Raw genomic sequence first — 57,671 nt, 5'->3', positions numbered from 1 at the left:
AAATGAGTTAACGGCTAATTTTAATTACCGCTAACATATCGTCTTCGTCCTCATCGAGGCCAACTTCCTCAAACCCAAAACTTGAATAAAAATCTTTAGCTATTGGGTTTTGCGGGTTATAACAAATCTCGATTTGTACAAGCTTAGAAATCGTTTTAATCTCTTCAATTGCCATAGCCAGTGCTTTGCGCCCAATGCCTTTATTTTGATAATACCAACTCCATTAAGTATGTGTTCTAAATTTTACGCCGAAAAAACAATTCAGTTCTAGGCGTAAATTGATGTAAATGGTTGTTCCCTTTACGAAATTTAAAACAAAGAAATGGGTTGTTTTAGCAAGTAAAATAGAGCAGCTATTTATTGGAGTTGGTATAAGTTTGATCATCCATAAAGCGCCAAATAGAAACCTTTTTAGGGGTTTCTTGTACCCACATAAAAAAGCCAACTGGCAGAGCATTTAGGAAAACGCTTTACAGGTATACCCGCTATTATAGTGCGCCTCAACTAACGACCACATATTACACGCTACGTATTCTTCTTGCGTTTTAGTAACATCCAATTCGCATATGGCTTCGTAATTATTGGTGGTGATGTCTTCCAGTGACAGATTCATGTTTTTCCTTTAGAACAACTTTGTGCAATTAGTAAGCTATCAGTGTATGTACCTATAATCAATCAAATGAAGATATTGATTTTTATACACCCAATATTAGCCAAATTAATAATCGACAAGTCTATTTAAAACAAAAAGGCCGCAGTAAATAAATACTGCGGCCTTTGTTTTTAGCTAAACTTTTTTAAATTAGCTACGTTTAGTAAGCGCCTGCGCTGTAAATAAGCTCGTAGCTGTGGCTGTAAATCTCAAGGATGTTACCAAACGGGTCTTCCATGTAGATCATGCGGTACGGCTTTTCGCCAGGGTAGTAGTAACGTGGCTCTGGCATACGTTTTTTACCACCTGCAGCAACAATACGCTCCGCTAAGCCTTCAACATCTGGGTCTTGTACACAAAAATGGAAGATACCGGTTTTCCAGTATTCAAAGTTGTCTTTAGGGTTTTCTTGGTCTTTAAATTCAAAAATTTCTACACCAATACGGTCGCCTGTTGAAAGGTGCGCTATTTTAAATTTTTCCCAATTTGGACCAAATACATCGGTGCACATTTCGCCAATGGGGCTGTTATCTTCAGTGATCACGGTAGGCTCCATTATGGTGTACCAGCCCATCACCTTAGTGTAAAACTCTACGGCTTTTTCAACATCTGGTACTGAAATACCAATGTGCGAAAAACTACGTGGATATGTATGACTCATAATGCTTCCTCTTTAACTGTAATTAGTTGATGGAGTTAGTTTACGAACCCGTACTTATTAAGTAAAATTATCATTAATCATCATTTTGAGTATGTTTTGTAATGATAAACCCGACATGGTTAAACACGTTTTGTACGTTGGTTGAGGTAAATCATTTTACCCAAACCGCCGAGCGCTTATTTATGACCCAATCGGGCGTAAGCCAGCATATTAAAAAGCTAGAGCAGCAAGTAAACTGCGCGCTATTAGAGCGCCACGGCAAACAATTTACCCTTACCGTACATGGGCAAAATTTGTATCAGCAAGGCAGTTTGTTATTAAAAGAATGGCAATTTTTAGAACAACAATTAAAAGATGACTCGCCTTACAGCGGCCTAGTAAAAATACAATCGCCAGGTAGCTGTGGGCTACAATTTTATAGCCAATTATTAGCATTACAGGCTGAGCATACCGAGCTTAATATTGATTATCGCTTTGCACCTAATACCAGTGTAGAGCAAGCGGTGGCAAACCACAGTGCCGACATAGGCTTTTTAACCCAAGCCCCCACGCTTAGCGAAGTTACCAGCCATAAAATTGGCCAAGAAGCTTTATTATTAGTAACCCCCACACATATTAAAAACCCAACATGGGAGGTTTTATGTGAGCTTGGCTTTATTGGCCACCCCGATGCAAAACACCACGCGCAGCTATTACTTAGCGAAAACTACAGCGAGTTTGAGCATGTTGATCAAATTAAGCGTACGGGGTTTTCTAACCAAATAAGTTTAATACTCGAGCCGGTAAGTTTAGGGCTAGGTTTTACTGTTTTACCTGCTTATGCGGTGGGCGCATTTAATAAACCAGCGCTTATAAAAACGCATCATTTAGCTAATCCAATCAGCGAAAATATTTATGTGTGTCATCATCGTAACAGGCCAATGGCAAAGCGCATGCACACGGTAATTGAGGCGATAAAAGCGGGGGAATAATTTTTTTAAAAGGCAGTACAGCCAGCTTTAATTTGCTGTACTGCCTTTTTGGGTTTTAGCGTGTTTAAACCTTAGACATATAGGCGCTTACATACGCCTTATTTTTAAATACCAACCATAAAGTAAGCGCTATAAGGCCAATACTTAGCTGAATAACACCTAAGTTTTTAATTAATGTTTGTGCATTAAGCGATACAAGCGCCATGCCTATTGCGCCTGCAATCATAGAGCAAAACTGAATAACGGCCACAGCAGAGCCCGTGTCCGTTGTTTGTTGTTCTAACATTAAATTAGTACCGGGCACGCGGGTAATAATAACGGTTAGGGTGGCTATTGCTGCCAATGCACCAAATACCCAAGGCGATAAACCGCCTATAAAAATGGTACTTATACCGCATGCTGTTAGGGTTAAAAAACTCGCAGTAATTATTTTTTTTACCGATACACGTTTAGAAAGCCGCATATAAATTGTTGGCCCAAACGAGGCGCACACAGCATTCGCTGCAAAGGCGTAACTAAAGGTTTGTTCAGACAAACCAAACCCGTTGATATATACATAAGAGCCCGCCGCTAAAAACGACATTAACGCCATAGGCACAATAGTAAAAACAGCCAATAGCGATAAAATGGCGGATTTTTAACTACTACAGCTAATCGCCCCCACGACTGAAAAACAGAGCCGGCGTAGCGTGTATGTAAGGTTTCGCGGTAAAAAAAGGTAAATAACATAGCCACCGAGCCAAACACAGCTAAAGCAGCAAACATCATATGCCAATTAGCAATTTTTAGTAGCAATGCGCCCAGCACAGGCGCCACCATAGGGGCAATAATAACCAGCGACATAATAGTGGCGATAATTTTTTCTCGCTCGCGGCCATCGTACAAATCTTTTACTATTGCCGTGGCTACAACCGTTACTGCACTTCCGCCAAAGGCTTGTAATAAACGCGCGCCTATAAGCATTTCTACAAAATTAGATAACGCACAAAGCACACTGCCTATTACGTATATTCCAAGGCCCATAAGCAAAATAGGTTTACGGCCAAATTTCTCACTTAGTGGGCCCCAAAATAATAGTCCTATGGCGTAGGCTGCAAAATATACGCTAAGTGTTAAGTTAACCATGGCTTGGTTAGTATTTAGTTTCTCTACCATAGTAGGTAAAGCAGGAAGATATAAATCGGTAGTTAAAGGGGGAAATGCACTAGGGCGTGTTGATCTTTGATGATTAAATTTGCAGCAGTATGTTTGGTTTTTAGGCAAGGCAGAGCCTATGAAGTGTGGTTATTCCCCATTAATAGGCGATAACGCAGCATAAATGCCAAACATGCGCTGCCCTTCGGGTTCTGCCTAGGGACGATAAACTCTTTGTTACTCGGTTTTTACTTAGCCCACTAGGTTACAAACCTCGCGCCGCGATTTAATCGCCCCTAGATTGAACAAATTTCAATCCGCAAAGATCAACACGCCCTAAAATAACTAAAAAAATTAACGTGCCAGTTTTGCCTAATACAGGCTGTTCTACTTTCAAACTAAACTCCAAAAAAAACAAAGTAACTGACTAATACACAATCTTGCTTATAAATAACGTGGTAAATGCAAAGCACGACTGCACTCATTACCTACTTAATAGACTCCTTTTGTATGCTCCACGTTATAAGTAGATTTTATATACTCTTAGCCCATGTGTATATTGCTCATTTTTTATGTTCGTTTTTTATGGCTGGCTATTACTTTACCAGTAATAGCCAGAGAGTTTAATTTATGCTGTACGCTTAGGCTTTTGCTTAATAGCGAGTATGGTTTGCTTAGCTTGCAAATACACTTTGTGCACTGCAAAGGTTAATAAGCTCATAAGTACCATTAAGCACAACGTTGGCCAAAGCGACTGTGTATGATAACCAAACACGCCCATAAGCCAGCAAATTAGCACCCATTGAATAATGTAAAGGGCCGTTACATGTTTGCTCGCATATAAAAGAGCGCGTGTAATAGGGCCATTAAATTTATTGGCAATGGCATATTCTATTAAGGCTAATGCACATAAATTTAAACCAACTAAATAAATAATACCGCCGCCATTTAAGTGAAAAAAGTTACCAAACTGGCCTTTAAAATCAATAAATAACCACACTGAACCAATCACTAATAATGCGGCCCCTAACTTTGCACACACATTAAATAAATACGCTGCATTACGCTGGCTATTTATATATACACGCCCAAGCACGTAGCCGGTTAATATAGCGCTTACCCATGGAAATACCGGAAAATAAACTTGGTAGTTATTAGCAAAAAACAAATCACTAATGTAAGGCGAAAGCGCAAACTGCTGCCCCCTAACAAACTGGCTTACAAGTGCAATAGCCATGGCTAAACATGTAATCCATGTGGTTTTCCAGCGGGCAATATTAAGCGCGCCAAACAGCACTAAGCTCACCCCAGCAAGTTGTAAAATATCACCGGTTAACACCATAAATTGTAACTGCCCAGCACTGAGCGGGCTTTGCCAGCCATAGGCATTTATAAATGCCTCGGGCATGGTATTAAATACCTCAATGGGTAGCCAAAATTTTGCCACATTCATTAAATAGGCAAGTAGTAAAAGCTGTATACCACGCTTAATTAATAACATGGGGGTTTGCCTGCGCGAAAGCGCCATAGACAGCCCCATTGCCACTAAAAACGAGGCGGTGCCTTTGCCAAGTATATGGATAACAGCCCCAAATAGGCTCTCACTTTGAAGCGTTGTGCTCGAGTACATCCATAAAGTGTGTACCAAAATCATAATAAAAACGCTCGCTCCTCGGGCAAGGTCTATCGTTTTAAGACGTGTGTTCATTGGTTTTAATATCCTTTTTAGGGCAGGTTTGGCATTTGCTGTAACCAGCTAAATAATAACGACAGCACGTTAAGCGACCGGCCGTTAATTTAAATGGGGTGTTTAAATTAAAGTGATTGCTGATTAAATTGTGTAGCTGCTGATGGCAATGTGTAGTGTGATCAGCGCTTGCTAAATTTAAGCTATGGGCGCGCTCAAATGCGCTGTTAAGGGTGTCAATTAATAAGCGCCCTTGCTCTTTTTTTCCCAGCGCATAATCGGTATTTATCCACTTTCCTACACAGCTAATAAACTCAATAAGTGCATTGTTTTGCTCAGCTTTACTTAATATAGGCGCACCGCTGAGGTTAAACCCTCGGCTATAAGCGCCATTAATTTTAAGCTGTAATTGCATGGGGTTATGTGCATTTTGTTTAGAAGTATGCCAATAACAATAGGCATACATAGTTTGCCAACAAAGCTGCAAATATAAATGCCGACTAATAAATTGCCCAGGCGCATGTGGGTAGTGCGCCTTGCAATGAATCGCTAATGTGCGCACTAAATCTAAGCTTGGGTGAGCCGCAGTAGCTGGCTCATCTGGGCAAAATAAAAAGTGCGCAAGGGTTACTGGCTTAGCCATACAGCTTTGCCGATACCGGGTTATTTAAACTTCCGGCAAACTGTAAACTGCCTGCTGGGTCGGTTAAATCAACCATTTGTTTATTATTGCCAAGCTGCAAGCGGTTTAAGCAAGAGTGTGCAAATTCATCACTAAAAAAGTCATACTCTTTAAAACGCGCATTTAAGGCAGGGTTAGCCTGTTGATACGCTTTAACACTTTGCGCAACGCCGTGCCAAAAGTCGTGCTCGGTAATGCGCTCTTCTCTTACTAAAATAGCCACTAGGTATCTAAAAAAGCAGTCAAATACATCGGTAAATATGCTCAGTAATTCAAGCTCTTTTGGCATAGCAATATGAATACGCGAAACCTCATCAGGTAAAGGTTCAGTGCTATTAAGCAGCGCTACTTCTTCGCCTATGTCTTTCATGTAGGCGCCTACAGGGACTGAATTTTTAAGCTTTAAAATAAGGTTTTCGCCGTGCGGCATAAACACTAATTTATGGGCATAAAAACAATGCACTAACGGGATAAGATAGGCGTTAAAATAGTGTTGCAGCCAAGCGTGAGTGCTTAAACCACTTTGATCTATTAATGCACCTGCCATACTTTTACCGTTGTTATCTAGGTGCAGTAGTGCGGCCATGGTGGTGAGCTGCTCATTATTTTGTAAGTTATGGTTTGGGTTTTCGCGCCATAAACAGGCAAACATTTTACGATACGGTGTATCGCCCAATGCGCTTTGCTCAAAGGTATGATGCGCATACCCTAAGGTGGCGTACTCTCTTAGTGCAGTAAAATTGCACGCGCTAAGCGTGGGGTCGTAGTTTACTTTATTAAATACCCAATCATTTATAGCCGGGGTTACCGCCATATAAGCGCGCGAAAGCCCGCGCATAAAACCCATATTTAAAATAGACAGCGCCACTTTTAAATACGGCTTATGCGGATGCGAGCAGTTATATAAGGTGCGAATAGATTGTTGCGCTTGATATAAATCGTCGCCTTCACCTAAGTAAACTAAACGGTTATTGGCAAACTCGTTGGCAAACACCACACTTAATTTATGTTGGTATTGCCACGGGTGCGCTGGTATTAATAGGTAGTCGTCGGGGTTTAGGTTTTGCGTTTTTAGCGCTTTGTTAAACGCATTACGAGTGGTTAAATCAAGCTCGCCACTAATATGGCTTGGGTAATCACTAAAGTATTCACTATAAGCAAAATCACATACTGTTTTGTGCGCCGCTAACCACAGCACTTTAAACGGTTTACCCACCTCTGGCGCATAGCGTAAAAAGTCGGTTTTGCTAAAACCAATTCGGCCATTATTAGCCACAAACGCAGGGTGGCCTTCGCTCATTGCAGCCTCTATTTGTTGCAGCCCTAATTGCGCAAGTTCGGCTGCGCTAAGAGTGTTGTTTTCGCGTTTATAACAGGCACTGGCAAGTGTGGCGTTAAGCTCTTCAAGGTAGGTGGCTAAACGCTCGCCAGTTAAACCCAGCGCAGGGCCTTGCACGCTAAAAAAGTGCAGTACATCAAGCGCTACTTGCTCGTTGTTAAGGTTATAAAAGCATAAGCTTGGCTCGTCTATATCTATGTGATTAAGCGCCATAGCACGGCCATTAAATATAAAATAACCTCCTTCAATATTTACTTTAAAACCTTGTGGGGTTTGCTCTGCAACCAATAAGCGCTCGTGTACCAGTTCGCTAATGGCTTTACTTTGTAAGTGCCTGTTTGCCCATTGCCAGTGGTCAAACTTTATATAGTCGGTGTTTATTGGCATTTGCGCTTTGTGATGTAAATTAACGTGCGTTTCAAACGCAGCTTTATTACAAAACCCAAGGTAGGCGTTTTTATCACCAAGGGTTATTTGCTTAGTATGCACAAAGCCTAAACGCTTATTTAAGGTATGAATTTTACTATTGGCAATATCGGGCTCTACTACTACGCGTGCATCGGCATTATGAGTAAAAATACTGTGCAATACGCACTGCATTATTTCAAAACTAAAATGGCGTTTAGGCTGTGTATTTGGGGCAAGTAAAATATGCATGCCGGTATCGTTTGGCTGTACCTCATAGGCAGCTGCGAGTAGCTTGTCGTGCTTTGGGCTGTAAAGCTCAACTAAGGCAAGCAGCTCATTATTTTGCTCAATAACATAGGCATGATGGTGCGGGTTGTTAATTATATCTTGGTAGGCGCTGCACATTTGCTCGTGTGTGTGTTTACTCATACCCCAAAAATGGGCGTAAGGTAGTGTAAGCCACTGGCAGATTATGGGCATATCGCTTTGCTGTAGTAACCGCATAGTCACATTACCGGTGTGTTGTAACGTGGCTACAAAAGATGAAAAATACATAAAAACTCCTAAATCTTTTTAAATATTAAGTGGCTGTGTGTGCAGCTTGGCCAACAAATTTAACGCGCCATAGCAAAATAGCGCCAAGGCTTGCAAAGCCAATGGCAGCAAAGTAAAAAGGCACGGTGGTATTAAAATATTCCACACTCATACCCACTAATAACGACGCTAAAATAACGCCAATATTTTGCGCAACATGCACTTTGGCAAAATCACTGCCGTAGTGAGCAGGCTCGCTTTTAGCAAATAGCATCACTTCTAATAAAACCATGACCTGAAATAGCGCTATACCGTATAAAACGCGAGAGCTGACAACTAACCACACCGACTCTTGCGCCTGTAAATAAAGCCCAATAGCGCCAAAAATAAGAGCACACAACAATGTACTGGTGCGGCTAAGCGTAGGAAAAGGTAAGTGCTGCCGAAAGTGGTTAAACAACAGCATAAGTAGGGCTGCAAAAGCAGGAATGGCGTACACAAGCGCACTTTGGAATGCACTACTTTGCGCGCTCATTCCTTGCCAATGGGTAGTAAAAAACGGCCTAATTAAAAACGCACTAAAGTAAACAACCACGCTTATAAAGCAAAATTGCCAAATAAAATACGGTGTACGAGTACGTGGTTTTTCGCTTTCAATCGCTTGCTGATAAATACCTAACTTTAAGCTCACCATTAAATAGGCGCACAGCAGCACTTGTATTACATCGCCCGCAGCACTTAATAACAATGCATAACGCGGAGCGTTCAAACTAAAAAAGTACCCGCCCACTAACGCGCCACCAATAGCACCAAAGTGCATAAGTACCGAAAACAAGCCAATAATAGAAAGATGCTTACTTTGCTGCTCTAAACGCAGTGCAAACGGGTAAATAAGCAGGTAACTGGCTTTGAGCACCAACATAAGCTGATAATAAAACCAAAACTCCCACACGTTAGTTGCAAAATAACAAAGTAAACCAAAGCAGGCGGCAATAACTTGCGTTACAAGCCAAAGAGCCAGCTCGTGGTATTTTTTGGCAACCTTTGCCCACAGGGGCAACGCGAGCATAACGGTAATACAACAGTTAGCTACAAACACGCCAATAAGTGTGGGGTTACTTACAGAAAATTCGCTGGCAAAAAATTGCGGATAAAACGGCAGTAATAAGGTGTCGCACACGACCGAAATAACCGTAAGCAAAATAAGCGCTAAACGTAAACTCATGCGGCGTTACTCTTTTGCTGTGAATGGGTTTCTACATCGCTTAAATCAAAACACTGAAAAGCAATTTTTTGCTCAACCTGATACGGCGCATAACCGAGTATTTCGCGCAAAATTATACTGTTGCGATAACACGCCATGCCTAAATCGGGGGTTACAAAACCATGGGTGTGCTGCTCTGCATTTTGTACAAATATACGTTTTTGCTCGCTATCTATTGCATACTCGCGGCTAACTAAGTAGCGGCCTTGCTCATCTTCTGGGAGTTGCTGTGCAATGGGGTTTAAAAAAGCAGGGCGCTTGTATTTAAAGCCTGTGGCACAAATTAAGTAATCGGTTTTTATTTCAAAGGCTTCATTTAGCTCTTGATGATAAAACTCAGTGACTAAGCGACCAGCACTTTTACGTGTATTGGTAAGCTTGCTGTTAGTTTTAAATGTGGTAGAAATGGGCCCATCTAGGCTTTGCGCGTAAAGGGTGTCAAAAATGTCATTAATTAAATCGCCATTAATGCCTTTAAATAAGTTTTTTTGATTTTGATTAAGCCAATCTCGTTGCTCAGTTTTTAAATTATAAAAGTAATCAACATACTCAGGAGAGGTCATTTCAAGGGTGAGTTTAGTGTATTCCAGCGGAAAATAACGCGGCGATCGCGCAATCCAATCTAGTTGCAAACCTTGTGGCACAGCTTGTTGTAATAAGGTGTGATAAATTTCAGCCGCACTTTGTCCAGCTCCTACAACCGTAACGCGTTTAGCCGCTTTTAGCTCATCAAGGCGGTGGCAAAAATCGCTACTGTGCAGTACGTTATTAGAATTACTTTGCACTGCACAATCAGGAATATATGGGGCAGGGCCGGTGCCAAGCACTAAGTGGCGCGTAACATAGTGCTGCTCCCCATTTGGGGTTTTACAGGTAACGGTATAGCACTCACTTTGCTGGCAAAACTCAACCTTAGTTACACTTTGCTCAAAGCTTACGTTGCTAAGCTGCGAGCACACCCACTGGCAATAGAGATTGTATTCTTTACGCAGTAAAAAAAAGCTCTCGCGAATATAAAATGGGTATAAGCGATTATTAAGCTTGGCATAATTTAAAAAACTGTACTTACTGGTAGGGTCTGCAAGAGTCACTAAGTCAGACATAAACGGCGTTTGCAAGGTAACACCTTCTAGCATCATTCCGGGGTGCCAATCAAATTGGCTACGCTGCTCTAAAAATAAGCTTTTAACACCCTCTAGCGGCTCACTTAAACACGCTAACGATAAATTAAACGGGCCAAGGCCAATGGCTATAAAGTCATAGGGTTGGTTACTCATTATTTTTGCTCCTTATACGTTTGCCACGCAATAGTGCTAATTTGTTCAAGCACGGCGCGCACATCGCTCAATTGGCACTGGGCATTAAGTAACGTAAATTTAAGGTAATGACGGCCGTTAATTTTGGTGCGCGCAATCATGGCTTCACCAGTATTTAAGAATGTTTGGCGTACGTGCAGGTTTAGGGTGTCGAGTAAATCGGGGTTATGTTTTAGCTCCTCTGGCGCAAAGCGAAATACCAGCGCGCTAAGCTCTGGGTAATTTATAACTTCAAAATCTGGGTGGTCGTTAAGAACAATGTGGGTTTGACGAGCAAGGCCAATTACTTTATCAAACGCTCGCCCAAGTGGCGCTTCACCCATGGTGCGCAGTGTTAACCACAGTTTTAAGGCATCAAAACGGCGTGTGGTCTGTAAGCTTTTATCAACTAAATTTGGCGTGCCATTGCCGGCCTCAGCAAGCGGGTTTAGATAGTCAGCGTAAAGGGTAATATGGCTAAAGTGGCGTTTGTCACTTAATAAAAAAGCACTGCAGCTAACCGGTTGCATAAACGATTTATGGTAATCAATGGTAATTGAATCTACTTGTTCTATGCCGTTTAAAGCACTTCGGTGATGCTCGCTTACCAATAAACCACCGCCGTATGCGCCGTCAACATGGCACCAAAGCTGCTCTTTTTTAGCAAGTTTTGCTATGTCTTCAACAGGGTCAATTGAGCCAAAATCGGTTGTACCTGCGGTAATTACCACAGCGATAGGTAAATCGCCCTTCGCTTTAGAATCCGCAATGGCGTGGTTAAGTGCGTCCATATCCATTTGCATTTTATTGTTTGTAGCCACGGGCACTACCGCGTTATAACCAAGGCCCAATAATGCCGCTGCCTTTTGAATACTAAAATGCGCAACCTCAGAGCAATAAATACGAAAACGAGAGGCTACTTCAGGCAAGCCTTGCAGTTTTACTTCATGATTAGGTGCATAGCGGCTCACTGCGACTTCGCGAGCAACAAGCATAGCCATTAAGTTCGATTGCGTACCACCACTGGTAAAAACGCCATCGGCAGTGCTAGGTAATTTTGCTTTTTCACAGCTCCAATCTATTAATTTTTGTTCAATAAGGGTCGCGCCAGCGCTTTGATCCCAGGTGTCTACCGACGTATTGATTGCGCCAATGATGTGCTCAGCCACAACTGCAGGGTACGTAACGGGGCAATTTAAATGCGCCATATAACGCGGATGATGAAAATACACAGCGTGATCTAAATACACACTTTTAAGCTCGTTTAATACTGCAGGAAAATCAGCAAGAGGTTTGGCTAAATCTACATCATTTACAGTGGCGGCAAGCGTATTAACAGACACGCCAGAAAACGGCTTTTGCGCTTTAGCCATAGCTTGTTGTACAGCCGAAAGCCCCTGCAACGACGCTATTTGGTAGTTAATAAACTGATCGAGATTAAATTGAGGAGGTAACCCGTTTTGCTCAAATATTGCTTTATTTTCGACAGGGCTGAGCTGCGCCGATTGTAATTGTGACATATTCGCTCCTTGGTTGTACTTGTATTGGGGTTGAGGATCTTAATAGTAACAATTTGCATTTACAATAATGATTAAGGGTTAGATATAGGTTTATTTTCGCAATTAGGAGTGACTGATTAGTTATAAGGAATTACTTTTAAAACTAACAAAGTATATAAAATGAGCTATGGGAAGGTGCCAAAATGCGCGCTAAATAATCACAGTTTGTAAAATAGTGCGCTAGTTGAAATATAAGAGATGGGAGGGGTAGCAAAAAGCGAACGTATTATAAGTGTGCAGTACCACTATAAGAAGTAAACCCCCTTTACAACTCGGTTAAATCTTAAGTGCTAAAGAGGGATATAAAAGAAAAAATGCAGCTTAATTGATATCTTCAAGCTTATTTTTTAAATCCACTAGATCGGTGGCTACGGTGGTTGGCTGAATTTCCCACGGATCAAAAATAGAATCCTCAGAGCGTTTTATCCATGCTCCGCGCATACCATGTGAAATAGCGCCGGTAATATCAAACGGGTTACTCGAAATAAGCCAGGTGTTTGCGCCCGTTGAATTGGTCTCGCGTAAGAAATGGCTGTAAACACCTGGGTTTGGCTTAAATGTTTTCATATCGTCGGCACTTACTACACCTTCAAAAAGCTCAGTAATACCTGCAGTTTCGAGCAATTTATTAACCGCGTCCGCAGCGCCATTAGAAAATGCAAACAATCGGTAATTTTGCGCTTTAAGTTGCTCAAGGCCTTTTTTAACATCGTCAAAGGCGGGTAAAATTTTATACTGCTCAAGCAATTGCTGCTTCTGATCGTCACTAAGCTGCGTTTTGTGCGCTAAACACGCGTAATCGAGGGCATGTTTGGTACATAACGAAAACGGTATATAGTTTTGCATCAACCCACGCCTAAACGAATACTCTAATTGTTTTTCGCGCCATGTATTTGAAAAGTTTTGCGCGTTATTGCCTATCATATCTTCAAGTAAAGACAGCACGCCGTGAGTGTTTATAAGCGTACCGTATACGTCAAATGCGAGTGTGGTTGCCATGTTTGCTCCCAATAATTTTAAGATACTTGTAAGTTAATCGTTTTGAGCTTAACTTAATTTGAACGATTGCTCAAATTAATGAAGTTTATCTGTTTTAAGAGTTAGAGTTTCAATTATCATATAGTTTGATAACTTTGTTAGCTGTAGGTTAGATAGCAAATTAAGACCATAAAATAACTGTTTCTCTCATATTTAATCAAATGAGTAACTCACATATTTAACGTCCTGAATCATTTATAAAGAATAAAAAACTTCCTAATAGCAATACTTTAGTTAATTTGTTAAAACTGTATGAAATATATAAATGAGCGAAGCGGCTGAGGATTATGCGCTATTCGCGCACTACTAGGTGGCTAGCGTTTTCATACTAACCGTAAACATATTCAATAATTAGAGTAACAATGAAGTCAACAGATAAATTATTACCATTATTACGAGACGGGCAACTTGAACTTCATTGTATAAATATAAAAATTTGGCAAGAAGATGGAGTTGAACTATTTGGTCACGGTGTTATAAGAATCAATAAACAAGGAATGCTATATCTTGAGTTTATATGTACCGGAAATACCAATATACCACCCTTACGACTTGCAGAAATGCTCCCTAAAGATTCGCTAGATAAGAAGGATAAGCTCTATTTAAAATGTGAAACTTTAGCAGGCGATATTTTGACAACATCAAATTTCTCCATTGAACTTGGCTTATCAGATAGGGAGCCTCCGAACAAGAAAATTATTTTTCTACATAACATCCAATGTGAAGAAACAGTCGATGAAGAGGATAACTTCCTATACTTTGATTTCTCGGAATATTGTGACATTCCAGCAAATAGATCTAATTATGAAACTTCCACTCTTGGTTATGAATCTCATAGCAGGAATGAAACAATTATTGAAATGGATGAATTTAAAATATCTATAATTGATAAAAAGAAATATACATATTGCCGTGTCACAGGTCTATTTGATGTTGAGCGTGTTTTTGAATGTTTAAAGTTCTATATAGGTTTTACATGTGGAAGCATGGTTCAACCAATGTTTACAGTAAAAAGAAATAAACATCATAAAATTAGTATTATAAGTAGCATTAGTAATATCCAAAAGCGCCAGAGATCTTCAAACCCTGTTCCAAGCACATTCGGGAAAAAAAAGGTTGAAACAGATTACCATTACCAAATTTTCAAAAATATCTATGAATTATATGAAGTGTCTCCAAACATTTTCGAGAGCATTTACAATCAATGGTCAAGGGTTTGGTACTCTTTTCAATCAAAAAGCAGCATCACAATACTAACTTTATCAGTTGCTATTGAGGGCTTACTAAATGATATTTTTATCCCTAAGTTTAAGCAGTTTGACGTCAACGATCATTTGGATGAAGAAATATCAAATATTAAATCGTTAGTTTCAGACCTAAACATATCTCCAGCCAAAATAGAACGTTTAAAAAGCAGTATTTCGTATTGGAAAAATATCACTGCAGCTAAATCTCTTGATTATTTAGTCACACTTGGTGTTGTATCTCTAGAAGAAAAGAGAGCGTGGAGCAAACTAAGAAACTCTAGCGCACATCCAAAAACCAAAGATGTGAACACTGCCTCCTTAGAAAAAGAAAGACAGGACTTATTACTCTGTCTCAATCTATTTCACAACCTAGTCTTTAACACGTTAAAGTATTCAGGACCTAGACATTATTGGATTGTAAACTGTAACGAGCCATTAAGAATTATTGAAAATATCGAGATTAATGAAAGTTCAAAGCAATTATTAAGGACAATAACCTAACAAAACCCCAGATGAGAACTTCGACACACTGATTTTGTCGCTAGTAAAATATGGAAAGTTGAAGAAGCTGTTAGCGAAGAAAGCTTATGGGTGATCGATAATGTATTTCCAATAGCTGAAGCGATTTTTCATCATGTTTGTTTATGGCTTTAAGTTCATTTGTGATACGAATAAGTAAGCCAACTTAATAAGAAACAAATCAAAAGGTTAATAAACATAGTATGAAAATATATTTTTTAATTTACGACAAAGTTGAAGAGCTGGATTTAGTTGGTTCTTGGGAACTAATAGGCCTGCTGGCAGAAAAGGGGCTATGTGAAAAACCCAAATTAATATCGCTAAATTCTATGACTCCCTCAGGTGAGCACGGCATGCGCTTTAGTGCCGATTATCATTTTACTGACCCAGTGCAGCCCGATGTATTATTTGTACCTGGCGGTAGTGGTGCACGTATAGCAATGGAAGACCTTGACGTTATTAATTATCTTAAAAAAACAGCTGAAAACTGCCACAGTGTTTTATCTATTTGCACTGGTATGTATTTAATGCAAAAAGCGGGGCTATTTAAGCATAAAAAAGTAACCACCCACTGGGCTTTTTTAGAGCACCTTAAAAAAGATAACACTGTAACCGTAGTTGAAGAACGCTTTGTAAAAGATGGCAATATTTGGTCTTGTGCGGGTGTTTCAGCAGGTATGGATATGTGCCTTGCTTTTATTGCCGATTATTTTAGTGAAGATGTTGCCTCCACCATACAGTTAGACGCAGAATACTATCCGTCACCAATTATTTATGGTGACGCGCATAAAAATAGCGCCACATCTAATTACATTAAAAAGCTGCGTTAAAGCCCACTTTATAACTTTATGTTGGGCTTTGCTGCTCTTAACCCAACATACGCTTTGTAAACCCCCATTACACTTTGATTAAAAAACCAAAGGCGCTTGCACTGGACTGATTAAAATTAATAAAACTTATAGGTATCAAGCGCTAAAATATCCATTTCAATATCACTAAAGAGTTTTTCAACTTGCTTGCCGCCTGCGCCCAAAGCAGCAAAGAGTGGTAAAAAATGCTCTTGGGTAGGGTGGTTAAATAACACGTGGGGTGCATCGGCTAAGTAATTTAAAAGTGCGGGCGTGTCTTGCGCTAAAAGCTTATATTCAACCCATTGGGTAAACGCTTTTACCATTTGTACACGGTTAGGTGTAGCAGGGGTTTTAAACACTTCTCGTAGGTTGTGGCTAATGCCGCCAGAGCCAATAATTAATATATTATCGTCACGAAGTGGGGCAAGTAACTGCCCATATTCATACATGGCTTTTGCGCCTAATTGAGTATTTATAGATACTTGTACAATAGGAATATTTGCCTGCGGGTACATTAAGCGCAGTGGTATCCATACTCCATGATCCCAGCCTTGGCGTTCATCAAGTATTGCTGTAATGCCTTTATTTTTAAATAGCGTTGCAATATTACTCGCAAGCTCAGGATGACCTGGCGCAGGGTATTTAATGTTATACATATGCGCAGGAAAATTATAAAAGTCGTGAATGGTTTCAGGCGCTTGCCCTGCGGTTATTACAATATTATGGGCCGCTTCATCATGGGCCATATCAAAGTGCGCCGAAAAAATAACAATAGCGCGTGGCGTGTTGAGTGACTTGCCAAGCGCTTTTAAAAAGTCAGACGTTGGCGATTGCTGTACGGCCATAATAGGTGAACCGTGAGAGATAAATAGTGCAGGTTGAGCCATGGTAATACCTAAGGGTTTTATTAATATCCCCTTATTTTATTGCCTTTAATTTTGTTAATAAATAAAGCGCCCATTGAGATATTATAAATACAGTATTGTTAAACTAATTTTTATTTGCCCCCCACGTTAAAAAGCCGATGCGTAAACATCGGCTTTTAAATTAACACTAAATAAGCAATCAGGCGTGTTAGTAGTTAATTGCGCCACCATCAACGTTAATACATTGTCCGGTCATAAAATCGCTGTCTTCGCTGGCTAAAAAGTAAATAGGGCCAAGTAAGTCTTCAGGCTCCATCGCACGTTTAATTACTCGTGAGCCTAGAGTGCTATTTTTAGCTTTATCAAACTGTGCGTTATTTTTAACGCCTTCGCTTTCGGTTAAGCCAACTAATAGGCAGTTAACTAAAATATTATCGTTAGCAAGCTCAGTGGCCAACGCACGTGTTTGCCCAACAACCGCGCCTTTAGATGCCACATAATGGCAAAACATAGGCGCACCACGTAAAAATGTACCCGATGCAATGTTAATGATTTTACCGCGGCCTAATTTACGCATGCTAGGCAACACTGCTTTAGTACACTGAAAAGGCCCGCGTGCATTTACGCGCATAACTAAATCCCATTCGTCTTCAGATATTTCCCAAAATGGCTTAAGCTCAAGCGCAGCAAATATAGCGGCATTGTTAACTAATATTTCAACCGGGCCAAATTCAGCTTCGGTTTGTTTTACCATGGCATCTAACGATTCACTATTCGTTACATCTACTTTGCAGCCTATTGCTTGGCCGCCAGCGGCAATAATTTCAGCTACGGCTGCGCTTGGGTCGGCTAAATCAGCAAGCACAACTTTAGCGCCTTGTTGAGCTAAACCTTTTGCATAAGCAGCGCCAATACCTTGTGCTGCACCAGTAACGATGGCTACTTTGTTGTTTAATCTTTTCATGGCTTTATCTCTTAGTCATTAATAAAAATATAAGCGTGCTTATTCACGTACAGCGATACTGCATTATTAATAAACCCGACTTGGCGTTAGAATGGATAAAAAGAAGCGTGATTGCTGCAGTAGCACGTATTAACTCCATTTTGTTGTAAATAAATAGTTATTTAAGCAAAAAAATGTGTTTATAACGCTATAAAAACTCACTAACTGTGCAAAAATGCGATGTGTGGACTTTAACTGTTTTTATAAACATAATTAATACGATCTTTATTTAAAAATTATAAACAAGGCATTGCTAATAATGGATAAGCTAACCACCATGAAGACTTTTGTAAGTGTTGTACAAGAGGGGTCTTTTTCTAAAGCTGCCGATAAGCTCGATATATCGCCGCAACTTGTGAGCAAGTATGTGTCTGCGCTAGAAGAGGGGCTTGCTACCCGATTACTGCACCGCACCACGCGCAAAGTAAGCACTACCGAGGCGGGAGATCACTATTTTACCCGCTGCTTACAGGTGCTAGACGATATAGACGACATGGAAAATTCGCTCGATAACCTAAACGAAAATGTCTCTGGTGTGCTCAGTATTAGTGCCCCTATGTCGTTTGGGGTAAAGCACTTAGCACCGCTATTGGTTGAGTTTCAAAAGCGTTATCCAAATTTAAAATTAGATCTAAACCTTACTGACCAGTTTGTTGATATTGTTGAGCAAGGTATTGATATAGCGCTGCGCATTGGGGTTTTAAAAAGCTCATCACTTATTGCTAAAAAAATAGCGCCTATTAGGTTAGCGGTGTTTGCCTCTCCTTCTTATTTAGCGCAGCACGGCACGCCTACTACCTTAGAAGAGCTGCAATCGCATAACTATTTACGCTACGCCCACACCGAGCCTACCAAAAAGCTACGTGGAGCGAACGAGCTTAAAAACGAGTTAAAGCTTGAAAGTAACCTAGTTGCTAACAATGGCGACCTGCTACTCAATGCCGCTATAGCAGGTGGCGGTATTGCCATGCAGCCAACATTTATAGCTGGTGAGGCGCTGGCACAGGGTAAAGTAGTGCGTATATTAAAAGACTACGAACCTGAGCCAATAGGGCTTTATATGGTGTACGCAAACAGGCAGTTTTTACCCAGTAAAGTGCGCGCGTTTGTTGATTTTGCGAGCAATTATTACACCGATACACCTTATTGGGATTTAGGAGAGTGAGATGTCAATCACCAACCAATTAGCGTTATTTGTTGATGTAGTACAGCAAGGCTCATTTGCAAAAGCCGCGGCGCTGCACGATATGGACAACTCATCGCTTTCAAAGCAAATTAAAAAGCTAGAAAGCAGTTTAGGTATTCAATTACTTAATCGTTCTACGCGCTCGTTTTCGCTTACCTCCGCAGGGGAGGAAATACTCCAGCAAGCGCATATTTTAATTGATACGCTCAGTGATATTCATAGCATTGCCGACTCCTACCAAGCAAAACCTAAAGGTATTTTGCGCATTACCTCGGGCATGTTTTTTGGGCAGCAGTATGTGCAGCCTGCCATTAATTTATTTATGCAAAAATACCCTGAGGTAAAAATAACCCTCATGCTTGATGATAAGCGCAACGATATTATTGCCGATCATTACGATTTAGCATTTAGAATTGGCAAATTGAATGACTCCAACCTAATGGCAAAAAAAATATCTGACATGCACTTTGCTTTGGTTGCCTCTAATGACTTTATTGCACGCCATGGTATGCCAAGCACACCTGAAGAACTTATCGCCTTACCTGCGGTGGTTTATGGCAATGGCGATGTAAGCCTAGATCAAATAAAATTAAGCACCCAGCCTCATGGTGATGAATACAAAACCCACAAAATGAAAGGCAACTATAAGGTAAGCGATGTACGCGCCATGCTTGATGCCACAAAAGCGGGTTTAGGGTATGTGATGCTAGATTTATTTAACCTAGAAAAACCCATAGACGAAATGGGGCTAGTGCCGCTATTAACTAATTATAAGCTTAGCGCATCGGGCACCGGTATTTATGCGCTGTATCCTCACCGTAAACAAACACCACTGGTGAGCGAATTTATAAAAACTGTACAAGAGTATATTGGCAGCCCTGCATTTTGGGTAAAGCATATTCCTAATTACAATCAGTTATATAAATAATAGCCACAAAAAAGCCCCGTTAGGGGCTTGGGTATACTCAAAAAAACCATATTAGCTAAAGGCCTTAAAAGCCTTCTAACACCACTTTACCTTTAGCGGTTTGCGATTCAAGGTGCTGATGCGCTTTGCGTAAATTGGCTGCGTTAATTTTACCTAAGTGCTCACCTACCGTGGTTTTAATTTGCCCTTGGTCAATCATAGTGGCTACGTTGTTTAAAATAACGTGTTGCTCTTGCATGTCGTCGGTTTTAAACAACGAGCGAGTAAACATAAGCTCCCAGTGTACCGACACGCTTTTGTTTTTAAATGGCACAATATTAAGTGTTTCAGGGTCATCAATAAGGGCAAATTGACCTTGTGGCTTCACTACTTTTTCAATTTCAGGTAAGTGCTGCTCTGTATTGTTTAAGCTTACTACGTAATCCACTTCGCTTAAGTTTTTAGCTGCAAACTCTTCACTTAACGGGTTACGGTGATTAACAATGGTATCGGCACCTAAATCTTCTAACCACGAAATTGTTTCAGCACGAGAAGCACTAGCAATAATATTTAATTTAGTACGCTGCTTTAACAGCTGCACCATTATTGAGCCCACACCACCGGCGGCACCAATAACTAAAATGCTTTTAGAGTCATCGTTTTTAGCAACGTTTAAACGGTCAAACAATAATTCCCACGCAGTAATGCTGGTAAGTGGCAATGCTGCGGCTTCGCCATACGAAAGCGAGCTTGGCATATGGCCAACAATACGCTCGTCAACTAACTGAAACTGCGCGTTACTGCCTGAGCGCGTAATGTCGCCTGCGTACCATACTTTGTCGCCTGGCTTAAAAAGCGATACGTTTTCGCCAACCGATTTAACAACCCCAGTTGCATCCCAACCAATTACTTTATACTCGCCCTCAGCTGCTGGCATTGCTTGGCGAATTTTAAAATCAACCGGATTAACCGATACCGCTTTAACTTCTACTAAAATATCGTGGCCGTGTGCTGTTGGCGTTTCAAGTTCAATGTCTTGTAATGATAATTCGTTTTCGATAGGTAAACTTTTTTGATATCCAATTGCTTTCATGGGAGTTGCCTCGTTAGCTAGTTAATACTCTGTGTTGATGACGCTATTTTGGCTTTATCAAGAGCATTAAAAAAGAGACAAAATACCCAATTATTATGGAAATAAAACTCCATAATAAAATAGGTAAATAATTAAAATTCCATTGCACATAGCTGTTATCGTTTTAAATTAATAATACCTTATTAACTGTAACGGGGGTTTACAGTTAGCTTATATTTAGCTCAGTTAACTTATTCCACACACTTTCACCACCGGGGTGCAAAGCCGCATGATATCTATACGCATAGTAAGTTATTGGTACGCAGTGGTGCTCACTCCCTACAACTACCAAGGTATTATTTTTAAGCTCGTTTGATATAACGTAGTCGGGCAGCCAAGCAATACCATTACCTGCAACAGCGTGCACTTTTAAAAGCTCAGTCATGGATGAAACAAACACCTTTTTAAGCTTAGCGCCCGATATAATAGGCTCTAACTGCCGGCCCATGTAGGAGTCGAGGCTGTAGGCTAAATGCGGTATAGGCGCTGCGCTTTCTAGGTTATATAAGGCTTTGCCTTGCTTGTCACAGGCGCTAACAGGTAACAACTTAGCATTACCTATTTTTTGATGACTAAACGGCGGCAGTTTAAGGCGTTCGTTATCAAAGGCAATAAGTAAGTCGCATTCACCTTGCTCCAGCGCTTCGGTGGCTTTATCTACGTCTATAGCCTCTAAATTAAGTACAATGTCGCGCTCATCTTGCGTTTGAAAGTTAGCGAGTTGTAAGGTTAAAAAACTCGCTAAAGAATGTGCGGCCGCAACCTTTACAGAATAATTTTGCTGCACCGACAACTCCTCAAGCATGCTAACCGAGGTATTCATTTGGTTAACTAAATTACGCGCCGTTATATGAAATATTTTACCGCTTGGGGTAAGAGTAATAGGCAAGTTTTCTCGGTCGATTAGGGCTGCGCCAAGGGCATCTTCAAGGGCTTTTATACGCCGACTAAATGCAGGTTGCGTAATATGCCTAAGCTTTGCCGCTTGCGAAAAGCTTTTTGTGTGCGAGAGCGTTAAAAAATCTTCTAACCATTTACTTTCAATATTCATAGCGACCACTTAGTTATGCAATTTGTGCATGGGTGGTAAAATAATAGCATTATTCAAACTAAATAAAACACTATAAATTAAGCCTATAAACTCAATAACTGGAATGCAATCATGCTTAGAACTCTTGGCGTACTAGGTGGAATGGGGCCTTTGGCTACCGCCTCATTTATGAATCAGGTAATTGCGCTATCGCCCGCTAAAAATGATCAAGAGCATATACCTATGTTTATAAGGAATATCCCGCAAATTCCTGACAGAACAAAATTTTTAATGGGTCTTGAAGACGAAAACCCATTTTTTGAGCTTAAAAAAGGCTTTAAAGAGCTAACAAGCTTAGGTGTAAGTTGTATTGTTATTCCGTGTAATACCGCGCATTACTGGTACGACGCGCTCACTAAAAATGCCGATGTACACACCATTAGCATTGTAAAAAGCGTTATAAAACAAGTAAAAACCACGGGCAAACAAAAGGTTGGTATTTTAGCCACTACCGCTACGCTTAATATGGGCATTTACCAAAATGCGTTTAAGCAGCACAATATTGATTTTGTTGAACCAAACACTCAACAACAAGCAGCCATAATGGATGGCATAACCGCCGTAAAAGCGGGCGATTTAAATAAAGGTCGCCACTTGTTAAGCAAGGCATACGACTTAATGCTTGCTCAAGGTGCTGACTGCGTGCTGTTTGGCTGTACCGAAATACCGCTTGTGTTAAATGAACAAGCCAAACACTCGCCAGAAACTTGCCTAGATACCATCGCTATTTTAGCGCAAGAGTGCGTTAATTGGGCATATGCTAACGCCCATCAATCAACGCTTTCAAGTGTGGCATAGAAAATATCAGTTTAAACTAGAGCTAATTAATTTAGCTCTTTTGCAAAGCGTTTTCGATAGCGCTTGGTAAGCTTTGCACCGCGTATTTGGTCACTTATTAAAGTAAAAATAGCCGAGGCATTTGCTTTAACGCGTTTGCCTTGGCCCACTCTGCGAATTTGCCTTTTTACCAGCGCCATAGTGGCAAGCCCTGCAAGGGTTTTGTCTTTAAAGGTAACACGCGGCATAAGCAGGTTTTGCGTTGGTTGTGTTTGCCAGCAATTAACTAAATTAGGCTGATAAGCCAGTGCCGTGGCCATACCAACGAGCGCTACGCCTGAGCTAATTACTCTATTTGCCACATCTAATCGGCTAATGCCACCGGTGGTCATAATGGGCATGGTTGATTGCTCGCTAATAGCTTTGGCAAATTCCAAAAAGTACGCCTCACGTGCAAGTGTACGCTCATCACCTGTTTGTCCTTGCATAGCCGGTGCTTCGTAACTGCCGCCCGAAAGCTCTACAAAATCAAGCTTTAATGCACTAAGCATATTAACAACTGCTTGCGCATCATGCGGTTCAAAGCCGTCGCGCTGAAAATCGGCTGAGTTTAACTTAACCGATACCGAAAAACCGGCGCTGCATTGCGCTTTAATACTACGTGTTATTTCAAGTAATAATCGCGCGCGATTCTCAAGGCTACCGCCCCATTCGTCATCACGCTTATTAGTTAGTGGAGATAAAAACTGCGCTAATAAATAGCCATGTGCAGCGTGTATTTGCACGCCATTAAAACCTGCTTTTTCGGCCTGTTGCGCTGTATGGATAAAACGAGTGATAACATCACTAATCTCGCTTTTATCCATAGCTGTTGGCTGGGCAAATAAGTGAGAGTGCTTACCCATATTAAGCGCAATATCAGAGGCACTTAGCGCTTTACCACCCATTTTTTTAAATACTTGGCGGCCAGGATGATTAATTTGCATCACAATTTTACAGTCGTTTTGCTGCCCTAAACGAGCAAGCTCTGCAAAAGGCGCTATATCGGTTTGCTGCTCAAGGGCAAGGCCGCCTGGCCCTGTCATTGCAAGGTGGTCGACCATAACATTGCCAGTAATAATTAACCCGCAACCGCCTTTTGCCCATTCGTTGTATACATTTTTAAGCACTTGCGATGGCGTTAGGTCGGCCTCTGCGAGGTTCTCTTCCATAGCGGCTTTTACTACTCGGTTTTTAAGCGTTAAACCGCTTGGTAGGGTAAAGGGCGTAAATACAGCAGATTGTTCAAACTCAGACATACATATAAAGCATAAATTGACATTACAGGCACTATAACCTTAAAGTCAGCTTTAAGGTCAACCCGCTTTTTTATAGTAGAGGCAATAATGAAAATAGGTGAACTAGCTAAGCACTCAGGTATTGCAGCAAGCACCATACGGTATTACGAAAGTATAGGGCTGCTGCCACACGGCACGCGAAATAACAACGGGTATAGGCAATACGACAAAGCCAGTGTAGAGCAGCTTAAAATGATTAAGTTTGCACAAAGTTTAGGGTTTTCGCTTGAAGAAATCCCCTCCCTACGTAAGCCTAATGAGGAGATAGATCACAACGCCATTATTGAGCGCCTCACTCAAAAACAACATGAAGCTAATGCACTAATTGAGCAGCTACAGCGTAAGTCTGAGCGTATTGGTAATTTAATTACACTGCTTAATGCAAACTGGTCTAATGGAGAGTGTATTGGCGATGAAAAAATAAATGAGTTATTGAATGAGGTGGAGTATTAAAGGCGTAAGCGAGTACATGTGAGCTTTAGTTGTATTAGTTTTGCGGCGCTTTACCATGAAAATTGATATAAAGCTTTTGTAATTTGGCAGGCACTAGAGGCCAACCAATCGCAATAGTATGAGAACTTGCGCCCCAAAATAATGTTTCTACGTAATATACGTCTATGTATTCAATTACTTTTGCCTCAGCATTTACTAGCTTTTCTGCCATAAAACTTAAATAACGCTATTTTTGCTCCACAGTACCAAGAGCAAAAATAGCGTCTCTATCCTCATAACTAATAGGGGTTAACGCTAACCTTTGCGAATTGAGTAATGGAAAAACCATTAACCTTCCTTTTGATGTATAAAACAGTAGAGATAAATCGAACTTAATCCAGCTCTAATTGGGCTTTTTCTACGCTTTCGTTTGGTAGCTCTTTTTGAACCGATACACCTAGCTCTTTAAATTCTGAAGCTTGTTTAATTAAGTTACCTTTACCACGGTAAAGCTGTGAAAAGGCTTTATCGTAGCTTTCTTTGGCGCGGTCTAGTTGTTTGCCAACACCTTCCATACTCGTTAAAAAGCCATTGAGCTTGTTGTAAAAGCGCTCTGCACGATTCGCCAGCTCTTTAGAGTATTTGGTTTGCTCTTCGAAGCGCCACAGCTGTTTAACAATATTAAGGCTTGTAAGCAGAGTAGTTGGTGTAGCAACTAAAATGTTTTTTTCGATAGCTTGTTGGTAAATATCGCTTTGATATTTAAGCGCCTCTACAAATGCAGATTCTATAGGCACAAACATGATAACTACTTCAGGCGAATTTATACCAGGGAGACGATCGTACGATTTACTGGCAAGCTCGTTAATACGCGCGGTAACAGCATTTACATGCTCTTTAATTGCTTGGCTAGCCTCTAGCTCATTTTCGGCATTAACGTAGCGGGTATAAGCATTTAGCGATGTTTTAGCGTCAATCACTAAGTGGCGGCCCTGAGGTAAATACACCACTACGTCGGGGCGCAGTCGACCGTCTTCGGTATTAAACGATACTTCGCGTTTGTAGTCAGTACCCGCGCGAAGGCCTGCGCTGTCGAGTACGTTTTCGAGCATTAGTTCGCCCCAATTACCTTGGGTCTTTTTTTGCCCTTGTAAGGCATTACTAAGTTTATCGGCTTGCTCGGTAATAGCTTGGCTTTTAGCTTGCAAGTGCAGTAACTCAGTTTTAAGGGCAGCACGTTGTTTTAAGTCTTCAACGTGAATCGATTCCATTTTATCTCTAAAGCCTTTTAGCTCCCCTTGAACTGGCTTTAATAGTTGCTCAATGCTTTCTTGATTTAGGGTTTTAAAGCTTTGCGATTTTTCTTCTAAAATTTTATTAGCTAGGTTTTCAAACTCTTTTTTAAGCACATTTTTGCTTTGCTCGATTTGTGCTAGCTGCTCGGTAAAGTTTTGCTGCTTTTGCTCAAGCGTAGTTCGCATATTATTAAGCTCAATATCGCGCTGGTTATATTGCTCTCGCAAGGCACTAAGTTCGCCTTCGGCTTTACGCCAAAAATGGTTGTATTGAACACTTTGTTTTTCTTGCTCGCTAAAGCGAGTTTTATAATGCTGCGCTTCATCGCGTTGCTCTTGATGTGATTGCTCGAGCAGCTCGTGCTCATCAAATAAGGCCGTGTATTGCAGCTGTTTATTGTCGTACTGGTTTTGTAATAACGATAACTGTTGCTGTTGCTCGCTAATGTGTTGTTTTAATTTATTACGAGAAGGGAGCGACACTAGGCCATATAGTACGAGCCCTGTTGCAAGCCCTGCGCTGGCACTTAACCAATCAATATGCGTTAATAGCTGAGTAAACATAAAATAAACTTATAAAATTTAGAGACATGCCATCATAACGAATAAAGGTAGTGGGGGGTAGGGGCGTAACATTTACTAAAGGCATAAAAAAAGCCAGCTAAAAGGGCTGGCTCAATCATTACTAAATTTAGTAACCAATCAGGGAAATCAACATGAAGCTTGTGATAACTGCAATTAATCAACAAGCGTAATAGTAGACGCCACTCATTAAATTAAGTTCACATAAAAATATAAATAATTATAAAAACTAAAATGTGGGCATAAAAAAAGCCAGCTAAAAAAGGAGCTGGCTCAATCATTACTAAAATTAGTAATTAAACGGGGTAAATCAACATGAAGCTTGTGTTAACTGCAATTAATCAACAAGCATAATAGTAGACGCTGCACACTAAATTAAGTTCACATAAAAATATAAATAATTTAAAAACTAAAATGTGGGCATAAAAAAAGCCAGCTTAAAAGGAGCTGGCTCAATCATTACTAAATTTAGTAACCAATCAGGGAAATCAACATGAAGCTTGTGATAACTGCAATTATTCAACAAGCATAATAGTAGACGCGTGTTTTTAAATTTAGTTCAAACTATTTATAAAAAATGCAATTTAAGGTGTTAATTACAGGCATAAAAAAAGCCAGCTAAAAGGGCTGGCTCAATCATTACTAAATTTAGTAACCAATCAGGGGAAATCAACATGAAGCTTGTGATAACTGCAATTATTCAACAAGCAATATAATAGACGCCGTTTGGTTAAATTAGTTCACATGCTAAGTAAAAAAATTAGCTTTTTATAAGCGATAACATTTGCTGCTCATCAAACGAAGTAAAGCTCATTGATTTATCGGTAAATAATGCATCAACTAGCGCTTGCTTATCTTGCTGCATTTTAAATACCTTTTGCTCAATAGAATTGCTCATAATTAATTTATAAACAAACACTGGATTTGTTTGGCCAATACGATAAGCACGATCGGTGGCTTGTTTTTCAACAGCAGGGTTCCACCATGGATCAAAGTGAATAACGGTATCGGCTTGAGTTAAGTTAAGCCCAGTACCGCCTGCTTTTAAACTGATTAAAAACACCGAGGTTTTGCCACTGGTAAATTCGTCAATAACTTTGTCGCGATGACGCGTTTGCCCAGTTAGCATACTAAATTTGATATTTATATCGTTTAAACGCTCTGCAATTAAATCGAGCGCAGAGGTAAATTGACTAAAAATAATCACTTTACGACCAAGGCTTAGCATTAACGGTAAATGCGTAGTTAGCCATTCTAATTTTGCTGAACCTGCTTGTGTTTCTGGCTCAATTAATTTTGGATGACAACAAATTTGCCTTAGCTTTAGTAGCGCTTCTAAAAATGCGAGCTTACTTTTTTGTGCGCCTTGCTCAGCAAATAAGTCGATGAGCTTTTCTTCTAAGGCGCGCGTAATACCTTGGTACATATCTTTTTGCTTAGGTTCAAACTCAAACTCTTTTAACAGCTCTGTTTTTTGTGGCAGCTCTTGAGCTACCTGCGCTTTTGTGCGGCGTAATATAAACGGCATAATAAGCGCTTTTAGTTGCTCAGCTCGCTCTGAGTCGGCTTCGCGCTCAATAGGTGTTTGAAAGTGCTGTTTAAAGTGGGCTTGCGAGCCAAGTAATGAAGGCATTGCAAAGTCGAGTAACGACTTAAGCTCAAACAAATTATTTTCGATAGGCGTACCGCTTAAACATAACTTAAAGTCGGCATTTAAACGCTTAACTAAGCGCGAGACTTGTGCAGTATCGTTTTTAATATATTGCGCTTCGTCTAAAATAATATTTTCAAAATAAAGTGGCGAGTAGTAAGCAATATCACGCTTTAATAATGGGTAAGTAGTTAAAATACACTGCGCTTGCGCTAAATGTTGTAAAGGCTCATTACGTTGCGAGCCAAAAATAGTGGTTACTTTAAGACTTTTAGCAAATTTGGTTATTTCGTTTTGCCAATTACTTACCAAACTTGTAGGGCACACTATAAGAGTAGGCCCAGCTTGCGGGCGATTAAAACTGCTGGCCAAAAAGGCAATAACTTGCAGCGTTTTACCAAGCCCCATGTCATCAGCTAGTATGCCGCCTAATTGGTGGCGCTTTAAAAAGCTAAGCCAATCAACGCCTTGTTGCTGGTATTCACGTAGTGTTACCGAGTCATTTAAACCGTGTAAGGGCACCACGGGCATTGCCTGCTCGGTGTTGTTTAACTCATCAAGATAACGCTCCAATGAGTCATCATGAAGGTCTATAGTAACTGCGGTATGCTTTACCAGCTCAGGTAAATAAGAAAGCGGGATATTAAATTCATCGCGTGTTTTAACAAATTCAAAACGTTGTTTAAATTCGGTCAGTAAATTAATGGCGGCTTTACTAATAACACCAAATTGACGCCCAACAGGATAGTAATAAAACAGCTCACTTTGACGATTTAACGATTGATACGTGGCATCATCGGTATTAAAAAGTACAGCGGCTTTGGCATCACTTAATTGCACTTTACAATGCATTTGGTGACCTGCAGCACGGTTTACATCGAGTGTAACGTGCCCTTGGGGGTCGGCTACATTTACTTTAGTTTGAGTTACCTGCCAGCCACGCTTTTTAAAGCCAGGGAATACTTCGTAAACGAGCCAATGTAAATGTATAGGTGATTGTTTATTAAATATAAACTCACTTTGTAAACCCCCTTTACAAAACTCAAAACCTAAATTTACTAACTCATTTGTTACTGTGTTTTCAAATGCACTATTTATTAAACTCGCGGGTGCTGTTCCCGCTAAATAATTTTTATTTTTATATTTAAATAATAGCGAAACTTTAAGCCCTTGCTCATCCATAGTGGCTTTTAAAACAGCATTACCAAGTTGCTTAACATTGACTTGTTCGTTATTCGGATGCGGAATAACACCGGCCCCAAAATTGTCGGCAAGTTGTTTATAAATGCGATCAAAATTAGCATCGTGAAGTGCGGGAATTGATTGTAAATGTGCTATTTCGTCGGCGCTAAGCTGTGTTCTGATCCGGCCGACTTTAAAGTGATCGAGGTCTAAATAAGCGGGCGGCGTGGTTTTTATCAATGCCCAATTTTTACTGTGTTCAAGCTCAATAATTAATTGCGATAACTCGTTTTGTTGCTGCCAATTAAAGTTAAGCGATTGCCCAGTTTGCGCTTTAATAGCAACACGAGAGCGTTGTAAAAATAAACGGTCGGTGGCAATTAATTGTTGTAAAGCGCTAAAGCCCCATTGACCTTTTAGCTCTAAATTACCCACTGCATTTTGTGAGCGAATCCAACTAAAGAGTCTAAAGTCACTTTCGAGCAAATCGTTTGGCGTTACAAAGCTATTTAATTGTTGCTCAGTTAAATTGCGCCCTAGCGTGTAATTATTATTTTTGTCGTAATTGGCAATTTTTGGCGTTAAAAATACTTTATTGTTTTCAATGTCTAATACAAATAAAAGAACTTGCGAAGGAGCTTTAGCATCAACACTTTTAAGTGCTGTTAGTTCACTAAACCAATCGTTAATAAAGTAGTCTTCTCCGTATTCACCTGAGTGCTCTATTTTAAGTTTAAATAATACAGCGGCTAAGTGCCTACATTTGGTTTTAGCATTACAGGTACAATGCGTATCAACAGAGTAACCAGTAGGTACTTTACTGATCTCAATGCGTTGGTTAAATGCTGATCCGGTGTCGCCTTGTACCGTTGAATCAATAACAGCAAAATCACTGCTGTGCTCTAACCAACTAATTTGGCCGTTTTTATAATACTCTTTGCCTTTATCGAGCACGTTTGGCCTAAACAGCTTTTTTATAAAGCGCTCAGAAAGAGGGAACAAGGTTGCCTGCTCATTTTTTATTTCTTCAAAAATAGCCAGTAAATCATTTTTTGATAAGTTAGCAGACATGTCACTCTAAGTATTAAATTTTTAAAATAATTCTGCCAGTATATTCTTTAACTGCGCACAGCAAAAGCAATATTAACGTTATATAAACTGGTTGGAGCTGCTAGGTTAGTAAAAAATCGGTTTATACGTACTTTATGACACTTTATCTGCCAATATGAGAATAGGTAAACAGCAAACACACATGTTACAAACAATTTATTAACAATGCCGGGGCTTTACAGATCAGTTTTTTACTAACAAATTAAGATCCAGCATCAAATAGTCGTAAAAACTAAATTCAGTTGGTAAAAATGTGATCTTTAGAGCAAAAATGAGGGATTTATAGGTTATAAATAGCAAAAAAGATCAGGATTTTACTAAGTAAAAAGCCCATCAGATCAGAATTTAACTAACCTAACAGGCTTTTAAGATCACTATTTTACTAAGTAATAAGGGGCTAATTAAACGCGCTTAACAACTTAGTAAGTTGTTCTAAGCGTTTGTCAGTCAATACTTTATTATCTATTTTAATAGATACGTCACCACTTTTTAAATTACGTTGTACGTTTATAAAGTTGTTTTCAAATACAGCTTCACGTTTAGCAACCGCGCTAGGCTCGGTAGTTAAACGTTTAGTAATTGCCATTGCGCGCTTGTCGTCGCTTGTAATGGCGTTAATCTCATCGTCTGTATGTAATTCGCTAACTAGGGCGTTAAACGCCTGCTCGTCGCGCTCCTTTGCACTAACAAGCTTTTTAGCGACTTCTCTGCCTACGTGATTAGCCGTTGGGTAAAGTGAAATTACATCAGCGGGTATTTGCTCGTACGCTTTAATGGCATCTGCAATTGCGGTGTGCGATACACCTTCAATAGCGGCAATTTCGCGATAAGAGCCTTTTTTACCTTGCTCAATAAGATCGTTTTTAGTTTGTTGATAAGCTTGCCCTAGCTCCCAAAGGCTTGGGGCTATGTACTGATCTGAAGATACAGCTAAAATTTTAGCGTCTTGCTCGGTAAAATCAGGAGAGCTTAAAACTAAATAATCGGCATTACCTAAAATACATGCCTTTCGACGACGTGAACCGGCAAGTACTAAGTTAGTATTTCCCTGATCCCAAAGTAAAGCAGGGTGTTGATTACGTCCATCTTCACTGATTGCAGGTAAAATATCAGAAACCGACTTTTCGTTTAATAGCGCTTGTACACGGCGATTTTTACCGTAAACCGTGGTGCTAGATTCAATATCTGCATGAGCAATAACTTTACACACTAAGGTTATTTCGCGTGTAGGGTCGCTTGGCGCAGGCATTCTTATTACATCACCAGCGCTTGCTTGCTCAAGTAATGCATCAAGGCTGCTATTGCCTACGGCAGTTGCAAATGGATCTAAGCGGGTGTCGTTTTTACGTTTTGTAGCCATTTTTATGTAACATCCTTACTTAGTGTTGTTAAGTGATGATTGGGTTGACTCCCAATTAGAACGAATAAGCATTTCTAATTCGTCCACAACATCTTTAATATTTTCTTGCGCGCGCAATAAAGACTCGCGACTTGCTAAACTATCCGATGCTTTTTGATCAAATATGGTATTAAAAGACGATGAACTAGCCGTAATTGCCGAGCTGTGATTAATTGGGTAGCTCATTACTTGGCGGCCAAACGCACTACGTACATCTTTAACAATATCGCGCTGTGAATGATTACCCTTAACGTAATTGGTCACTAAAAACTGCATAAAGTCCCAACCTTCATGACCAAGTGCCGCTACTGTGTGGTAAATCTCACCTAAACGCTTTAAATATTTATTGTTAGCATCAAAATCTACAGCTTCTGGATGAACCGGAATAAGCATCGCCGTAGAGGCCATTAAAGCATTATAAAACATAAAGTTAAGAGTAGGAGCGGTATCGATTAAAATAATATCGAATTCGTCTTTAACCGGCTCAATAACCTTTTCTAAAAGCTTATGATAATGACGTGTTTGTTCGTAATTAGAGGTGTCTTTTAAAAGTGTTGCGGTCTCGTGTTCAAAGTAAAAGTCATCCATACCTGAGGGTAAAACACGAATATTTGGAATATGCGTAGTCACAAAAGCACTAGAAACAAACTCTGGCCAGGTTTCGCCTTCGTCTAAATCAATACAATCACGCATTAAGTCGCCTACCGTAACAGGGTCGTGATCGTTAGAAGGGAAAAAGCTAGAAGACGAACCTTGAGGATCTAAATCAATAATACCAATACGATAACGTTTGATATTAGTCGTCGCCAACGCTGCAGCAATATTAACCATACTGGTTGTTTTACCACAGCCACCTTTAAGTGAATTAATAACAATAACTTGGAGTTTATCGTTAGTAGTGCGGTGATCTGGCTGAATATCCATGATATCGGCCATCGCAAAAATATTAACTAACGTGTACGCATAGTGCCCATTTGCACCACGCTTAATATTTAAATCATCAAAGTCACCATTGTCATGACGACGTTTTAAGGTACGATTATTACAGCCTAATAAATCTGCTGCCGCTTTTTGGGTGTAAGTTCTTAATTCTTTTTCTTCTGATTTAAGATGAGCGCGATAGTGTTGTATGCGTCCTTTTAAAGATTTTTCAGCAACTTCGGCTGTTGCTTTTAAAAGCCGGTAAGTACTTAGCGCGTTATTATTGATAGACATACTTTCTTCCTCAAAGTTAGGCAGTTAGTATAATGTCCATTCAAATGGCTGTAAACAACTATTTAAGGCGACATGCATTTTAATAACAAGACATTTAAAAATATTTTTACACCTTTAAGATTGCTTAGTATAAATAAAGAAGTTTAAAGGTGGTTAAATATATAAGGTAATAAAGGTTAAGGGTGTATAATGGCTATATAACTATATGATATTTATAAATAATGTTAAAAAAAGCAGATCACCTTTATACTTGGTTAAGATCAGATCTTTATCTACATGCAGATCAGCTTTTTACTAAGCCTTATTTAAATATTAAAGTTATGCACAACTTACTCAATAAGTTATGTACAAAATGACTGTGTGAGATCAGTTTTTTACCAAGTAAATTAGAAAGTTATACACTTAAGCTTACGAAGAACAGGGCGTTTAATTGGTATAGATCTGATCTGTAGTAAGTACAGATCAGATCTATGCTAACTAGAAGTGTTGTTATCCACAGCAGGTATTTATTTTACTAACGTTTGTCGTGTAAAAAGTTTAAAAATAGCGCTTTTAATGGACAAAAAATAAATTGAGTTAGTAAAAATTTAGCTTGAGAAGCTTATCTTAGTAAAATAGTGATCTGAAATTAAGCTTATCACTCCCTACTTAGTATAATAATGATCCGTTACGTTTATTTATACTCGGATCAGTTTTATACTAACTTAAACATTTAACTTTTGTTGCTTAATGTGTTGTTATTAGCTGTCGCAATAAAAAATGGAAATCAGAACAATGAGCCGAAAGGTCAACATCTCGGTAGATAACTTGCCCGATACACTTAGGGGCCAAATACACGGGGTGGAAAGTGCAATAGATAACGAAAGTTTAGCACTATTTACAGATAACAAAGATGTGCGAATTTCTATCGAAAATGCCGCTCATGGGTTACGTGCTTATTCAAACACGTTTAACCACTATGATTTATGGGGGCGTTTTGTACGTTCTGGGCATAAAAAATTGCCATTGGAAGAAGCACCTAAAAAAACAATTATTACGCGTAAAATATCCGAAAAAGTAGATGGTATTTTATATGACGGCGAAATAAAAATTACACCGGCCGTTGTAAGCACGCGTAAAGATGGCGAAGACGTAGAATATTTAGTGTGGCCATCGGATAGAGAAGAAAAAGTTGAGCGCGCGTTAATTCGCCTTGCATCGAAAGGTAAAATCGTAAAAATCAATTTTAAGTCCGGTATTCAATATGCCGTGGTTTTTTCGATGAACGAATTAGCCCAAGAACTTAAAGCGGTTGGCCAATCAATGCCATACCCACAAATTAAAGAATCATTGGAAGCACTTCAAGGTTCTAAACTTTCATTTAAATACTCGGCTACTGATACTAAAAATACAGATATTGATGACTCTTTTTATGAGTCAAACATGAACTTTTTATCATCTCTTCACTTTAGTGGTAAAAAAGGCCAAGGCGGCAACGTTAAATGTGTTGCATGTTTAAATGCATTTGTTCATAACATGATTGATAACCTTGAATACAAAGGGTATTACTTTAACAGTGCGCAAGAGCTAAAACGTGGTTTATCGCGTTGGATGATGCTGCGTTTATACCACCTTTGGCGTTATGCCGCACCTGGTAAAACGTATCATTTTAGATTGCTATCTATTATGGAAAAATACGGCTCTATTTATTCAACCGACGATATCACAGAAAACAAATTAAAAGCATTACGCCGTGATATGACCACAACAATGAAAGACTTGATTGAGAAAGGGGCTATTTCAGAATACAGCATTACTAATGTAAAAGATGATAAAACCGGTAATATTATTGATTACACCTATGAAATGCATCCTTCTGATCAGTTTTGTGATGAGATACTCACGCTCAATAAGCACAATAAGCGTATTGAGATTCAAGGTGGTAAACGAATTGTCGAAAACGCAGTTTTAATTGATGAAGATAAAATAGAAGAAATAGTCGAAAAATAACAACGGTTAAAATACTAGACTACTTACCAAAAAGGCCACACTACGTGGCCTTTTTAACATAATTATTTATCTACTTGTTCTAAATAAAGTCTATCCACTAAAAAGTCATACTCTTTTTTTCTCGGGTGAGACTCTGGTTTTTGATAATCTGGCAAAGTACCTAACTTAACATCCGGCTGTGGGTTAATTAAAATAAACGGCAATGCTGCACTTACGTGATACCTATTTTCTGCGGTATACCTAACATTAACTTGGGGACTTACTCGGGTAGGGCGGCGAATTCTTAACTTTTCTTTTTCACCTAAACTAGCTACTCGCATTTGCTCTTGTGCAACGAGGGACTGCCATTTTTGTTGGTCGATCATTCTTGGATTTCTATAACCAGCAGATTTATCGAGCATTTCAAGCGCCATTTTTTTAGTTAGAGTTTTAGTGGCATGCTTATGCATCCAAGTAAATCTCACTGAAAAAGGGGACTCACTTTGAAAATGAATTTTTCGATAGGCTGCAAGAGTGATTAAATTTGGAACCGCGTTATGAACAGCTTCAAATCGAGCATCGTTATTATCGATAGCCAAAACACACTCCTTAAAAGCAGCCTTAGCTTTATTAACTTGTTGTATTCGGCTAGTTAATGCTGCGACATCTGCATTTTTTAGAACCAAAAGCCCAGGATGACGCTTGAGTACTCTACTACTTAAACTTTCTTTTTTATAAATATCAGTAAATGAGTTTAAAATTGCCCTATGAGCAATTTCGCCGGTTAATTTTTTTACAGGAATTGACTCGGGAATAATATTTTCATCAACACTATTTATATCTGGTAGTTGATAATACACAGCCTTTGAATATTCACAGACACGTAATTCATCAATCAACAACGACGTTAATTCATTCATTAAATCAAACTGACTTCTTATTTGTACTTTAGAAACCATAACCACCTTAAGAACACATCTTACTTATTTAATTTATTAAGTTTAACCTTTTGCTTTGGTTTAATAAAGTTAATTTATTCTACAAAAGCTAAGACTACTTTTAAATTAAATTAAGTATGATGTGTTCTTTAGCGTTGTTTGCTTATGCTAAGTGAGATTCGTTGCTTGAATATTTGCATATAACAGAAAGAACTAACGAACCCAGGCGTGATCAATACACTTATGTGTATTTACGCTATATGAGGAAATTTGTTGTAACGCAGGTAATTGCTAGGGCGATGTATACTTTTATATAATATCGCTCTGTGTAAAATAGTTATTGAGCCTTTAGTTTAAGGCCAGCAATCAATTTTTTGGTTCGACACTTTAGATAGTGTTGGGCACTCATTGTATAATCTCTTATAAGTGATACTTGTAATACAGCGCTAGGCTCCTGTGATGGGGAAGGCTGCTCTGTCAAGATGAAACTTAGTATTTAAAGTAGTCGTTCATACAGACTGTTTTTAGTAGCCCTAATTAGAGTACTGGCATCGTCTAACAACCTGATCACAGCTGTACAGAATAAAGTGGACTTATTACTATAGCCTTACATAACCCTGAATCTCATACCACAAACTCAAGATAAGTTCTAGTCACTTGGTTTATTTAATTAAATCACCACCGTAAAGCTAAGGTTACAATTAACCTACTATAAGTATGATGTGTTCCTAAAGAAACTGTTAACTTTAAGGCTTTGAATTCAATTTGGTTTGGGATGGTTAAAAAAGCGCCTTCATAAGTTTAACTTATTGTATTTGAATAAAAATAATAAAATTAAACCACGATTAAAACTAAGCATGAGCAGCATTAAAATCACAAATAACCTTATATATATTTAACTCATAACAAATTAGTTGGTAAATAGTGAATATAGTCCTTGAACTTAGGGCCATGCATACGTTAATTTCTTTATATCAGGTAAAGTAGGAATGAGGAAAGAACATGCAATCGTGGAACCCAAATAGCTGGAGAGAACTGCCAATACTGCAGCAGCCACAGTACCCAGATCAAGAAGAACTAAAAACAGTAGAAAGCCAGTTAAAGAGTGCTCCGCCACTTGTTTTTGCAGAAGAAACAAGAAGCCTCTTTAAACAATTAGAAGATGTATGTGAAGGTCGTGCATTTTTACTTCAAGGTGGCGACTGTGCCGAATCATTTAGCGACTTTAATGCCGCTAATATTCGCGATACATTTAAAACCATTTTACAAATGGCAGTTGTTTTAACATACGGCGGTAAATGCCCAGTTGTTAAAATTGCACGTATGGCAGGCCAATACGCTAAACCACGCTCTGCAGATTTAGAAACTATTGACGGTGTATCTTTACCATCTTACCGTGGTGATATTGTAAATAGCTTTGAGTTTACAGAAGAAGCGCGTATTCCCGATCCACAACGTTTAATGAAGGCATACCACAATAGTGCAGCTACATTAAACTTACTTCGTGCATTTGCACAAGGTGGCTTAGCAGATTTACACCAAGTGAATCGCTGGAACATGGGCTTTGTAGCCGCTAATCCACAAAAAGAGCGATTCCAACAGCTTGCTGACAAAATTCAAGACGCACTTGAATTTATGGAAGTATGCGGCATTAATTCTACTATTGCGCCAAGCCTTAAAGAAACCGATTTATACACGTCTCACGAAGCGTTATTGCTAGGCTATGAAGAAGCACTAACTCGTCGCGATCACCTATCAGGTGACTGGTACGACTGTTCTGCGCACTTTGTGTGGATTGGTGAGCGTACACGTCAATTAGATCATGCACACATTGAGTTTTTCAAAGGTATAAAAAACCCTATTGGTGTTAAAGTTGGCCCAGGAATGGACCCAGATGACCTAATTCGTTTAATTGATGCAGTAAACCCAGATAACATTCCGGGTCGTTTAACGCTAATTACACGTATGGGTGCCGACGTACTGCCAGAAAAACTTCCAGCACTTGTAAGACGCGTTCAGCAAGAAGGCCGTAAAGTTATTTGGAGCTCGGATCCAATGCACGGTAACACTGAAAAAGCGACATCAGGCTATAAAACACGTAGCTTCGATAATATCATGCGCGAAATTAGCCAGTTTTTTGCTGTACACAAAGCTGAAGGTTCATACGCAGGTGGTATCCACTTAGAAATGACTGGCCAGCACGTTACAGAGTGTACCGGTGGTGCATACGGTTTATCTGATGATGACCTAGCGCAACGTTACAAAACACAATGTGACCCGCGTCTAAATGCAGACCAAGTATTAGAAGTAGGCTTTTTAGTAGCTGATTTATTAAAAGACGCTCGTAAATAATAAATAAAAAATTAAAGCCGCATATAGCGGCTTTTTTTAGCAAAACAGTAAATTAGTTGGTTAGTACTTACGTCGCTCGAGGTTACTGTCTATTAAGATTTTTGCAGATATTTCTTCTACAGAATGATGGGTAGAATTAAAGTATGCAATTTTATGTCGCTTATAAAGCATTTCAACTTCACGCACTTCAATTCGGCATTGTCTTATTGATGCGTATTTAGAATTTGCCATACGGCGGTGTCTAATTGCAGCCAAACGCTCAGGGTCAATAGTTAACCCAAATAACTTATGTTTGTAAGGGAGTAAACATTTAGGTAGTCCCTCACTCTCTAAGTCGTCTTCAGTTATTGGGTAATTTGCAGCCTTAATGCCGTACTGTAGAGCTAAGTACAAGCTTGTTGGTGTTTTACCGCTTCTGCTAACACCTACTAAAATAATATCGGCTTCAGAAAAGTTTTTAATATTTCCGCCATCATCATTCATAAGGGCATAGTTAACCGCATCTATTCTAAAGTCATAACTTTTTTCATGAATAGAGTGGGTACGATGCATTTTTGGCACTGGCGCAACATTAAGCTCTTTTTCTATTTTTTCACTGTAAGTAGACAAAAAATCATACGCGATTGCATCGGCCGATTTAATAATTTCACTTAAGTTGTGATTTACGAAGGTAAAGAATACAAATGGCTTCTCACCTTCTTTTGCAGCAGTTGCGTTTATTAACGCTTTAATTTCATTTGCTTTTTCTTCTGTTTCTACAAAAGGAATAGTTTTATGATTAAATTCAACCGGAAACAACGACAAAGTCGCGTGACCAAACACTTCGGAGGTAATAGCAGTGCCGTCTGATATATAAAAAGCAGTTCTCATAGTTAACCTTTTTATTACGTTTAATCCCTAAAATGGCTTACTCACGGTTTACGTGAGGTCTAATGCCAGTGTAGAATGAAGGTGACCTTTATAAAAGGTTTTCTTTCTTAACTCTCACAGTTACAACTACAATTTGTTTTTTGGAGAAAGACCCGTGCAAGAATACGTTCTCTGGTATCAAGAGCTTGGTATGCAAGATGTTCCTCGTGTTGGCGGCAAAAATGCCTCACTGGGTGAAATGATTTCAAACCTCGCTAACGCAGGTGTACAGGTTCCGGGTGGTTTTGCCACTACAGCCGACGCTTTCAATGAGTTTTTAGAGCAATCTGGACTCAATGCAAAAATTCACGACATTTTAGATACGCTTGATGTTGATGATGTAAATACACTCGCTAAAGTCGGTGCCGATATCCGCCAATGGATTATCGATACCCCATTCCAACCTAACCTAGACCAAGCCATTCGCGACGCATACAGCCAACTTCATGGCGATACATCAGCCGATGTATCATTTGCAGTACGCTCATCAGCCACCGCTGAAGATATGCCAGATGCATCATTCGCAGGCCAACAAGAAACCTTCCTTAACGTTCGTGGTATAGACTCAGTAATGGTCGCTATTAAACACGTATTTGCTTCTTTATTTAACGACCGCGCCATATCGTACCGTGTTCACCAAGGTTACGATCACCGTGGTGTTGCACTATCTGCTGGTATTCAGCGTATGGTACGTTCAGATAAATCAGCATCAGGCGTTATGTTTAGTATTGATACAGAATCTGGTTTTGAAGATGTTGTATTTGTTACTTCAAGCTACGGTTTAGGTGAAATGGTTGTACAGGGCGCAGTAAACCCTGATGAATTTTATGTTCATAAACCAACATTACAAAAAGGGTTGCCATCAGTAGTACGTCGTAATATTGGCTCAAAAGCCATTCAAATGATTTACTCAACAGATGAGGCACACGGCAAACAAGTAGAAATTGTTGACGTAGAGCCAAGCCTTTCAAACAAATTTTCAATTACAGATGAAGAAGTGCAAGAACTTGCAAAACAAGCTGTAATAATCGAAAAGCACTACGGTCGTCCTATGGATATCGAATGGGCAAAAGACGGAAACGATGGCAAATTGTACATAGTACAAGCGCGCCCAGAAACCGTTCGCTCAAACGAAGATGCCAATATTATGGAGCGTTTTCAATTAAATGGCACAAGCAATGTCATTGCTGAAGGCCGCGCAATTGGTCATAAAATTGGTAGTGGTGTTGTTCGTGTACTTGATTCAATTAAAGAAATGGACCAAGTACAAGAAGGCGACATTTTAGTTACCGACATGACTGACCCAGATTGGGAACCTATCATGAAGCGCGCCGCGGCTATTGTTACAAACCGTGGTGGGCGTACGTGTCACGCAGCAATTATTGCCCGTGAACTCGGCATTCCTGCGGTAGTTGGCTGTGGTAACGCAACCGATTTAATTAAAGCAGGCCAAGAAGTAACGGTATCATGTGCTGAAGGCGATACAGGTTACATCTACGAAGGTATTTTAGATTTTGAAATACTGACGTCGCGCGTTGATAAAATGCCAGAACTACCAATGAAAGTGATGATGAACGTAGGTAATCCAGACCGCGCGTTTGACTTTGCACGTTTACCACATGCAGGTGTTGGCCTTGCACGTGTTGAATTTGTAATAAACCGCATGATTGGTGTTCACCCTAAAGCGCTATTAAATTTTGATGCACAATCACCTGCGTTACAAGCTGAAATTACCGACATTATTGCCGGATACGAATCGCCGGTAGAGTTTTATATCTCTAAATTAGTAGAAGGTATTTCAACGCTAGGCTGTGCCTTTGCACCAGAGCGTGTAATTGTGCGTATGTCTGATTTTAAATCAAACGAATATGCAAACTTAGTAGGTGGAGAGCAGTACGAACCTGAAGAAGAAAACCCTATGATTGGTTTTCGTGGTGCTGCACGTTATATCTCTGAAGACTTCCGTGATTGTTTTGCCCTTGAGTGTGAAGCAATTAAACGCGTAAGAAACACCATGGGTATGACCAACATTGAAATCATGATCCCGTTCGTACGTACCCTTGAAGAGGGTAAACGTGTTATCGAATTACTAGAAGAGCATGGCCTTAAACGTGGTGAAAATGGTCTAAAAGTTATCATGATGTGCGAGCTTCCTTCAAATGCATTACTTGCCGATGAATTTTTAGAGATGTTCGATGGTTTTTCTATCGGCTCTAACGATTTAACTCAGCTAACACTTGGTCTTGACCGTGACTCAGGCCTAATCGCACATTTATTTGATGAGCGTAATCCTGCGATTAAAAAGCTACTTTCTATGGCAATTAAAACCGCTAAAGAAAAGGGCAAGTATGTAGGTATTTGTGGTCAAGGTCCTTCAGATCATGAAGACTTTGCAGCATGGTTAGTAGAGCAGGGCATTGATTCTGTTTCACTAAATCCAGATACAGTACTAGAAACATGGTTATACCTAGCAGACAAACTTGCTAAATAATCATCAGTACCCGTAACAAATAAAAATGCCAGCTATTAAGCTGGCATTTTTGTATGTGGCATAATTTAGCGTGCTAATTTTTTATCTAAATAATTACACGATTTAGTTAAGGCTTTTTGGCAAAGCTTTAAATAGTGCCTCGCTTTTGGGTAGTAAAAAGAAAAGCACAGTAACCCCGCCATAAAAAATATCAGGGAGGGGCCTGGCACCAGAGAGAAAAACAACCCCAGAAAAATAAACAACACGCCTATGATCTGTAATAGTAATTTTTTCATATAAACCTCTACACATTGGTTTAACTTGATTATAAATACAGAACCTCAAATTACGATAAAAAGAGTGTTACAAACTGTAAAATCTTCAATTTCTATTAGCCATCACCATGATATAATTACACAAATGCCTTAAATTATCGCCGTCATGATAGCAACAATTACACAGCAAGATGCAGCGACCGAGCTTGTCGCAAACTACTTAAGTACACTTAAAAATCAGGGATTTAGTGGAGACACCGATGCAAGCTATGCAACACGTTTAACCGCCTCTACCGATAACAGTATTTATCAGCAAATCCCACAAGGTGTTATTTTTCCTAAAACCGAAAAAGACATTCAACTGGCATTGCAAACAGCATCTCGCGACCCATTTTTGTCGCTTACTTTTGGCCCTCGTGGTGGTGGTACAGGTACTAATGGGCAATCACTCACACCAGGAATAGTGGTTGATTTGTCTCGCTACATGCGCGAAATACTCGAAATTAACGTTGAGGAAGGTTGGGTTAGAGTACAAACAGGTGTAATTAAAGATCAATTAAACGACTTTTTAAAACCGTACGGCTTTTTCTTCTCACCCGACTTATCAACCAGTAACCGAGCAACCATTGGCGGAATGATCAGTACAGATGCATCAGGTCAAGGTTCATTAGTATACGGTAAAACCAGCGACCATGTTTTAGGACTTACTACCTATTTAGTCGATGGCAGCCCAATGGTGACATCACCAATAGACATAGAAAAAGCTAAAGTAATAGCCGAACAAGAATCATTAATCGGTAGCCTTTACAAAACAGTATTGGAAATTTCTTTAAATGAACGCCAAGCAATTTTAGAAAAATTTCCACGCTTAAATCGCTTTTTAACCGGCTACGACCTAGAGCATGTGCTAAGTGATGACTTACAAACTTTTGATATGAGTAGGCTAATTACCGGATCAGAAGGCTCACTAGGTATAGTTACTGAAGCTAAATTAAACTTAACTCCCATAGCCGAATTTAAAACACTGATAAATATTAAATACGACAGTTTTGATTCGGCACTTCGCCACTCTCCCTTTTTAGTTGATGCGCGTGCAACATCGGTAGAAACAGTCGATAGCAAAGTATTAAACCTGGCTCGCGAAGATATTATTTGGCATTCAGTATCGGACTTAATAACCGATGTACCAAATAAAGATATGCAAGGACTCAACATGGTTGAGTTTAATGCAGTATCACCTGAAGATATAAAAGACAAAGTAAACACACTTTGTACATTATTAGACGAGTGCGTAGCAAATCAAACCAATGGTGTCATTGGCTATCAATTAACCAGCAGTAAAAGTGACATTTTAAAAATTTATGCAATGCGTAAAAAATCTGTCGGGTTACTCGGTAATGTTAAAGGCAGCCAAAAGCCATTGGCCTTTGCTGAAGATACCGCCGTACCGCCAGAAAACTTAGCCGACTACATTGTAGAATTTAGAGCATTACTCGATAGCCATAATTTACAATACGGTATGTTCGGCCATGTTGACGCGGGTGTTTTACATGTACGCCCGGCGCTAGATATGTGCGACCCAGAACAAGAAAAACTGCTTCGTAAAATTTCAGACGAAGTTGTAAAACTTACCGCTAAATACGGCGGCTTAATGTGGGGCGAACATGGTAAAGGTTACCGAAGTGAATACGGCCCTGAGTTTTTTGGCGAGCATTTATTTAAACAACTACGTAAAATAAAAACAGCGTTCGACCCTAATAACAGAATAAACCCTGGGAAAATATGTACTCCTATAGAAAGTGAGGACTCACTAGTTAGTGTAGATGGGCAAAAACGTTCGTACTTCGATAAGCAAATTTCTATCGATGTAAAAACAAGTTTTAACAATGCAATGACCTGTAATGGTAACGGCATTTGTTTTAACTACGACGAAAATTCTCCCATGTGTCCTTCATATAAAGTAACCGGCGATCGCAGGCATTCGCCAAAAGGCCGCGCAACATTAATGCGAGAATGGTTACGACTTCAAGAGTCTAAAAATGTTGATTTGCTCGAAGTAGAAAAAGAGCTTAACAAAGGCGAAGTTATTACCTGGTGGGAGCGTTTTGTTCATAGCCGTGAAAAAAACAAAGGTGTTTACGATTTTTCTCACGAAGTAAAAGAGTCAATGGATGAATGTTTAGCGTGTAAAGCGTGTTCAACATCTTGCCCAATTAAAGTGGATGTACCTACCTTTAGAGCACGCTTTTTAAATTATTATCACAGTTATTACGCGCGCCCACTTAAAGATTATTTAGTCGCTAACATTGAAAGTTCGGCGCCTGTAATGTCTAAATTTGCACGCGTGATCAACCCAATTGTTAAAACAAACTTAGTAAGTAGTTTAATTAAAAAAACAGTAGGGTATGTAGATACCCCCCAATTAAGTGTGCCTTCACTTGAAAAGCGCGTAGCAAAAGCACATAAATTTAATTTTGAACTATTAAATTCACTTTCAAGCGATGAACAAAATGACTATGTGCTAATAGTGCAAGACCCGTTTACCAGCTTTTACGAAGCCGAGTTAGTGCAAAGTTTTATAACACTTATCACCGCGCTGGGTAAAAAGCCGATGCTATTACCGTTTAAACCTAATGGTAAAGCCCAACACGTAAAAGGGTTTTTGCATGAGTTTAAAGTAACCGCAAAAAATGGCGCAGAGTTTTTAAATAAACTCGCTGATATTAATTCGCCTTTGGTTGGTTTAGATGCATCGTTAGTTATGTGTTATCGTGATGAATACAAAACCATTTTAGAAAATAATCGCGGCGAGTTTCATGTACAACTTGCCCATGAATGGTTACAAACTCAATCGTTTAAATCTCTATCGGCTAAACAAAAAACCGATACTGAATTTACATTATTGAGCCACTGTACAGAAACAACCGCTTTACCAAAAGCGGCAAGTGTATGGAAAACAATTTTTACTGATATTGGTTTAACCCTAAATACAACCAATACCGGGTGTTGTGGCATGGCCGGTACTTATGGCCATGAAGCACAAAACCTAGAAAATTCCCGTGCACTGTACGAAATGAGTTGGAAACCAATAGTAGATAAAAATAAACCAGAGCAACTTTTATCTACCGGTTTTTCGTGTCGCAGCCAAGTAAAACGTTTTGAGCAATTTAAACCAAAGCACCCAATAGAGTTGCTCGCTCAGGTACTTAGCTAGTAAAAGTTAAAAATAAAAAAGGCGTAACTTAAAAATAAGTTACGCCTTTTTTATTAATACCAATTCGCTTAGTTAAGTAATTTATTTTAAAGCTAAAAAACGTGTTTATACCAAAGCAATAAATTCGCTAATTTTTATAAACGCTATTTAGATTTTTTAACGAAGCTATCTGCAATTGGCTTTGTACTTATACCATGTATAAACACGCTAAATAAAATAGTGGTCATTGCAATAGTGGCAATATCGTATTTATTTTCTATTTGCGTGTCTATTACCATTAAAGTAAAAACAATAGAGGCCAAACCGCGTGGACCAAACCATGCAAAAGTAAAACGTTCCTTCCAATTAAGTGCTGTAAATTGTAACGATAACATAACCGGAATTATTCTAATTAATGTAGTGCTTAATAAGGCATACACAATTATATTTGTATTTAATTTGGGAATTACTAAATACGCACAAACAAATCCAAATAAACACCAAATCATTAAAGATGTAAAATCAGCAATGTGCTCTGAATCCTCTATTAGCTCAGCGCGAATGTCAGTTTTAGAAAATTTATCAAATAACAAACCCGCAATAAACACCGCTATAAAACCGCTGCCATGAAAATATTGTGTGATAGAAAACACCGCCATCGCAAAACCTAAAAGTAAAAATGGGCTGGTGCTTTTTGCAAAGTAATGGCGCTGCATTGCAAAATTTAATGCCGGAATAAATATCGCTATAGAAAAACCAGCAATCAATAATGCTAAGCCAAGCTCTCTTGAAAACACACCTAATGTATGTGAAGCAGTAATAGCAGAGTCAGGGTTTTTAGCTAATAAAATAAATATTAAAAATACGGGTACACATAAGCCATCGTTTAATCCGCTTTCGGTATTTATACCTTCTCTAATTTTTTCGGGGACTTGTGTACTTTGCAATAACCCTTTACTCAAAGCGGCATCGGTTGGTGTAAGTATAATTGCCAACAGTGCCGATTGAATTAACGACAACTCTGCAAATAAAAATAAGCTAACACCAATACCGCACAATAAAGTTAAGGGTAGGGCAACAAATAATAATAGGCTAGGGTATTGAAAACTATGCCTCAATACACCTAACTTAGATTTAGCCGCATCAGAAAATAAAAATATACTTAGCGTTAGCTCTATCAGTGGTAATAAATAATCTATTCCTGTTTTTAATTTTTCGCCTTCATTAGGAAGTAAAAACGCCAAAAACATGCCGCCAATCACAAAAAACATAGGGCCTGTTATTTCTGTGCGCTCTAACTGCCTTATTGAAATTGAATAAACTAAAAATAAAAAACCAATAAATGCTATTACTAAGTATTCCATTAAATTTTCCTTTTAACGCCTGATTTTGCTCGCTCTTTAATATTTGTTTGAATGTAAATTTGATCGGTTGTCGCAATTTTAGAATGGCCTAAATCTTCCGATAAATGTTTTAGCGGTCGAGTTTGCGCATCATGTGTTGCACCCGTGTGGCGAAGCCAATGGGCAGTGGCTGCTTCAAGTTGTTCTGCATCATCTTTAAACCCGTCATCAAGTAACGATTGCTGAGCTAAATCAAAACTTTGCTGCACTAAACGTCTAATTTGCCTAACTGTCATCCCACCTTGGCCCCGAATTTTATGCACCAATGGCTCAGATTCATCAACGCGAGGTAGGGCGGGTAACCCTCTGTATAATCGGTAACGTTTTAAATACTCAACAAAATCATCACTTAACGTAACATCTCGCAGCTTATTACCTTTGCCCATAATTCTTAAAAACCAAAATCCGTCATTATCTTGCCAAAAGTGCGACATAACTGGCGACCACTGCGGGCGCTCTGATAATTCTGATATACGTAAATATAGCCCTTTTAAGCACGCGAGCGTAAATAGGTTACGTTCAAGCTCTGGTTTTTTTTCACATAAATCGCGTGTTACGCCAAATACATATTCCCATTGTATGTCACTTAAAGTGTCTGGGATCTGAATTTGAGATTGAACTACTAAATAGGGGCTATTTTTTTTCACTACAGGCACAAAGTTAGCAAACGTTTTTTCTTCTAAAATAGAAAACTTATAAAATACATTTAGCGCAGTAAACATAGCCGCTAATGTTTGCTGGCTCGCAATTGATTCTTTTAATATAAAAGGGCGCCAATTTTGATTTAACCGACGAATACCTTGCTCATCTTTGTAACGCCATTGCACCGAAGTTGATGCCCATTTTTTATCTGGCTCAGCCATAAAATCAACATACGCTTCAATGTCTTCGCGCTTTAAACTAAATACAGATTTTTCGGCAATTAGCCAAGACCACAAATAAAATCGTTCAAGCTCATTACGAAAACGATTAAATGTTGCCTCAGATTTTCGGCCGTACACATATAAAAATTGGTATAAAAATTTAAGATCGTCCTTTGATTCAGTTACAGTCAAGCCAACTTGCTGTATAAAGGATGCAAGTTCTGGGTATTCTGAGTTTAGAGTACCGTCGTCAAGATGAGCAATTTGGTATCTTAATTGTTTTAACGTATCTACTAAAGCAACAAGCATAATGTATAAATATTCAATAAAATAATAGACTTACAGCTTAACGTTAAAGTCCGATACTGTCTAGTATTGGACATAGTGAAAGTGTATTTATTTAAACATTGTTGTGTACTGGTATGAATCTTATTAAGGAAAGTTTTATGAAAAAATTTATAGTGTTAGGCCTACTTACAATAAGTGTATTACTAACAGGTTGTGCTACTACAGGTAGTGCTTCACCTAGCGAAAAACGCGCTTTAGTACAAAGCATGAAAAACAATACCCTCGACAAATTATACGCACAAAAACCCGATGTTAAAAAACAAATTGCCAATTCTGCCGGTTACGCCGTATTTGATAACGCAAACGTAAATGTCGTTTTAGCTAGTTTTGGTGGCGGGTACGGTGTAGTAAAAAATAACTTAACGGGTAAATCAACCTACATGAATATGGGTGAAGCCGGTTTAGGGCTTGGTTTAGGCGTTAAAGATTTTAACGTTGTTATGGTTTTTCATAACCAAGCGGCAGTAAATAGATTTATTGAACACGGTTGGGCCTTTGGCGGAAACGCAGATGCAGCAGCAAAATACGAAGATAAAGGTGGAGCACTGGTTGCAGAAGCCATTGCCGACCAAGTTACCGTATATTCTTTAACCGAAAATGGCCTTGCACTTCAAGCAGTACTAAAAGGCACTAAATTTTGGGTAGATTCTGAGCTAAATTAACACCTAATTACTCTCCTAAAAGCGGGCTGGTTTGTATAATCACGCTCGCTTTCTTATAAACCAACCAATTTAACATAACGTAATTTATGAGCCATGATTGATAAGTTGTAAATTCTTTTACAACGTTGTATATTTTTAATACTGTTAATTATTTAAAGGAATAAAAAGTGACTACTTTCAAAATATTGATGTTTTTCATATTTTTCACCCTATCCATAAGTAATGCGTTTGCAAATAGCTCAACATCTTCATATTTAAAAAATGAAATCAATGAAGCCCATAAAGCTTATTTGTTTAATGATACTGCCACCGGTTTATATGCATTAAACTCACTAGCTCGTTTATTAAAGTATATTGGCCCAGATGAACTTTCAATTGAAGGAACAAACTTAAACCTTGCTTTAACTTACTTCCGAATTGGACTATTACATGAAAAAAATGGTGATGAACTACTTAAAGATAAATATTTTTCACAAGCAATAGTTTTAGTTCCAAATTCAGAGGGAATTCTAACTAATGACTTTCGCTCTCTAGTTAATAAACTTGATAAAAATTTTAGTGAATAAAATTTTTTATAGGTATGAATTAGTCGATACTAAAAATTTTTTCATAGAAATGAAACCGTGAAATTTTATTTCACCAAATCGTTATATAAATAATAAAGCTAGTTATTTAGGTACTAATAATTAGCTTTTTTAATTAAAAATTACACCATATCTTATGACGCTTATCTATATTAGTGGAGCAATACATTAGCAATGAAATTAAGCTCAAACTATTTTTTGAAAATGATTATTTTATAAAATTTTATTTATTAGATTGGATTTATTTCCCTATCGAATCTGCCTTTACTTTCAAACACTCCTAACTTATTGTTATTTCTAAGGCATACATTTATTTAATCATTAATCTCTTATCAAATGCTTCAGCCAACTTTTCAGTTTCACTAAAAACGGTATTCCAATATTTAATGCGTGTGTATGCATCGAGATCAGTAAAGTCGTTTCTGTCTGGAATTTTTCCGTAAGGTAAGCCGGCTATAAATTCTTTTGATGGGGTTATCATCACCACGTTATCGTAATTTTGTGCTGCTACTTTACGTTTTAAATTTTTATCAAACCACCCTGCTTTTGGCTCGCTATTAAAATGCGGATATAAAATTAAGCCAGGGTTATTAATTTTTAAATCAAAGTGGTAGTCAATTATTCCGCCATCGCGATAAATACCGGGTGGCGAGCCTGCAATATTTTTTATGCCTTGCATAACGAGGGGTATAGAGCCTGATGCGAGTAAGGCATCTTTTAAATTTGTTTGGCTAAGTGGTATGTTTTGTGTTTTAAAATTATAACTGTCGGTTATAGATAAATTGCTGTTTGGCGCGCCAAAAATAAATCGCTCGTACTGCGAGCCTAATAATTTTCGGTTAACCCGATTAAGCATGTAACTTTTTGATAAACCTAAAAGCTGAATTAATTTATTTTCACTGGCTATAAACCCATTCGATTTAGCCACTATAAAATGCGCTTTAAAAATAGGATTATTTAAAATTTCGGTTACGCCGTGCTCCCCAAATACATCATCTAATAATGCGCGGGCTTTTAGTGTAATTTCAGCAGGTGTTGGTTTATTACTAGAATAGCGCGTTTGCGAATACGATTTTGCTAAACGCTCGATGGCAGCAACGGGGTCGTTTTGTGCAAAACAGGCTGACCGAAATGCGCCAGCAGATGAACCAATTAAGTTGAGTGGTTGAGTTCGGTTTTTAAAAAATTCACCAAAAATATATTTGTCTAAGCCAAATAATGTAAACCATTTAGGCCCACCACTTGCCCCTAAAAAAGAGGTAAATAACTCGGGTTTAAAGCCCTGCTCGTTAATAATTTTTGCTGCGGTTTTGCCTGCGTGAATGTCGATCATTAAATCAATTTACCTTGTTATTCTTATATTTTAGTGCTGTTCACATAACCCAAAATTGAATAATTATGCAAAATTAAAAAGCGGTGTTATGTTGCCATAAAACCGCTTTTTATCGTTAAAATTGCTTAAAATACGGGAATCAATCCCAAATGCCGCTTTCGCATTTACCCTGTACTTTTACGTCTTTTACTTTAAATTCGGGCTCTATGCCTTTTTCTCGTTGTGTGTTGTAGTCGCGATTAACAGACAAAATAGTTGGCGTGAGCAATATAATAGCGATTACGTTAACCACTGTCATTAACCCTAATGCTATATCGGCTAAATCCCAGACTTCTTTTAGAGATGCCGATGCGCCCCACAGCATCATTGATAAATAAAGTAATGTATAAATTGTGCGCCCTACTTTGTTATCGAGCTTAAATAAATGCAGGTTACTTTCGGCGTAAGCATAGTTGGCCACTACCGAGGTAAAAGCAAATAAGGTTATGGCTGCAGCAACAAAGTACACACCGCCTTGTGCTAAATGTGCAGTCATGGCGCTTTGGGTTAAACGTATGCCTTCCATTTCGCCGCTTATATCTACATCGGCTAATAAAATAACTACCGCGGTACAGCTACAAAGCACAATTGTATCGAAAAACACGCCAAGCATTTGTATATACCCTTGTGTAACTGGGTGATTAGGCATTGGGCTTGCGCTTGCTGCAGCATGCGGCACGCTACCTGCGCCGGCTTCGTTAGAATATAATCCGCGTTGAATACCGTTTTTAATGGCAGCGCCCATTGCTCCTGCGCCTGCTTCTTGTAAACCAAACGCTGATAAAAACACATCTTTAAGCATGGCAGGCACTTGCGGTAAATTCATAATCGTAATAATAACCGCCGCGGCTACAAATAATATGCCCATTAGTGGCACTACTCGCTCAGCAAAGCGGGCAATGGCTTTAAAGCCACCTAATATAATTGAGCCTGCTAATACGGTAATAACTAATCCAGAATAAAAGGTAGGTACTTGAAAAGCATAGTTAAGGGCGTCGGTTATGGTATTGGTTTGCATGGCACTAAAGGTAAAGCCATAACCTAAAAATAAACACGCGGCAAATACAATAGCAAATGCACGGCTGCCCAAACCTTGTTGAATATAATAGGCGGGGCCGCCTCTAAATTCGCCACTACTATCGCGTACTTTATACACTTGCCCTAATACACTTTCGGCAAAGCCGGTTGCCATGCCTAGTATGGCTATAACCCACATCCAAAATATGGCGCCGCTTCCGCCTAGTGAAATTGCAACAGCGACCCCGGCTAAATTACCTGTACCTACACGGGCACACAGGCCTGTACACAATGCTTGAAATGATGAAATGTCGTCTTTTTTACACTTGCTACTGCCTTTTAACAGGCTAAACATGTGTTTAAATTTTACTATTTGAATTGCTTTTAAACGTACCGAAAACCAAATACCTGCAAACAGTAGTATGTAGATTAGTATTTGGCCTTCTCCCCATAATAGGCCATTTACACTTTTTACTACGGTATCGAACATGGGCTAATCCTTTTGTATTTATTATGTTTTTACTCAGCGCATAGTTGAGTAATTGGCATTTAATAATGCATGTTAGCCATAGATTAAGGCAGCTAAGCTGCCTTAGGATGTTGACTTAGTGGTAGGTTATTTACTTTGCAGGTGTATGCCAGCAATCATGCATCTAACCGAACCTCCCGCCGACTCTATGGTTGGTATAGGTAACGGAACAAGTTTAGCTGTTTTTTGTATTGCTGCTTTTTGCTCGGTTGTAAGTGCATTAAACGCCGTTTGTGAGAGTGCTAAAATACGACCATTTGTACCTTGTAACTCTATTGCGTTGCCGCAAAAGCTACTTATTTGCTCATTAGATAAGTTTATTACTTCTAAATGGCTTTGTATAAAATGGCTAGTTAATTGTTTGTGCTGACTATTTGGCACCATATTTAAGCTGATCATGACAAACTCTGTGGCTACACACATTAATACATTAGTATGATAAACCGCAGTGCCTTGCTCATCGTAGGCGTTAAATTCAACTGGTTTTAGCTTTAATTGCTCGCACACTGTATTAACCACGGTTTTAGTAGTGCGCTTAGATTCTACTGCATAAGCAAGCTTATGGGGGTGGTCAATAACAAGCGATCCTGTGCCTTCTAAAAATGCATTTTCTTTCGCTAAAAATGAATAATCAGTCACAGACAACACTTTATAGTGATTAGTCAAAAAATCAATAATATCTTTTCGATATTCTAACCTTCTGTTTTCTGCGTACATTGGGTACATAACTAGCTCGCCACTTTGATGAGTAGAAAACCAATTATTTGGAAACACAGAATCGGGCGTGTGTGTATGTTCGTCTTCAAAAAGATGAACCGTTACGCCCTCGTTTTGTAATAATTTAACCGCATTAGTGACTTCGTCAAAGGCAAGCTGGCTCTGGTTTTGTGAGTTACAGGTACTTTGAAACGTGTTGTCTAACATGGTTTGTGGATTAGATGTAAAGTGATGCGGGCGCACCATCACCACCGCTGTTGGGGCTTGCTTTATGTGGCTCATGCGACTTGCTCTTGCTTAGGTGTTTTTGATGGCTGTGTACTATTAAGTACCGAAAATAAATTACGCGGATCAGCTTGTTGTGTAATTAAATCAAGTAGTTCAAACTCACCCGCAGCCACCAGCGCGTCTTTAATATACACCAGCGCGGTAAAGTCTTCGCTTGCAAAGCCTACCCCATCAAAAATAGTAAGCTCGTTGTTACTTGTACGCCCAGGTGTTTGTTTATTAATTACTTTATGAAACTCTGTTACGGCAAAGGTTTCGCTCATTTGCTGTATTTCGCCCTCTATTCTGGTTTGCGGTTCGTACTCTACAAACACATTTGCGCGCGTTAATAATTGTGAATCAAGCTCTGTTTTACCAGGGCAATCCCCACCAATGGCATTTAAATGCACGCCCTGGGGGATCATATCGCTGGTTAAAATAGTGGCATTTTTTTTATCGGCTGTGCAGGTGGTAATAATGTGCGCGCCTTGTACGGCTTCTTCTGCGCTATTGCATAGAGTTACATTTAAGCCGTAACCACTTAAGTTGTTGTAGGCTTTTTGTGAGGCGTTTTTATCAATATCGTATAAACGAATGTGAGTAATGCCTAATACGGCTTTAAAAGCTAATGCCTGAAACTCAGACTGTGCACCATTACCAATTAATGTAAGTGTTGTTGAGTGCTTAGGCGCTAAATACTTTGCCACAAGCGCCGATGTGGCCGCTGTGCGTAAGGCTGTTAGTAAGCACATTTCGCTGATCATAACCGGATAGCCGCTATCAACATCCGACAAAATACCAAACGCGGCCACGGTTTGAAGTTCCTTAAAGGTGTTTTTTGGATGACCATTTACATATTTACAGCTAAACATTTTACCGTCGCTTACGGGCATAAGCTCTATTACGCCATCAGGAGAGTGCGCTGCATAACGTGGCGATTTATCAAATTCGTCCCAGCGAGCAAAGTCGTGTTCTAATCTTTGAGTAAGCTCAAGCAATACGTTTTCTATTCCGACTTTATTTATAAGTTTGGCCATTGCCTGTACGCTAACGAATGGAACACCTTGTTTAGGTTGTGCGATAAAATGACTCATAAATTCCTCTTTAATGACTAAATAAATTAATTGAAATAAGTTTATAGGCCAGAGGCGTTACTTAAAATGCCAAAAGTTTATACAAATAATAGTGTTTTTTAGCAAACTGCTATGCAATAAAGTACAAATTTAGTAATTTGTAATAAACACATAACCCAAGGCGTTTTATGACCCCTTACATTTACGACTCATTAGATAACGCATTAATAGCCGAATTACGAAAAGATGGCCGCGCTTCTATTTCAGCCCTAGCCAATGTTTTAAAGGTGTCGCGCGGGACAGTGCAAAACCGCTTAGACCGTTTAGTCTCATCGGGCGCTATATTAGGCTTTACGGTGCGTGTACACGAACACATAGAAACCGAAGCTGTAAGAGCAATAATGATGGTGGAAGTGGTGGGTAAATCTACATCGCAGGTAATTAAAGCCATGCGCGGCATACCAGAGCTAACAAAGTTACATACAACCAATGGCGCTTGGGATTTAGTGGCTGAAATACAGGCGGCAAATTTAAGTGAGTTTGATGGCGTACTCAGGCAAGTACGCGAAATAGAAGGCATTTTAAATAGCGAAACCAGTATATTATTGTCATCTACTTAGGTTTATTAACGCTATGTTTTACTTAAAGTATGTTAGACAATACTCGGTTTATGTATTAGGTATTGGAGTAGGCAATGAATAAGCTTTCTATTCGGTATTATTCGCAAGATATAAAGCGCCACCAGCACAATTACCATCAACTCGTTTTACCCCTACACGGGGAAATTTTTATAACGTTAAATAATGACTTTAAAACAACGGTGAGTACAGGCAGTTGTATCGTTATAGAGAAAAACGTAGTGCATGCCTTTACGGCCGATGAAGCCGCGCGTTTTATTGTGGCAGATTTAGACGCGCTCCCTGAAAACCTTATTAACCTTTTATGCCCTAAAATCTCAATAGATAGCCGTTTATTAAGTTACTTACAGTTTATAGAGCAGCTACTGCTCGTTGTTAGCGGTGAAAAGCTTACTAATTCAACTTTTGATTTATTTTACTTATTGCTTTGTGAGCAAAGCAGCCACAGTAATATTGATAAGCGAATAGATAATGTAATAACCACTGTAAAGCAAAATTTAGCCTACCCCTACACGTTAAAAGAGCTGGCCGATATAGCCTGTTTAAGCGTTACACAATTTAAAACTGTGTTTAAAAAAAGTACCACTATGAGTGCGCTGCAATATTTAACCATGTTACGAATGCAACATGCTCGCGCCCTTTTAACCCATTCAGACTTACCCATTGCTTTAGTAGGCGAGCGTATTGGTTATAACGATGCCTCTGCGTTTAGCCGCCGGTTTAATTTATATTTTGGACAGCCACCTAAAGCGTTTGCAAAGCAGTAATGTAGATAACCTAAACACGAGATAATAAAGCAAGCTCAAGCAGAGCGTAGGTTAAATAGCGTCAGAGCAAACAATAACACCGTCTTTTTAGCATATTTTTAAAAACCTATATTGATACACTCAGTACCTAGTATTTACGGAGGGTAATTAATGGCAACACACATAGGGTTTTTAGCAATATTTTCGTGGGGGCTTTTAGCATTACTAGGTAATTTAACCAAAGCACTCCCGGCTTTTCAGTTACTTTTTATGTGCTTTGCACTTTCTTTTATTATTTTATTAGTAAAACGTTTTGCTATAAAACAGCCATTATTAACCCCTCCAAAGCTTTCTAAAAAACAAATGATAATAGGTGTTACCGGCTTATTTGGTTTTCACTTTTGTTATTTTATGGCTTTAAAATACGGCCCTTTAATAGAGGTAAGCTTAATTGTGTACCTTTGGCCATTATTACTGGGTGTATTTGTGGCTACCCCTGGGTCTAAATTTAAAGCAATATTGGGCGGATTACTGGGGTTTTTAGGCACGCTTAGTTTAATTACCGATGGCAGTGGGTTATCTATCAATAGTGAGTATTACTTAGGGTATTTTTTTGCAGGATGCTGCGCAGTACTGTGGTCTAGTTATTCTTATTTAATGTCGCAATTTAATAGCCATGTAGATGACATAGGCTGGCTTTCACTTATTGTGGCTGTGCTTGCCCTTTGTGCACATTTTTATTTTGAAACAACCGTTACTAGTTTGTCTATTTCACAATGGCTAGGCGTTATTTTATTAGGGTTAGGCCCAGTGGGAGGTGCATTTTATTTATGGGATCATGGTTTAAAATTTGGTAACCGCTCGCTATTAGCCTCGTTGAGTTTTTTAACGCCGGTGCTTTCTACTTTTATTTTAATACTCGCCTCGCAGACTCCCTTTAGTTGGTCAGTGTTTATTGCTTTAGCGCTTATTTTAATAGGTGCGGCGATTAGCAATAAAAAGCCATCGATAAGTTTAAAAAAAGCAGAGCTTTAATTTTGCCACGGCACTTTACTAACGCTTAAACTTAAGGGGTAATTTAAGTTTAAGCGTTAATACACAGCTACATAGCGTAGCTGTGTGCGTAATCTACTATACGTGCGTTTTGGCTTTTTAAATAAGCGCGGCCTGCTTTTACACCTAGCTTATGATCAAAGCGTAAGTCGTCGTTTGAGCTACCTAATAATTTACTGTGCAGCTTTTCGTCTGCGAAAATTTGTATAATTTCTACATCACTAGGCGGGTTGGCAATAAACGTTAGCTCGTCTAGGTATGCTTGCTCGTGTTGAATCAAGTAATCAAGTGTTTTTGGGCAGTAGCCTGATGCACATGCAAATGTTCTAAGCTTTTGAACCCATGCAGTTTGCGCCTGAAAATGCTCATCAACGGTTCTTATTACCACGATTCTTCGTGCGCCACGGTTATAAGCTTCGCGTACAGGCAGTGGCGCAGCTAAGCCGCCATCTAAATAAAAATCTTCACTTGATTGCTCTGCAGCTAAATGCGCTTCGTTTGCCGCTTTTGTACCTAACCAAGGAGTAAGTTTAACGCCTTGTTTATACAAAAAAGGTAACGCGCTCGATGCTTTTAACAAATCTCGCCATTGCTTACCCTCGCCTGTAGGTGAAAGGTAATAGGCTTTTCTGTCGCGTGCATTGGTTGCCGTTATAAGCAGCTCACGCTCGCCTAAGCTAGTTTTTGCTGTTTTAAAATCAAGGGCTCTGTTTACTTCGGTGGTTTTTTCAAAGTACCAGTCTAAATCAACAATGTGCTTACCCATTAAACCACGCCCTAGTTGAAAAAAGCGCTTGTTACGCGAAAGCCCTCTAATTAAGCGTTTAGCGTAACCTTTTTGACGCGCTAAATAGCTTGTTAAATTTTGCGAGCCGGCAGAGGTGCCAATAAACAAATCAAATGGGTCGTAGTTTTGCTCTAACCAAGCATCTAATACACCGGCTGTGAATATCCCTCGTTGTCCGCCACCTTCAGCTATCAGAGCAACTTTTGGCTGCGCTGTATGAGTAACTGAATTAGCCGATGCGGTTGTTAGAGCGTTCACGGTGTACCTTCCTTTAATTTAATGATGTTTGGTTAATAACTACATTATAAAAAATAAAAGTGATGCCTTAAAATTGATTGTTTAAATCAGTTTGGTTGAAAAAACAGAACGATAAATAATGCAAAATGGGCCTTATCCTTGGCAACCTAAATATGTTTAATTATCGAAAGTGTTTGTTCAGACATCACTTAAAGTTAATAAGTTTGTATTCACTTTTAATGATGTCTACATAGTAGCAAGGCTT

General features: G+C 39.2%; 46 protein-coding genes and 2 pseudogenes. 16 read left to right on the top strand and 32 right to left on the bottom strand.

What is annotated here, in order from left to right:
* Nucleotides 1-7: 7 nt before the first annotated feature.
* The 3 genes and pseudogenes from MTF68_RS07010 to MTF68_RS07000 all read right to left on the bottom strand — a co-directional run.
* Nucleotides 8-208: pseudogene (locus MTF68_RS07010) on the bottom strand (GNAT family N-acetyltransferase); the annotation flags it as partial.
* Nucleotides 209-371: 163 nt separating this feature from the next.
* Nucleotides 372-613: pseudogene (locus tag MTF68_RS07005) on the bottom strand (GNAT family N-acetyltransferase); the annotation flags it as partial.
* Nucleotides 614-812: 199 nt separating this feature from the next.
* A complete protein-coding gene (locus MTF68_RS07000) occupies nucleotides 813-1,313 on the bottom strand; it encodes a lactoylglutathione lyase family protein (RefSeq protein ID WP_054982007.1) in 501 nt (166 codons plus the stop codon).
* A 101-nt stretch (nucleotides 1,314-1,414) separates the two neighbouring features.
* On the opposite strand from MTF68_RS07000, the gene MTF68_RS06995 reads away from it, so the two are divergent.
* Nucleotides 1,415-2,284, top strand: a complete 870-nt coding sequence (locus MTF68_RS06995) for a LysR family transcriptional regulator (protein ID WP_248462081.1) — start codon at nucleotides 1,415-1,417, stop codon at nucleotides 2,282-2,284.
* Between the two features lie 64 nt (nucleotides 2,285-2,348).
* On the opposite strand, the gene MTF68_RS06990 is transcribed toward MTF68_RS06995, so the two are convergent.
* The 9 genes from MTF68_RS06990 to MTF68_RS06950 all read right to left on the bottom strand — a co-directional run bounded on the left by MTF68_RS06990 (nucleotide 2,349) and on the right by MTF68_RS06950 (nucleotide 13,185).
* Complete coding sequence (locus MTF68_RS06990) at nucleotides 2,349-2,867, bottom strand: hypothetical protein (protein ID WP_248462080.1); 519 nt, start codon at nucleotides 2,865-2,867, stop codon at nucleotides 2,349-2,351.
* Complete coding sequence (locus MTF68_RS06985) at nucleotides 2,867-3,547, bottom strand: MFS transporter (RefSeq protein WP_248462079.1); 681 nt, start codon at nucleotides 3,545-3,547, stop codon at nucleotides 2,867-2,869. The genes MTF68_RS06990 and MTF68_RS06985 overlap by 1 nt, the downstream gene beginning before the upstream one ends.
* A gap of 499 nt (nucleotides 3,548-4,046) precedes the next feature.
* The gene (locus MTF68_RS06980) at nucleotides 4,047-5,126 is read right to left on the bottom strand and encodes a heparan-alpha-glucosaminide N-acetyltransferase domain-containing protein (protein ID WP_248462078.1); all 1,080 of its coding nucleotides are present in this window, start codon (nucleotides 5,124-5,126) and stop codon (nucleotides 4,047-4,049) included.
* Entirely contained in the window at nucleotides 5,110-5,748 is a 639-nt protein-coding gene (locus MTF68_RS06975; protein ID WP_248462077.1) for a hypothetical protein, read from the bottom strand. Before MTF68_RS06975 ends, MTF68_RS06980 begins: the two co-directional genes overlap by 17 nt.
* A complete protein-coding gene (locus MTF68_RS06970; protein WP_248462076.1) occupies nucleotides 5,741-8,089 on the bottom strand; it encodes a GNAT family N-acetyltransferase in 2,349 nt (782 codons plus the stop codon). Before MTF68_RS06970 ends, MTF68_RS06975 begins: the two co-directional genes overlap by 8 nt.
* A 25-nt stretch (nucleotides 8,090-8,114) precedes the next feature.
* Nucleotides 8,115-9,293: an MFS transporter gene (locus MTF68_RS06965; protein WP_248462075.1), complete on the bottom strand. Its 1,179-nt coding sequence runs from the start codon at nucleotides 9,291-9,293 to the stop codon at nucleotides 8,115-8,117.
* The gene (locus tag MTF68_RS06960) at nucleotides 9,290-10,609 is read right to left on the bottom strand and encodes a SidA/IucD/PvdA family monooxygenase (protein ID WP_248462074.1); all 1,320 of its coding nucleotides are present in this window, start codon (nucleotides 10,607-10,609) and stop codon (nucleotides 9,290-9,292) included. The genes MTF68_RS06965 and MTF68_RS06960 overlap by 4 nt, the downstream gene beginning before the upstream one ends.
* Nucleotides 10,609-12,147, bottom strand: a complete 1,539-nt coding sequence (locus MTF68_RS06955) for an aspartate aminotransferase family protein (RefSeq protein WP_138685420.1) — start codon at nucleotides 12,145-12,147, stop codon at nucleotides 10,609-10,611. Before MTF68_RS06955 ends, MTF68_RS06960 begins: the two co-directional genes overlap by 1 nt.
* Before the next feature lie 360 nt (nucleotides 12,148-12,507).
* Complete coding sequence (locus tag MTF68_RS06950) at nucleotides 12,508-13,185, bottom strand: haloacid dehalogenase type II (RefSeq protein ID WP_248462073.1); 678 nt, start codon at nucleotides 13,183-13,185, stop codon at nucleotides 12,508-12,510.
* A 401-nt stretch (nucleotides 13,186-13,586) separates the two neighbouring features.
* Between MTF68_RS06950 and MTF68_RS06945 the strand changes: the two genes are divergently transcribed.
* Nucleotides 13,587-14,972 (top strand): hypothetical protein, encoded by a 1,386-nt coding sequence (locus MTF68_RS06945; protein ID WP_248462072.1) that lies wholly within the window; start codon nucleotides 13,587-13,589, stop codon nucleotides 14,970-14,972.
* Nucleotides 14,973-15,193: 221 nt separating this feature from the next.
* Entirely contained in the window at nucleotides 15,194-15,820 is a 627-nt protein-coding gene (locus tag MTF68_RS06940) for a DJ-1/PfpI family protein (protein ID WP_064386494.1), read from the top strand.
* A gap of 116 nt (nucleotides 15,821-15,936) precedes the next feature.
* On the opposite strand, the gene MTF68_RS06935 is transcribed toward MTF68_RS06940, so the two are convergent.
* A complete protein-coding gene (locus MTF68_RS06935) occupies nucleotides 15,937-16,728 on the bottom strand; it encodes a class III extradiol ring-cleavage dioxygenase (protein ID WP_248462071.1) in 792 nt (263 codons plus the stop codon).
* Between the two features lie 187 nt (nucleotides 16,729-16,915).
* On the bottom strand, nucleotides 16,916-17,671 hold the full coding sequence (locus tag MTF68_RS06930) for a glucose 1-dehydrogenase (protein ID WP_004586289.1): 756 nt from the start codon (nucleotides 17,669-17,671) through the stop codon (nucleotides 16,916-16,918).
* A gap of 298 nt (nucleotides 17,672-17,969) precedes the next feature.
* Between MTF68_RS06930 and MTF68_RS06925 the strand changes: the two genes are divergently transcribed.
* Both MTF68_RS06925 and MTF68_RS06920 read left to right on the top strand, forming a co-directional pair.
* The gene (locus MTF68_RS06925; protein ID WP_248450141.1) at nucleotides 17,970-18,875 is read left to right on the top strand and encodes a LysR family transcriptional regulator; all 906 of its coding nucleotides are present in this window, start codon (nucleotides 17,970-17,972) and stop codon (nucleotides 18,873-18,875) included.
* A 1-nt stretch (nucleotide 18,876) separates the two neighbouring features.
* On the top strand, nucleotides 18,877-19,824 hold the full coding sequence (locus MTF68_RS06920) for a LysR family transcriptional regulator (protein WP_054981994.1): 948 nt from the start codon (nucleotides 18,877-18,879) through the stop codon (nucleotides 19,822-19,824).
* 64 nt (nucleotides 19,825-19,888) lie between these two features.
* Here the strand turns inward: MTF68_RS06920 and MTF68_RS06915 are convergent, their stop codons facing one another.
* Both MTF68_RS06915 and MTF68_RS06910 read right to left on the bottom strand, forming a co-directional pair.
* Nucleotides 19,889-20,896 (bottom strand): zinc-binding alcohol dehydrogenase family protein, encoded by a 1,008-nt coding sequence (locus tag MTF68_RS06915; RefSeq protein ID WP_029771784.1) that lies wholly within the window; start codon nucleotides 20,894-20,896, stop codon nucleotides 19,889-19,891.
* Between the two features lie 205 nt (nucleotides 20,897-21,101).
* On the bottom strand, nucleotides 21,102-21,986 hold the full coding sequence (locus MTF68_RS06910; RefSeq protein ID WP_054981992.1) for a LysR family transcriptional regulator: 885 nt from the start codon (nucleotides 21,984-21,986) through the stop codon (nucleotides 21,102-21,104).
* Between the two features lie 111 nt (nucleotides 21,987-22,097).
* Between MTF68_RS06910 and MTF68_RS06905 the strand changes: the two genes are divergently transcribed.
* Complete coding sequence (locus MTF68_RS06905; protein WP_121638574.1) at nucleotides 22,098-22,823, top strand: amino acid racemase; 726 nt, start codon at nucleotides 22,098-22,100, stop codon at nucleotides 22,821-22,823.
* A gap of 26 nt (nucleotides 22,824-22,849) precedes the next feature.
* Here the strand turns inward: MTF68_RS06905 and MTF68_RS06900 are convergent, their stop codons facing one another.
* Nucleotides 22,850-24,100: an NADH:flavin oxidoreductase/NADH oxidase family protein gene (locus MTF68_RS06900; RefSeq protein WP_248462070.1), complete on the bottom strand. Its 1,251-nt coding sequence runs from the start codon at nucleotides 24,098-24,100 to the stop codon at nucleotides 22,850-22,852.
* Nucleotides 24,101-24,187: 87 nt separating this feature from the next.
* Here MTF68_RS06900 and MTF68_RS06895 point away from each other — a divergent pair, with 87 nt between their 5' ends.
* Nucleotides 24,188-24,592, top strand: a complete 405-nt coding sequence (locus MTF68_RS06895) for a MerR family transcriptional regulator (RefSeq protein ID WP_248462069.1) — start codon at nucleotides 24,188-24,190, stop codon at nucleotides 24,590-24,592.
* Between the two features lie 34 nt (nucleotides 24,593-24,626).
* Here MTF68_RS06895 and MTF68_RS06890 read toward each other — a convergent pair whose 3' ends face one another.
* The 5 genes from MTF68_RS06890 to MTF68_RS06870 all read right to left on the bottom strand — a co-directional run bounded on the left by MTF68_RS06890 (nucleotide 24,627) and on the right by MTF68_RS06870 (nucleotide 33,005).
* A complete protein-coding gene (locus MTF68_RS06890) occupies nucleotides 24,627-24,803 on the bottom strand; it encodes a hypothetical protein (RefSeq protein ID WP_248462068.1) in 177 nt (58 codons plus the stop codon).
* A 160-nt stretch (nucleotides 24,804-24,963) separates the two neighbouring features.
* Nucleotides 24,964-26,430, bottom strand: a complete 1,467-nt coding sequence (gene rmuC, locus MTF68_RS06885) for a DNA recombination protein RmuC (protein ID WP_248462067.1) — start codon at nucleotides 26,428-26,430, stop codon at nucleotides 24,964-24,966.
* A gap of 778 nt (nucleotides 26,431-27,208) precedes the next feature.
* Nucleotides 27,209-30,352, bottom strand: a complete 3,144-nt coding sequence (locus MTF68_RS06880) for a DEAD/DEAH box helicase (RefSeq protein WP_248462066.1) — start codon at nucleotides 30,350-30,352, stop codon at nucleotides 27,209-27,211.
* A gap of 436 nt (nucleotides 30,353-30,788) precedes the next feature.
* Nucleotides 30,789-31,751 (bottom strand): hypothetical protein, encoded by a 963-nt coding sequence (locus MTF68_RS06875; RefSeq protein ID WP_055254228.1) that lies wholly within the window; start codon nucleotides 31,749-31,751, stop codon nucleotides 30,789-30,791.
* A gap of 15 nt (nucleotides 31,752-31,766) precedes the next feature.
* Entirely contained in the window at nucleotides 31,767-33,005 is a 1,239-nt protein-coding gene (locus MTF68_RS06870) for an AAA family ATPase (protein ID WP_054981985.1), read from the bottom strand.
* 774 nt (nucleotides 33,006-33,779) lie between these two features.
* On the opposite strand from MTF68_RS06870, the gene MTF68_RS06865 reads away from it, so the two are divergent.
* Nucleotides 33,780-34,994, top strand: coding sequence for a hypothetical protein (locus MTF68_RS06865; RefSeq protein WP_004586302.1), 1,215 nt, complete (start codon nucleotides 33,780-33,782; stop codon nucleotides 34,992-34,994).
* A gap of 62 nt (nucleotides 34,995-35,056) precedes the next feature.
* Here MTF68_RS06865 and MTF68_RS06860 read toward each other — a convergent pair whose 3' ends face one another.
* The gene (locus tag MTF68_RS06860) at nucleotides 35,057-35,932 is read right to left on the bottom strand and encodes a DNA replication terminus site-binding protein (protein ID WP_248462065.1); all 876 of its coding nucleotides are present in this window, start codon (nucleotides 35,930-35,932) and stop codon (nucleotides 35,057-35,059) included.
* A 981-nt stretch (nucleotides 35,933-36,913) separates the two neighbouring features.
* Here MTF68_RS06860 and MTF68_RS06855 point away from each other — a divergent pair.
* The gene (locus MTF68_RS06855) at nucleotides 36,914-38,263 is read left to right on the top strand and encodes a 3-deoxy-7-phosphoheptulonate synthase class II (protein ID WP_024032363.1); all 1,350 of its coding nucleotides are present in this window, start codon (nucleotides 36,914-36,916) and stop codon (nucleotides 38,261-38,263) included.
* A 60-nt stretch (nucleotides 38,264-38,323) separates the two neighbouring features.
* Here MTF68_RS06855 and MTF68_RS06850 read toward each other — a convergent pair whose 3' ends face one another.
* Nucleotides 38,324-39,133: a pyruvate, water dikinase regulatory protein gene (locus MTF68_RS06850; protein WP_004586305.1), complete on the bottom strand. Its 810-nt coding sequence runs from the start codon at nucleotides 39,131-39,133 to the stop codon at nucleotides 38,324-38,326.
* Nucleotides 39,134-39,287: 154 nt separating this feature from the next.
* Between MTF68_RS06850 and ppsA the strand changes: the two genes are divergently transcribed.
* Entirely contained in the window at nucleotides 39,288-41,663 is a 2,376-nt protein-coding gene (gene ppsA, locus MTF68_RS06845) for a phosphoenolpyruvate synthase (RefSeq protein WP_054981983.1), read from the top strand.
* 65 nt (nucleotides 41,664-41,728) lie between these two features.
* On the opposite strand, the gene MTF68_RS06840 is transcribed toward ppsA, so the two are convergent.
* Nucleotides 41,729-41,938: a TMEM134 family protein gene (locus MTF68_RS06840; RefSeq protein WP_248462064.1), complete on the bottom strand. Its 210-nt coding sequence runs from the start codon at nucleotides 41,936-41,938 to the stop codon at nucleotides 41,729-41,731.
* Nucleotides 41,939-42,083: 145 nt separating this feature from the next.
* Here MTF68_RS06840 and MTF68_RS06835 point away from each other — a divergent pair, with 145 nt between their 5' ends.
* Nucleotides 42,084-45,131 carry an FAD-binding and (Fe-S)-binding domain-containing protein gene (locus MTF68_RS06835; protein ID WP_248462063.1) on the top strand — a complete coding sequence of 1,016 codons (3,048 nt, stop codon included), beginning with the start codon at nucleotides 42,084-42,086 and terminating at the stop codon, nucleotides 45,129-45,131.
* Between the two features lie 143 nt (nucleotides 45,132-45,274).
* Here the strand turns inward: MTF68_RS06835 and MTF68_RS06830 are convergent, their stop codons facing one another.
* Both MTF68_RS06830 and MTF68_RS06825 read right to left on the bottom strand, forming a co-directional pair.
* On the bottom strand, nucleotides 45,275-46,474 hold the full coding sequence (locus MTF68_RS06830; protein ID WP_004586308.1) for a cation:proton antiporter: 1,200 nt from the start codon (nucleotides 46,472-46,474) through the stop codon (nucleotides 45,275-45,277).
* On the bottom strand, nucleotides 46,474-47,685 hold the full coding sequence (locus MTF68_RS06825) for a tyrosine-type recombinase/integrase (RefSeq protein WP_054981980.1): 1,212 nt from the start codon (nucleotides 47,683-47,685) through the stop codon (nucleotides 46,474-46,476). Before MTF68_RS06825 ends, MTF68_RS06830 begins: the two co-directional genes overlap by 1 nt.
* Before the next feature lie 137 nt (nucleotides 47,686-47,822).
* On the opposite strand from MTF68_RS06825, the gene MTF68_RS06820 reads away from it, so the two are divergent.
* Together MTF68_RS06820 and MTF68_RS06815 are read left to right on the top strand one after the other, a co-directional pair.
* Nucleotides 47,823-48,386 carry a YSC84-related protein gene (locus tag MTF68_RS06820; protein ID WP_055019010.1) on the top strand — a complete coding sequence of 188 codons (564 nt, stop codon included), beginning with the start codon at nucleotides 47,823-47,825 and terminating at the stop codon, nucleotides 48,384-48,386.
* 167 nt (nucleotides 48,387-48,553) lie between these two features.
* Nucleotides 48,554-48,952 (top strand): hypothetical protein, encoded by a 399-nt coding sequence (locus tag MTF68_RS06815; protein WP_248462062.1) that lies wholly within the window; start codon nucleotides 48,554-48,556, stop codon nucleotides 48,950-48,952.
* A 328-nt stretch (nucleotides 48,953-49,280) separates the two neighbouring features.
* Here MTF68_RS06815 and MTF68_RS06810 read toward each other — a convergent pair whose 3' ends face one another.
* The 4 genes from MTF68_RS06810 to MTF68_RS06795 all read right to left on the bottom strand — a co-directional run bounded on the left by MTF68_RS06810 (nucleotide 49,281) and on the right by MTF68_RS06795 (nucleotide 53,966).
* Complete coding sequence (locus MTF68_RS06810; RefSeq protein ID WP_248462061.1) at nucleotides 49,281-50,303, bottom strand: patatin-like phospholipase family protein; 1,023 nt, start codon at nucleotides 50,301-50,303, stop codon at nucleotides 49,281-49,283.
* Between the two features lie 139 nt (nucleotides 50,304-50,442).
* Entirely contained in the window at nucleotides 50,443-51,849 is a 1,407-nt protein-coding gene (locus tag MTF68_RS06805) for an alanine/glycine:cation symporter family protein (protein WP_004586317.1), read from the bottom strand.
* A 126-nt stretch (nucleotides 51,850-51,975) separates the two neighbouring features.
* Complete coding sequence (locus MTF68_RS06800) at nucleotides 51,976-52,887, bottom strand: arginine deiminase-related protein (RefSeq protein WP_248462060.1); 912 nt, start codon at nucleotides 52,885-52,887, stop codon at nucleotides 51,976-51,978.
* The gene (locus MTF68_RS06795) at nucleotides 52,884-53,966 is read right to left on the bottom strand and encodes an ornithine cyclodeaminase (RefSeq protein ID WP_055254209.1); all 1,083 of its coding nucleotides are present in this window, start codon (nucleotides 53,964-53,966) and stop codon (nucleotides 52,884-52,886) included. The genes MTF68_RS06800 and MTF68_RS06795 overlap by 4 nt, the downstream gene beginning before the upstream one ends.
* A 167-nt stretch (nucleotides 53,967-54,133) precedes the next feature.
* Between MTF68_RS06795 and MTF68_RS06790 the strand changes: the two genes are divergently transcribed.
* The 3 genes from MTF68_RS06790 to MTF68_RS06780 all read left to right on the top strand — a co-directional run bounded on the left by MTF68_RS06790 (nucleotide 54,134) and on the right by MTF68_RS06780 (nucleotide 56,364).
* Nucleotides 54,134-54,565 (top strand): Lrp/AsnC family transcriptional regulator, encoded by a 432-nt coding sequence (locus MTF68_RS06790; protein WP_248462059.1) that lies wholly within the window; start codon nucleotides 54,134-54,136, stop codon nucleotides 54,563-54,565.
* 74 nt (nucleotides 54,566-54,639) lie between these two features.
* Nucleotides 54,640-55,350 carry an AraC family transcriptional regulator gene (locus tag MTF68_RS06785; RefSeq protein ID WP_248462058.1) on the top strand — a complete coding sequence of 237 codons (711 nt, stop codon included), beginning with the start codon at nucleotides 54,640-54,642 and terminating at the stop codon, nucleotides 55,348-55,350.
* 150 nt (nucleotides 55,351-55,500) lie between these two features.
* The gene (locus MTF68_RS06780) at nucleotides 55,501-56,364 is read left to right on the top strand and encodes an EamA family transporter (protein ID WP_248462057.1); all 864 of its coding nucleotides are present in this window, start codon (nucleotides 55,501-55,503) and stop codon (nucleotides 56,362-56,364) included.
* A gap of 67 nt (nucleotides 56,365-56,431) precedes the next feature.
* On the opposite strand, the gene MTF68_RS06775 is transcribed toward MTF68_RS06780, so the two are convergent.
* Entirely contained in the window at nucleotides 56,432-57,427 is a 996-nt protein-coding gene (locus MTF68_RS06775; RefSeq protein ID WP_248462056.1) for a patatin family protein, read from the bottom strand.
* Nucleotides 57,428-57,671: the final 244 nt, after the last annotated feature.

It is taken from the genome of Pseudoalteromonas sp. 2CM37A (assembly GCF_023161885.1).
GTDB classification, from domain to species: Bacteria; Pseudomonadota; Gammaproteobacteria; order Enterobacterales; family Alteromonadaceae; genus Pseudoalteromonas; species Pseudoalteromonas atlantica.
This window is presented reverse-complemented; position numbering and strand designations above follow the sequence as displayed.

What these genes read in the sequence shown, in the direction of transcription:
- MTF68_RS07000 (WP_054982007.1), bottom strand. Translation starts at nt 1,313, where the DNA reads ATGAGTCATACATATCCACGTAGTTTTTCGCACATTGGTATTTCAGTA.
- MTF68_RS06995 (WP_248462081.1), top strand. Translation starts at nt 1,415, where the DNA reads ATGATAAACCCGACATGGTTAAACACGTTTTGTACGTTGGTTGAGGTA.
- MTF68_RS06990 (WP_248462080.1), bottom strand. Translation starts at nt 2,867, where the DNA reads ATGTCGTTTTTAGCGGCGGGCTCTTATGTATATATCAACGGGTTTGGT.
- MTF68_RS06980 (WP_248462078.1), bottom strand. Translation starts at nt 5,126, where the DNA reads ATGAACACACGTCTTAAAACGATAGACCTTGCCCGAGGAGCGAGCGTT.
- MTF68_RS06975 (WP_248462077.1), bottom strand. Translation starts at nt 5,748, where the DNA reads ATGGCTAAGCCAGTAACCCTTGCGCACTTTTTATTTTGCCCAGATGAG.
- MTF68_RS06970 (WP_248462076.1), bottom strand. Translation starts at nt 8,089, where the DNA reads ATGTATTTTTCATCTTTTGTAGCCACGTTACAACACACCGGTAATGTG.
- MTF68_RS06965 (WP_248462075.1), bottom strand. Translation starts at nt 9,293, where the DNA reads ATGAGTTTACGTTTAGCGCTTATTTTGCTTACGGTTATTTCGGTCGTG.
- MTF68_RS06960 (WP_248462074.1), bottom strand. Translation starts at nt 10,609, where the DNA reads ATGAGTAACCAACCCTATGACTTTATAGCCATTGGCCTTGGCCCGTTT.
- MTF68_RS06955 (WP_138685420.1), bottom strand. Translation starts at nt 12,147, where the DNA reads ATGTCACAATTACAATCGGCGCAGCTCAGCCCTGTCGAAAATAAAGCA.
- MTF68_RS06950 (WP_248462073.1), bottom strand. Translation starts at nt 13,185, where the DNA reads ATGGCAACCACACTCGCATTTGACGTATACGGTACGCTTATAAACACT.
- MTF68_RS06945 (WP_248462072.1), top strand. Translation starts at nt 13,587, where the DNA reads ATGAAGTCAACAGATAAATTATTACCATTATTACGAGACGGGCAACTT.
- MTF68_RS06940 (WP_064386494.1), top strand. Translation starts at nt 15,194, where the DNA reads ATGAAAATATATTTTTTAATTTACGACAAAGTTGAAGAGCTGGATTTA.
- MTF68_RS06935 (WP_248462071.1), bottom strand. Translation starts at nt 16,728, where the DNA reads ATGGCTCAACCTGCACTATTTATCTCTCACGGTTCACCTATTATGGCC.
- MTF68_RS06930 (WP_004586289.1), bottom strand. Translation starts at nt 17,671, where the DNA reads ATGAAAAGATTAAACAACAAAGTAGCCATCGTTACTGGTGCAGCACAA.
- MTF68_RS06925 (WP_248450141.1), top strand. Translation starts at nt 17,970, where the DNA reads ATGGATAAGCTAACCACCATGAAGACTTTTGTAAGTGTTGTACAAGAG.
- MTF68_RS06920 (WP_054981994.1), top strand. Translation starts at nt 18,877, where the DNA reads ATGTCAATCACCAACCAATTAGCGTTATTTGTTGATGTAGTACAGCAA.
- MTF68_RS06915 (WP_029771784.1), bottom strand. Translation starts at nt 20,896, where the DNA reads ATGAAAGCAATTGGATATCAAAAAAGTTTACCTATCGAAAACGAATTA.
- MTF68_RS06910 (WP_054981992.1), bottom strand. Translation starts at nt 21,986, where the DNA reads ATGAATATTGAAAGTAAATGGTTAGAAGATTTTTTAACGCTCTCGCAC.
- MTF68_RS06905 (WP_121638574.1), top strand. Translation starts at nt 22,098, where the DNA reads ATGCTTAGAACTCTTGGCGTACTAGGTGGAATGGGGCCTTTGGCTACC.
- MTF68_RS06900 (WP_248462070.1), bottom strand. Translation starts at nt 24,100, where the DNA reads ATGTCTGAGTTTGAACAATCTGCTGTATTTACGCCCTTTACCCTACCA.
- MTF68_RS06895 (WP_248462069.1), top strand. Translation starts at nt 24,188, where the DNA reads ATGAAAATAGGTGAACTAGCTAAGCACTCAGGTATTGCAGCAAGCACC.
- MTF68_RS06890 (WP_248462068.1), bottom strand. Translation starts at nt 24,803, where the DNA reads ATGGCAGAAAAGCTAGTAAATGCTGAGGCAAAAGTAATTGAATACATA.
- rmuC (WP_248462067.1), bottom strand. Translation starts at nt 26,430, where the DNA reads ATGTTTACTCAGCTATTAACGCATATTGATTGGTTAAGTGCCAGCGCA.
- MTF68_RS06880 (WP_248462066.1), bottom strand. Translation starts at nt 30,352, where the DNA reads ATGTCTGCTAACTTATCAAAAAATGATTTACTGGCTATTTTTGAAGAA.
- MTF68_RS06875 (WP_055254228.1), bottom strand. Translation starts at nt 31,751, where the DNA reads ATGGCTACAAAACGTAAAAACGACACCCGCTTAGATCCATTTGCAACT.
- MTF68_RS06870 (WP_054981985.1), bottom strand. Translation starts at nt 33,005, where the DNA reads ATGTCTATCAATAATAACGCGCTAAGTACTTACCGGCTTTTAAAAGCA.
- MTF68_RS06865 (WP_004586302.1), top strand. Translation starts at nt 33,780, where the DNA reads ATGAGCCGAAAGGTCAACATCTCGGTAGATAACTTGCCCGATACACTT.
- MTF68_RS06860 (WP_248462065.1), bottom strand. Translation starts at nt 35,932, where the DNA reads ATGGTTTCTAAAGTACAAATAAGAAGTCAGTTTGATTTAATGAATGAA.
- MTF68_RS06855 (WP_024032363.1), top strand. Translation starts at nt 36,914, where the DNA reads ATGCAATCGTGGAACCCAAATAGCTGGAGAGAACTGCCAATACTGCAG.
- MTF68_RS06850 (WP_004586305.1), bottom strand. Translation starts at nt 39,133, where the DNA reads ATGAGAACTGCTTTTTATATATCAGACGGCACTGCTATTACCTCCGAA.
- MTF68_RS06840 (WP_248462064.1), bottom strand. Translation starts at nt 41,938, where the DNA reads ATGAAAAAATTACTATTACAGATCATAGGCGTGTTGTTTATTTTTCTG.
- MTF68_RS06835 (WP_248462063.1), top strand. Translation starts at nt 42,084, where the DNA reads ATGATAGCAACAATTACACAGCAAGATGCAGCGACCGAGCTTGTCGCA.
- MTF68_RS06830 (WP_004586308.1), bottom strand. Translation starts at nt 46,474, where the DNA reads ATGGAATACTTAGTAATAGCATTTATTGGTTTTTTATTTTTAGTTTAT.
- MTF68_RS06825 (WP_054981980.1), bottom strand. Translation starts at nt 47,685, where the DNA reads ATGCTTGTTGCTTTAGTAGATACGTTAAAACAATTAAGATACCAAATT.
- MTF68_RS06820 (WP_055019010.1), top strand. Translation starts at nt 47,823, where the DNA reads ATGAAAAAATTTATAGTGTTAGGCCTACTTACAATAAGTGTATTACTA.
- MTF68_RS06810 (WP_248462061.1), bottom strand. Translation starts at nt 50,303, where the DNA reads ATGATCGACATTCACGCAGGCAAAACCGCAGCAAAAATTATTAACGAG.
- MTF68_RS06805 (WP_004586317.1), bottom strand. Translation starts at nt 51,849, where the DNA reads ATGTTCGATACCGTAGTAAAAAGTGTAAATGGCCTATTATGGGGAGAA.
- MTF68_RS06800 (WP_248462060.1), bottom strand. Translation starts at nt 52,887, where the DNA reads ATGAGCCACATAAAGCAAGCCCCAACAGCGGTGGTGATGGTGCGCCCG.
- MTF68_RS06795 (WP_055254209.1), bottom strand. Translation starts at nt 53,966, where the DNA reads ATGAGTCATTTTATCGCACAACCTAAACAAGGTGTTCCATTCGTTAGC.
- MTF68_RS06790 (WP_248462059.1), top strand. Translation starts at nt 54,134, where the DNA reads ATGACCCCTTACATTTACGACTCATTAGATAACGCATTAATAGCCGAA.
- MTF68_RS06785 (WP_248462058.1), top strand. Translation starts at nt 54,640, where the DNA reads ATGAATAAGCTTTCTATTCGGTATTATTCGCAAGATATAAAGCGCCAC.
- MTF68_RS06780 (WP_248462057.1), top strand. Translation starts at nt 55,501, where the DNA reads ATGGCAACACACATAGGGTTTTTAGCAATATTTTCGTGGGGGCTTTTA.